The 55,109-nt window shown below is 63.2% G+C and carries 56 protein-coding genes, 2 tRNA genes and 1 pseudogene (1 of these 59 running past the window's edge); 40 read left to right on the forward strand and 19 right to left on the reverse strand.

The genetic code is table 11. From position 1 onward, the window contains the following. Positions 1 to 119, forward strand: a pseudogene (locus PGB28_RS19870) (IS481 family transposase); the annotation flags it as partial. Here the strand turns inward: PGB28_RS19870 and PGB28_RS19875 are convergent. The 3 genes from PGB28_RS19875 to soxR form a co-directional block, all read right to left on the reverse strand. After that, complete coding sequence (locus tag PGB28_RS19875) at positions 116 to 862, reverse strand: alpha/beta hydrolase (RefSeq protein WP_271423269.1); 747 nt, start codon at positions 860 to 862, stop codon at positions 116 to 118. The pseudogene PGB28_RS19870 and the gene PGB28_RS19875 sit on opposite strands and share 4 nt — an antisense overlap. After that, the gene (locus PGB28_RS19880; protein ID WP_271423270.1) at positions 859 to 1,212 is read right to left on the reverse strand and encodes an MmcQ/YjbR family DNA-binding protein; all 354 of its coding nucleotides are present in this window, start codon (positions 1,210 to 1,212) and stop codon (positions 859 to 861) included. Before PGB28_RS19880 ends, PGB28_RS19875 begins: the two co-directional genes overlap by 4 nt. Positions 1,213 to 1,274: 62 nt before the next feature. After that, positions 1,275 to 1,730, reverse strand: coding sequence for a redox-sensitive transcriptional activator SoxR (gene soxR / locus PGB28_RS19885; RefSeq protein ID WP_271423271.1), 456 nt, complete (start codon positions 1,728 to 1,730; stop codon positions 1,275 to 1,277). A gap of 93 nt (positions 1,731 to 1,823) precedes the next feature. Between soxR and PGB28_RS19890 the strand changes: the two genes are divergently transcribed. The 6 genes from PGB28_RS19890 (at position 1,824) to PGB28_RS19915 (ending at position 7,248) form a co-directional block, all read left to right on the forward strand. Continuing rightward, on the forward strand, positions 1,824 to 2,201 hold the full coding sequence (locus tag PGB28_RS19890; RefSeq protein WP_271423272.1) for a VOC family protein: 378 nt from the start codon (positions 1,824 to 1,826) through the stop codon (positions 2,199 to 2,201). Beyond that, a complete protein-coding gene (locus tag PGB28_RS19895; protein WP_271423273.1) occupies positions 2,194 to 2,346 on the forward strand; it encodes a hypothetical protein in 153 nt (50 codons plus the stop codon). The genes PGB28_RS19890 and PGB28_RS19895 overlap by 8 nt, the downstream gene beginning before the upstream one ends. Continuing rightward, on the forward strand, positions 2,339 to 3,259 hold the full coding sequence (locus PGB28_RS19900) for a DMT family transporter (RefSeq protein ID WP_271423274.1): 921 nt from the start codon (positions 2,339 to 2,341) through the stop codon (positions 3,257 to 3,259). Before PGB28_RS19895 ends, PGB28_RS19900 begins: the two co-directional genes overlap by 8 nt. A gap of 130 nt (positions 3,260 to 3,389) precedes the next feature. Further along, positions 3,390 to 4,775 carry a cysteine--tRNA ligase gene (cysS, locus tag PGB28_RS19905; RefSeq protein ID WP_271423275.1) on the forward strand — a complete coding sequence of 462 codons (1,386 nt, stop codon included), beginning with the start codon at positions 3,390 to 3,392 and terminating at the stop codon, positions 4,773 to 4,775. Between the two features lie 82 nt (positions 4,776 to 4,857). Continuing rightward, the gene (gene cimA, locus PGB28_RS19910; protein ID WP_271423276.1) at positions 4,858 to 6,477 is read left to right on the forward strand and encodes a citramalate synthase; all 1,620 of its coding nucleotides are present in this window, start codon (positions 4,858 to 4,860) and stop codon (positions 6,475 to 6,477) included. A 3-nt stretch (positions 6,478 to 6,480) separates the two neighbouring features. Next, positions 6,481 to 7,248 carry a squalene/phytoene synthase family protein gene (locus tag PGB28_RS19915; RefSeq protein ID WP_271423277.1) on the forward strand — a complete coding sequence of 256 codons (768 nt, stop codon included), beginning with the start codon at positions 6,481 to 6,483 and terminating at the stop codon, positions 7,246 to 7,248. Between the two features lie 60 nt (positions 7,249 to 7,308). Here PGB28_RS19915 and PGB28_RS19920 read toward each other — a convergent pair whose 3' ends face one another. Continuing rightward, a complete protein-coding gene (locus tag PGB28_RS19920) occupies positions 7,309 to 8,535 on the reverse strand; it encodes an MFS transporter (RefSeq protein WP_271423278.1) in 1,227 nt (408 codons plus the stop codon). A 117-nt stretch (positions 8,536 to 8,652) separates the two neighbouring features. Here PGB28_RS19920 and PGB28_RS19925 point away from each other — a divergent pair, with 117 nt between their 5' ends. From PGB28_RS19925 to PGB28_RS19935, 3 genes are read left to right on the forward strand one after another with little or no spacing between them, the layout of a single operon-like run. After that, positions 8,653 to 9,387: a precorrin-6A/cobalt-precorrin-6A reductase gene (locus PGB28_RS19925; protein ID WP_271423279.1), complete on the forward strand. Its 735-nt coding sequence runs from the start codon at positions 8,653 to 8,655 to the stop codon at positions 9,385 to 9,387. Beyond that, entirely contained in the window at positions 9,378 to 10,010 is a 633-nt protein-coding gene (locus PGB28_RS19930; protein ID WP_271423280.1) for a DNA-3-methyladenine glycosylase family protein, read from the forward strand. The genes PGB28_RS19925 and PGB28_RS19930 overlap by 10 nt, the downstream gene beginning before the upstream one ends. Further along, positions 10,007 to 10,672: an alpha/beta hydrolase gene (locus PGB28_RS19935; protein WP_271423281.1), complete on the forward strand. Its 666-nt coding sequence runs from the start codon at positions 10,007 to 10,009 to the stop codon at positions 10,670 to 10,672. Before PGB28_RS19930 ends, PGB28_RS19935 begins: the two co-directional genes overlap by 4 nt. A 9-nt stretch (positions 10,673 to 10,681) precedes the next feature. On the opposite strand, the gene PGB28_RS19940 is transcribed toward PGB28_RS19935, so the two are convergent. Then, complete coding sequence (locus PGB28_RS19940; RefSeq protein ID WP_271423282.1) at positions 10,682 to 11,101, reverse strand: VOC family protein; 420 nt, start codon at positions 11,099 to 11,101, stop codon at positions 10,682 to 10,684. Between the two features lie 160 nt (positions 11,102 to 11,261). Here PGB28_RS19940 and PGB28_RS19945 point away from each other — a divergent pair, with 160 nt between their 5' ends. The 6 genes from PGB28_RS19945 to PGB28_RS19970 all read left to right on the forward strand — a co-directional run bounded on the left by PGB28_RS19945 (position 11,262) and on the right by PGB28_RS19970 (position 17,705). Further along, a complete protein-coding gene (locus PGB28_RS19945) occupies positions 11,262 to 12,860 on the forward strand; it encodes an ATP-binding cassette domain-containing protein (RefSeq protein ID WP_271423283.1) in 1,599 nt (532 codons plus the stop codon). 166 nt (positions 12,861 to 13,026) lie between these two features. Next, a complete protein-coding gene (locus PGB28_RS19950) occupies positions 13,027 to 13,611 on the forward strand; it encodes an HNH endonuclease (RefSeq protein WP_271423284.1) in 585 nt (194 codons plus the stop codon). Between the two features lie 256 nt (positions 13,612 to 13,867). Further along, positions 13,868 to 14,728: an FAD binding domain-containing protein gene (locus PGB28_RS19955; RefSeq protein ID WP_271423285.1), complete on the forward strand. Its 861-nt coding sequence runs from the start codon at positions 13,868 to 13,870 to the stop codon at positions 14,726 to 14,728. Positions 14,729 to 14,731: 3 nt separating this feature from the next. Next, positions 14,732 to 15,214, forward strand: a complete 483-nt coding sequence (locus PGB28_RS19960; protein ID WP_271423286.1) for a (2Fe-2S)-binding protein — start codon at positions 14,732 to 14,734, stop codon at positions 15,212 to 15,214. After that, positions 15,214 to 17,454 (forward strand): xanthine dehydrogenase family protein molybdopterin-binding subunit, encoded by a 2,241-nt coding sequence (locus tag PGB28_RS19965; RefSeq protein WP_271423287.1) that lies wholly within the window; start codon positions 15,214 to 15,216, stop codon positions 17,452 to 17,454. The genes PGB28_RS19960 and PGB28_RS19965 overlap by 1 nt, the downstream gene beginning before the upstream one ends. Before the next feature lie 2 nt (positions 17,455 to 17,456). Then, positions 17,457 to 17,705, forward strand: coding sequence for a ubiquitin family protein (locus PGB28_RS19970; RefSeq protein WP_271423288.1), 249 nt, complete (start codon positions 17,457 to 17,459; stop codon positions 17,703 to 17,705). A 131-nt stretch (positions 17,706 to 17,836) separates the two neighbouring features. Here the strand turns inward: PGB28_RS19970 and PGB28_RS19975 are convergent. Both PGB28_RS19975 and PGB28_RS19980 read right to left on the reverse strand, forming a co-directional pair. After that, positions 17,837 to 17,911: transfer RNA gene (locus tag PGB28_RS19975), tRNA-Asn, on the reverse strand. Positions 17,912 to 17,982: 71 nt separating this feature from the next. Continuing rightward, positions 17,983 to 18,897: an MBL fold metallo-hydrolase gene (locus PGB28_RS19980; RefSeq protein WP_271423289.1), complete on the reverse strand. Its 915-nt coding sequence runs from the start codon at positions 18,895 to 18,897 to the stop codon at positions 17,983 to 17,985. 46 nt (positions 18,898 to 18,943) lie between these two features. Between PGB28_RS19980 and PGB28_RS19985 the strand changes: the two genes are divergently transcribed. Continuing rightward, positions 18,944 to 20,263 carry an ATP-binding protein gene (locus tag PGB28_RS19985; protein WP_271423290.1) on the forward strand — a complete coding sequence of 440 codons (1,320 nt, stop codon included), beginning with the start codon at positions 18,944 to 18,946 and terminating at the stop codon, positions 20,261 to 20,263. Between the two features lie 141 nt (positions 20,264 to 20,404). Continuing rightward, entirely contained in the window at positions 20,405 to 20,674 is a 270-nt protein-coding gene (locus PGB28_RS19990) for a hypothetical protein (protein WP_271423291.1), read from the forward strand. A 73-nt stretch (positions 20,675 to 20,747) separates the two neighbouring features. Here the strand turns inward: PGB28_RS19990 and PGB28_RS19995 are convergent. Further along, a tRNA-Ile gene (locus PGB28_RS19995) sits at positions 20,748 to 20,824 on the reverse strand. A 122-nt stretch (positions 20,825 to 20,946) separates the two neighbouring features. Between PGB28_RS19995 and purM the strand changes: the two genes are divergently transcribed. The 3 genes from purM to rnd all read left to right on the forward strand — a co-directional run bounded on the left by purM (position 20,947) and on the right by rnd (position 23,836). Further along, entirely contained in the window at positions 20,947 to 21,999 is a 1,053-nt protein-coding gene (purM, locus tag PGB28_RS20000) for a phosphoribosylformylglycinamidine cyclo-ligase (protein WP_271423292.1), read from the forward strand. Then, positions 21,996 to 22,595 carry a phosphoribosylglycinamide formyltransferase gene (gene purN, locus PGB28_RS20005; protein ID WP_271423293.1) on the forward strand — a complete coding sequence of 200 codons (600 nt, stop codon included), beginning with the start codon at positions 21,996 to 21,998 and terminating at the stop codon, positions 22,593 to 22,595. Before purM ends, purN begins: the two co-directional genes overlap by 4 nt. 83 nt (positions 22,596 to 22,678) lie before the next feature. Continuing rightward, positions 22,679 to 23,836, forward strand: a complete 1,158-nt coding sequence (rnd, locus tag PGB28_RS20010; RefSeq protein ID WP_271423294.1) for a ribonuclease D — start codon at positions 22,679 to 22,681, stop codon at positions 23,834 to 23,836. Positions 23,837 to 23,858: 22 nt separating this feature from the next. On the opposite strand, the gene PGB28_RS20015 is transcribed toward rnd, so the two are convergent. Further along, entirely contained in the window at positions 23,859 to 24,365 is a 507-nt protein-coding gene (locus PGB28_RS20015) for a hypothetical protein (protein ID WP_271423295.1), read from the reverse strand. Positions 24,366 to 24,501: 136 nt separating this feature from the next. On the opposite strand from PGB28_RS20015, the gene PGB28_RS20020 reads away from it, so the two are divergent. Continuing rightward, positions 24,502 to 24,912: a SufE family protein gene (locus PGB28_RS20020; protein WP_271423330.1), complete on the forward strand. Its 411-nt coding sequence runs from the start codon at positions 24,502 to 24,504 to the stop codon at positions 24,910 to 24,912. Positions 24,913 to 24,948: 36 nt separating this feature from the next. On the opposite strand, the gene PGB28_RS20025 is transcribed toward PGB28_RS20020, so the two are convergent. After that, positions 24,949 to 25,467: a single-stranded DNA-binding protein gene (locus PGB28_RS20025; protein ID WP_271423296.1), complete on the reverse strand. Its 519-nt coding sequence runs from the start codon at positions 25,465 to 25,467 to the stop codon at positions 24,949 to 24,951. Between the two features lie 169 nt (positions 25,468 to 25,636). Here PGB28_RS20025 and PGB28_RS20030 point away from each other — a divergent pair, with 169 nt between their 5' ends. Further along, entirely contained in the window at positions 25,637 to 26,230 is a 594-nt protein-coding gene (locus PGB28_RS20030; protein WP_271423297.1) for a lytic transglycosylase domain-containing protein, read from the forward strand. Between the two features lie 13 nt (positions 26,231 to 26,243). Here the strand turns inward: PGB28_RS20030 and thpR are convergent, their stop codons facing one another. The 7 genes from thpR to miaA all read right to left on the reverse strand — a co-directional run bounded on the left by thpR (position 26,244) and on the right by miaA (position 35,250). After that, positions 26,244 to 26,810 carry an RNA 2',3'-cyclic phosphodiesterase gene (gene thpR, locus PGB28_RS20035; RefSeq protein ID WP_271423298.1) on the reverse strand — a complete coding sequence of 189 codons (567 nt, stop codon included), beginning with the start codon at positions 26,808 to 26,810 and terminating at the stop codon, positions 26,244 to 26,246. A gap of 6 nt (positions 26,811 to 26,816) precedes the next feature. Beyond that, positions 26,817 to 28,907 (reverse strand): dipeptide ABC transporter ATP-binding protein, encoded by a 2,091-nt coding sequence (locus tag PGB28_RS20040; protein WP_271423299.1) that lies wholly within the window; start codon positions 28,905 to 28,907, stop codon positions 26,817 to 26,819. A gap of 119 nt (positions 28,908 to 29,026) precedes the next feature. Then, positions 29,027 to 30,220, reverse strand: a complete 1,194-nt coding sequence (locus PGB28_RS20045; protein ID WP_271423300.1) for an ABC transporter permease — start codon at positions 30,218 to 30,220, stop codon at positions 29,027 to 29,029. Positions 30,221 to 30,233: 13 nt separating this feature from the next. Further along, positions 30,234 to 31,280, reverse strand: coding sequence for an ABC transporter permease (locus PGB28_RS20050; protein WP_271423301.1), 1,047 nt, complete (start codon positions 31,278 to 31,280; stop codon positions 30,234 to 30,236). A 117-nt stretch (positions 31,281 to 31,397) separates the two neighbouring features. Next, on the reverse strand, positions 31,398 to 33,071 hold the full coding sequence (locus tag PGB28_RS20055) for an ABC transporter substrate-binding protein (RefSeq protein WP_271423302.1): 1,674 nt from the start codon (positions 33,069 to 33,071) through the stop codon (positions 31,398 to 31,400). Between the two features lie 260 nt (positions 33,072 to 33,331). Then, a complete protein-coding gene (locus tag PGB28_RS20060; RefSeq protein ID WP_271423303.1) occupies positions 33,332 to 34,252 on the reverse strand; it encodes a helix-turn-helix transcriptional regulator in 921 nt (306 codons plus the stop codon). A gap of 92 nt (positions 34,253 to 34,344) precedes the next feature. Further along, positions 34,345 to 35,250 (reverse strand): tRNA (adenosine(37)-N6)-dimethylallyltransferase MiaA, encoded by a 906-nt coding sequence (miaA, locus tag PGB28_RS20065; RefSeq protein WP_271423304.1) that lies wholly within the window; start codon positions 35,248 to 35,250, stop codon positions 34,345 to 34,347. A 121-nt stretch (positions 35,251 to 35,371) separates the two neighbouring features. On the opposite strand from miaA, the gene pyrH reads away from it, so the two are divergent. From pyrH to lpxB, 16 genes are all read left to right on the forward strand, one after another. Next, the gene (pyrH, locus tag PGB28_RS20070) at positions 35,372 to 36,118 is read left to right on the forward strand and encodes a UMP kinase (RefSeq protein WP_271423305.1); all 747 of its coding nucleotides are present in this window, start codon (positions 35,372 to 35,374) and stop codon (positions 36,116 to 36,118) included. 60 nt (positions 36,119 to 36,178) lie between these two features. Beyond that, on the forward strand, positions 36,179 to 37,609 hold the full coding sequence (locus PGB28_RS20075) for a hypothetical protein (RefSeq protein WP_271423306.1): 1,431 nt from the start codon (positions 36,179 to 36,181) through the stop codon (positions 37,607 to 37,609). 51 nt (positions 37,610 to 37,660) lie between these two features. Further along, a complete protein-coding gene (locus PGB28_RS20080) occupies positions 37,661 to 39,145 on the forward strand; it encodes a hypothetical protein (RefSeq protein WP_271423307.1) in 1,485 nt (494 codons plus the stop codon). Between the two features lie 38 nt (positions 39,146 to 39,183). Next, positions 39,184 to 40,647: a COG3904 family protein gene (locus PGB28_RS20085; RefSeq protein WP_271423308.1), complete on the forward strand. Its 1,464-nt coding sequence runs from the start codon at positions 39,184 to 39,186 to the stop codon at positions 40,645 to 40,647. A gap of 134 nt (positions 40,648 to 40,781) precedes the next feature. Beyond that, positions 40,782 to 41,345 (forward strand): ribosome recycling factor, encoded by a 564-nt coding sequence (gene frr / locus PGB28_RS20090; RefSeq protein ID WP_271423309.1) that lies wholly within the window; start codon positions 40,782 to 40,784, stop codon positions 41,343 to 41,345. Positions 41,346 to 41,482: 137 nt separating this feature from the next. After that, positions 41,483 to 42,208 (forward strand): isoprenyl transferase, encoded by a 726-nt coding sequence (locus PGB28_RS20095; RefSeq protein WP_271423310.1) that lies wholly within the window; start codon positions 41,483 to 41,485, stop codon positions 42,206 to 42,208. A gap of 8 nt (positions 42,209 to 42,216) precedes the next feature. Continuing rightward, positions 42,217 to 43,017: a phosphatidate cytidylyltransferase gene (locus PGB28_RS20100; protein ID WP_271423311.1), complete on the forward strand. Its 801-nt coding sequence runs from the start codon at positions 42,217 to 42,219 to the stop codon at positions 43,015 to 43,017. Positions 43,018 to 43,027: 10 nt separating this feature from the next. Beyond that, positions 43,028 to 44,194, forward strand: coding sequence for a 1-deoxy-D-xylulose-5-phosphate reductoisomerase (gene dxr / locus PGB28_RS20105; RefSeq protein ID WP_271423312.1), 1,167 nt, complete (start codon positions 43,028 to 43,030; stop codon positions 44,192 to 44,194). Positions 44,195 to 44,212: 18 nt separating this feature from the next. Further along, positions 44,213 to 45,559, forward strand: coding sequence for an RIP metalloprotease RseP (gene rseP / locus PGB28_RS20110; protein ID WP_271423313.1), 1,347 nt, complete (start codon positions 44,213 to 44,215; stop codon positions 45,557 to 45,559). A gap of 126 nt (positions 45,560 to 45,685) precedes the next feature. Continuing rightward, positions 45,686 to 45,814 (forward strand): hypothetical protein, encoded by a 129-nt coding sequence (locus PGB28_RS20115; protein WP_271423314.1) that lies wholly within the window; start codon positions 45,686 to 45,688, stop codon positions 45,812 to 45,814. 121 nt (positions 45,815 to 45,935) lie between these two features. After that, positions 45,936 to 48,275, forward strand: a complete 2,340-nt coding sequence (gene bamA / locus PGB28_RS20120) for an outer membrane protein assembly factor BamA (protein WP_271423315.1) — start codon at positions 45,936 to 45,938, stop codon at positions 48,273 to 48,275. Positions 48,276 to 48,279: 4 nt separating this feature from the next. Beyond that, positions 48,280 to 48,906 (forward strand): OmpH family outer membrane protein, encoded by a 627-nt coding sequence (locus tag PGB28_RS20125; RefSeq protein ID WP_271423316.1) that lies wholly within the window; start codon positions 48,280 to 48,282, stop codon positions 48,904 to 48,906. 88 nt (positions 48,907 to 48,994) lie between these two features. Continuing rightward, positions 48,995 to 49,456, forward strand: a complete 462-nt coding sequence (gene fabZ, locus PGB28_RS20130; RefSeq protein WP_271423317.1) for a 3-hydroxyacyl-ACP dehydratase FabZ — start codon at positions 48,995 to 48,997, stop codon at positions 49,454 to 49,456. Continuing rightward, entirely contained in the window at positions 49,456 to 50,244 is a 789-nt protein-coding gene (gene lpxA, locus PGB28_RS20135) for an acyl-ACP--UDP-N-acetylglucosamine O-acyltransferase (RefSeq protein WP_271423318.1), read from the forward strand. The genes fabZ and lpxA overlap by 1 nt, the downstream gene beginning before the upstream one ends. Positions 50,245 to 50,250: 6 nt before the next feature. Then, complete coding sequence (locus PGB28_RS20140; protein ID WP_271423319.1) at positions 50,251 to 51,045, forward strand: LpxI family protein; 795 nt, start codon at positions 50,251 to 50,253, stop codon at positions 51,043 to 51,045. Then, positions 51,045 to 52,220, forward strand: a complete 1,176-nt coding sequence (gene lpxB / locus PGB28_RS20145) for a lipid-A-disaccharide synthase (RefSeq protein WP_271423320.1) — start codon at positions 51,045 to 51,047, stop codon at positions 52,218 to 52,220. The genes PGB28_RS20140 and lpxB overlap by 1 nt, the downstream gene beginning before the upstream one ends. Before the next feature lie 53 nt (positions 52,221 to 52,273). Here the strand turns inward: lpxB and PGB28_RS20150 are convergent, their stop codons facing one another. Further along, entirely contained in the window at positions 52,274 to 52,873 is a 600-nt protein-coding gene (locus PGB28_RS20150; RefSeq protein ID WP_271423321.1) for an invasion associated locus B family protein, read from the reverse strand. 528 nt (positions 52,874 to 53,401) lie between these two features. Between PGB28_RS20150 and PGB28_RS20155 the strand changes: the two genes are divergently transcribed. Beyond that, entirely contained in the window at positions 53,402 to 54,943 is a 1,542-nt protein-coding gene (locus tag PGB28_RS20155) for a helicase HerA-like domain-containing protein (protein WP_271423331.1), read from the forward strand. Here the strand turns inward: PGB28_RS20155 and PGB28_RS20160 are convergent. Beyond that, positions 54,930 to 55,109, reverse strand: partial view of a Hint domain-containing protein gene (locus tag PGB28_RS20160; protein ID WP_271423322.1) — the 3' end only. 897 nt of this gene lie beyond the right edge of the window; the window shows 180 of its 1,077 coding nt (coding positions 898–1,077); its start codon lies off the right edge, out of view; the stop codon is at positions 54,930 to 54,932. The genes PGB28_RS20155 and PGB28_RS20160 overlap by 14 nt on opposite strands.

Below are 55,109 nucleotides of genomic sequence, written 5' to 3' on the forward strand. Positions count from 1 at the left end.
GCAGGTTCAAGACCCTCAGCGGGCTGACGCCTTACGAATACATCTGCAAGATCTGGACTTCAGAGCCAGATCGTTTCATCCTAAATCCGATCCACCAAATGCCGGGACTGAACACCTAGCCCCTGTTGACGGCAAAAATCTCATCCGCCTTGCGCACCAGCGTGGTGTAATGCCCGGCCCCTTCCACGCGGTTCAGCCGCGCACCATCGGGCAGTGCCGCGTAAAGCGCCTCGGCCATGGCGGGCGGTGTCCAGCGATCCTCGGTGCCCTGCCAGATCGTCACGGGACATTTGATGCGTGCCAGCCGGTCGGACCACGGACGTACATAGGTCGGGAGCTCGCGGCGATAGGTGGGGTAATTCGCGTCGAACCCGGCCACAAGGATGCGTTCAAAGGTGATCCTGTGCTCGGTATCCGCGAAAAACGCCTTGTCCGGGGCGCTCATCGACTTGATCAATTGCGCCGCCAGAAAGGAGGGCGCGCGCAGCGCCAACATTCTTTGCAAGCGGGCAAATCCCCGGAACAGGATCGGCCATCGCGCCAGCCGAAAGACAGATGCACCCGCCATGCCCGGCAGGAACCGGCCCAGTTCCAACGGTCCGGCGGGCGACACCAGCGTCAGAGCGGACACGCGCTCCGGCGCGGCAGCGGCAAGCCGCAGCGCCGCATGCGCGCCCAGCGAAAACCCGATCAGATGCACCGGCCGTCCTTCGGAATAGCGGCCCAGATCCTTGGCCATGGCGCCGAAATAGCGATACCCGTTGCGGTCCAGCACAAGCAGGTCCTCCGGGCGTTCGGGCAACAGGTCGAGTTCGTGGCCACTGCCCGGCAATCCCGTCAGATAAAGCCGTGAAACGCTCATCCCAGACCTGCCTGCACTTTCTTCGGCAGTTTGCTACGCACAATGCGATAAGAGGTCTCCAGCCGGTCGCGCAGCTCGTCCTCGGTGATGTCATTCGCGGCGATGCGGTCAAACGGGACATGCAGCCAGGAGCGGTGGAAATAGGGGGCCTTGATCCCGCGCCCCATCTCGATCAGCGCCTGCGCGGTGTCGATATCCCCGGTCTTGACCGACACGCCATCGCCGCGCGCGCCCACCGAGGCAAACATCTTGCCGCCCACCTTCCACGCGTCATGGCCGCCGCCCCATGGGTCGGAGCAGTCCGCGCCGGGAAATTGCGCGCAGATGGCGTTTACGATCTCGCGTGACATGGGGCAAAGCCTGCGACCGTTCAGCGATTCCCGGAACAGGGCATTTGGCCGCGCGACACAACTTATCCTGGGTCCGGCTCATCCCCCATGACATAGCGCGGCCCCTTGCCCAGCGTCGCGGCGCGGTCCTCGGGGTTGTAGAGCCTGCACTTGTCCAGTGACAGGCAACCACAGCCGATGCAGCCATCCAGCTTGTCCCGCAGCGCCTGCATCTGGGCGATCTTCTCGTCCAGCACCGCGCCGAAGCGGTTGGAAATGCGGGTCCAGTCGGCCGTGGTCGGGGTGCGGTTTTCGGGAAGGGAGGCCAGCGCCTCGCGAATCTCGGCAATGGAAAACCCCAGCGTCTGCGCGATCAGCACGAAGGAAAGCCGCCGGATATCCGAACGTTCAAACGCCCGCTGTCCGCCCGCATTGCGGTGCGGATGCACCAATCCCTGATCCTCGTAAAACCGGATGGCCGAGACCGAAAGCCCGGTACGTTCGGCGACAAATCCGATGGATAATCCGCGTGATGACATCGCTAAGCTCTGAAAATACGTGACTCTTTTGTCTTGACCTAAACTGTACTTGAGGTCGCATGTTCAAAGCAAGACAGATGAAGGAGACAGGATATGACCCGACTCGAACATGTGAACCTGAGCGTTGCAGATGCCCATGCCACCGCCGATGTGCTGTGCTGCGCCTTTGGCTGGCGCATTCGCTGGCAGGGCAAGACCGCCGATGGCGATTGGGACGCGGTGCATGTGGGTGATGCCGACAGCTATATCGCGCTCTTTGCCGTGCCGGGCGGCGCGGACCGGCCCGCGCGCTATGCTGCGCAAGGCACGCTCAACCATATCGGGGTCGTGGTCGACGATCTGGATGCCGCAGAGGCGACGGTGCGCGCGGCGGGGTTCAACCCCCATGCGCATCATGATTACGAACCGGGACGCCGTTTCTATTTCGAAGGGCCGGATGGCATCGAATACGAGGTGGTCAGCTATGGATAACGGATTGCTTCTGGTGTCGCTGTTGCGCCAACACGGCAATTCGGCACCGCAACCACGCCTCCGGCCCTTGCGCACGCAGCGCTGGTCTCTGCGCATCCGCCTTGCCGGGTTCGACTGGATGTTTCAGGTGACGTCTCATGCCTAATGCTCTTATTTTTCTGCTTTTGTATGTCGGGGTCATGACCGGCCTGAACTTCCCGTTGGGCAAGCTGGCGGGCGCGGAGGGTGTGCCGCCCGCGCTTTGGGCGATGCTGATTTCCACCGGTGCTTCTTTGGCGCTGATCCCGTCCCTGGCGCTGCGCGGGGCGCTGACCCCGCCGCGCGGCGCAACCCTGCGCTATGTGGTGGTGGCCGGGGTGATCACTTTTGTCGCGGCCAATCTTCTGGTGTTCAGCGCCATTCCGCATGTGGGTGCGGGACAGGTGGGCATGATGTTCGCACTCTCGCCGGTCTTTACGCTGGCGCTGTCCATGCTGGCGGGCCTGAAATCGCCGGGGCGGCTGGGGCTTGGCGGCATCGCCCTGGGCATGGCCGGGGCGATGCTGGTGGCGTTGGGGCGTGGCGATGTGGCGGGGCTGTCGCTCTGGGCGCTGGCGGCGCTTGCGATCCCGTTGCTGCTGGCCATCGGCAATGTCTATCGCACGCTGGACTGGCCCGAAGGCGGCGATCCGATGGCGCTGGCCTTTTGGAGCCATGCCACAGCCGCGCTGGTCTTTGCCGGTGTCCTTGTCTTAGCGTATGGTCGTATCCCGTTGGAAACACTGGCAGAGATCAAGGGAACCGCATTGTTGCAAATGGCCGTTGCAGGGGCCACATTCCCCGCCTTTTTCCGGCTCCAGCGCCTTGGCGGCCCGGTGCTGCTCAGCCAGATCGGCTATGTCGCGGCAGCCACCGGCATGGGCGCGGCGGTGCTGTTTCTGGGCGAACGCTATGGCCCGGTCACATGGGCGGGCGTGGCGCTGATCGTGCCGGGCGTGGCGCTGACGCTGCTGGATGGGCGGCGCGGGTCAACAGCACGCTTGGCGCGGCGTGCCTGCCATGCTAGGGAAGCTTTATGAGTATCGCTGCAACCATCATTATCTGCTGCATTCCCCGCTGACATCGTTGGCGGGCCACTCATCTTCTTTCCATTGTGAAACGATCTTGCTAAGCCCGCCACGAGCGTCCGCGCGCCCGTGAGGAGAGGCCATGACCGAGATCAGACTGCACAACACAAAGACCCGCCGCAAAGAGGTCTTTGAACCGATCGATCCGAGCGACGTGCGGATTTATCTCTGTGGCCCAACGGTTTACGACCGGGCGCATCTGGGCAATGCACGCAATGTGATCATGTTCGACGTGTTGTTCCGGCTCTTGCGCCATGTCTATGGGCCGGATCACGTGACCTATGTGCGCAATTTCACCGACGTGGATGACAAGATCAACGCGCGCGCCGCCGAAAGCGGGCGCGAGATCGGTGAGATCACGGCGGAGACGACGCAGTGGTATCTGGACGATATGGCAGAACTTGGCACGCTGGAGCCGACCCATATGCCGCGCGCCACGCAATATATCCCGCAGATGATTGAGATGATCGAGGCGCTGATCGCCCGGGGCCATGCCTATGCGGCGGAGGGCCATGTGCTGTTCGCGGTGGAAAGCTACGCGGAATACGGCGCGCTGTCGGGTCGGTCGGTGGATGACATGATCGCGGGCGCGCGGGTCGAGGTTGCGCCCTATAAACGCAACCCGATGGATTTCGTGCTCTGGAAACCCTCCGCGCCGGATCTGCCCGGATGGGACAGCCCCTGGGGGCGGGGGCGGCCCGGCTGGCATATCGAATGCTCTGCCATGAGCCACGCGCTTCTGGGCGCGTCATTCGACATTCACGGCGGCGGCAATGATCTGATGTTTCCGCATCACGAAAACGAGGTGGCGCAAAGCTGCTGCGCCCATCCAGAGGGATCCTTCGCGCGTTACTGGCTGCATAACGAGATGTTGCAGGTCGAGGGCAAGAAGATGTCCAAGAGCCTGGGAAATTTCTTTACGGTCAGGGACTTGCTGGATGAAGGTGTCCCGGGCGAGGTGATCCGGTTCGTGTTCCTGAGCACTCATTACGGCAAGCCGATGGACTGGACCGCGAAGAAGGCGGCGGAGGCTGAGGAAGAGCTTGAAAAGTGGGCGCTGTATACGAGCAATGTTGAGGCGTCAAAAAGCATACCTTCCGAGGTGATTGATGCTTTGTGCAATGATATGAATACTCACAGTGCACTGACCGCTCTCAGAAAACTCGCGAAGTCGGGTGAATTTGCTGAACTGAAAGCTGGCGCTGAGTTTTTAGGATTTGAATTGCAGGTTGATGCAGGAACGCAAGGGGCCTACGACAAAATTCTTCAGTCTGAGGAAAACCGTCCCAAGATCGAATCTTTAATCGAACGAAGAGCCACAGCACGAAAAGAAAGAAATTTTGAGAAGGCGGATGAGATCAGAGCTATCTTGACCGCCGCCGGTGTTTCGCTCGTTGATACCGCTGATGGTGGGGTGACTTACAAACTCGAAAAGGACTTTGATCCAGCCAAGCTGGAGGGTCTGTGATGGCGCAGGATATGAACCATACTGCCCGGGCCTGCCCCGGGCCGCGCCCGACCCTTCCCGCCTTGTTTCAGGAGGGCACAGCATGACACGCGAACGCCTCTATCTCTACGACACCACGCTGCGCGACGGGCAGCAGACCCAGGGCGTGCAATTCTCCACGTCCGAGAAACAAAAGATCGCCGAGGCGCTGGACGCGCTGGGCCTCGATTATATCGAAGGCGGCTGGCCGGGCGCCAACCCCACCGACAGCGCGTTTTTCGATGCCGCGCCCAAAACCCGCGCGCAGATGACCGCATTCGGCATGACCAAGCGCACCGGCATGAGCGCGGAAAATGATGATGTGCTGGCGGCGGTGATGAATGCCGGGACCGGAGCGGTCTGTCTGGTAGGCAAATCCCATGTCTATCATGTGGAAAAAGCGCTTGGTGTGACCCGCGAAGAGAATACCGACAATATCGCCCGCTCCATGGCGCATATCAAAGCGCAGGGCCGCGAGGCGCTGTTCGATGCCGAACATTTCTTTGATGGCTACAAGGCCGATGCGGGCTATGCGCTGGAGACGCTGCGCGCCGCGCTTGAGGCCGGGGCGCGCTGGGTTGTGCTCTGCGACACCAATGGCGGCACGCTGCCCACGGAAATCGGGCGGATCGTGTCCGAGGTGATCGCGGCGGGCATTCCCGGCGACAAGCTGGGCATCCATACCCATAACGACACGGAAAACGCCGTGGCGGGGTCTTTGGCCGCCGTCGAAGCAGGTGCGCGGCAGGTGCAGGGCACGCTGAACGGGCTGGGCGAGCGCTGTGGCAATGCCAACCTGACCACGCTGATCCCGACGCTCCTGCTCAAGGAACCCTATGCCTCGATGTTCGAGACCGGCGTGCCGCAAGAGGCGCTGTCGGGCATGGTCCGGCTCAGCCGGATGCTGGACGAGATCCTCAACCGCGTGCCTTCGAGACAAGCGGCCTATGTGGGGGCCAGCGCCTTTGCGCATAAAGCCGGGCTGCATGCCAGTGCGATCCTCAAGGACCCGTCGACCTATGAGCATATCGACCCGGCGCTGGTGGGCAATGAGCGTATCATCCCCATGTCCAATCAGGCGGGACAATCCAACCTGCGCCGCCGTCTGGCCGATGCGGGGCTGAGCGTGGACAAGGGCGATCCGGCGCTGGGCCGCATTCTTGACCGGGTCAAGGACCGCGAGGCTGAGGGTTATGCCTATGACGGGGCGCAGGCGTCGTTCGAGCTGCTTGCGCGCGAGGAACTGGGCGGGATGGAGCGGTTTTTCGAAGTGGACCGCTACCGCGTGACCGTCGAGCGGCGGCGCAATGCGCTGGGCCAGATCGTTTCCGCGTCCGAGGCGGTGGTGGCCGTAACCATCGACGGGCAGCAGATCATGTCGGTCAGCGAAAGCTTTGACGAAGAGGGCAGCGATCGCGGCCCGGTCAACGCGCTGGCGCGCGCGCTGGCCAAGGATCTGGGCAAATACCAGACCTCGATCGACGACATGCATCTGGTGGATTTCAAGGTGCGCATCACGCAAGGCGGCACCGAGGCCGTGACCCGCGTCATCATCGACAGCGAGGATGGCAAGGGGCGGCGCTGGTCCACGGTGGGGGTGTCGGCCAATATCGTCGATGCCTCTGTCGAGGCGTTGCTTGATGCAATCCGCTGGAAACTGACCCGCGATCACGGGCAGGGGTAAGCCATGCGTGTTGACGGCTGGCAGGCCTGCGCGGCGATTGTCGAACAGGGCGATCCTGACCGCTTTGCCAGCGCCATGGCCGCGCCTGTGGAGGTGCGCGCACGGCTGTTTCCGCTCTACGCGATGAATGTGGAGGTGAGCCGCGCGCCATGGGTCACCGAAGAGCCGATGATCGCCGAGATGCGGTTGCAATGGTGGCGCGATGCGCTGGAGGAGATTGCAGCGGGCGAGGACGTGCGCCGGCACGAGGTGGTGACGCCGCTGGCACAGGTGCTCAGCGCGGAGCAGGCGGTTTTGCTGGATGACCTCGTTCTTGCGCGTCGTTGGGATGCCTATCGCGAGGCCTTCGAGGACGAGGCGGCATTTCGCGCTTATATCGACCAGACGGCGGGCCATCTCATGTGGGTGGCGGCGCAGAACCTGGGCGCAACCGGGGAACAGGCCGTGCGCGATATCGCTTTTGGCGCGGGCGTGGCGCAGTTTCTGCGTGCGGTGCCGGAACTGGAGGCGCGGGGGCGCATTCCGCTAGTCGATGGGCGGGCCGAGGCGGTTCGGGTGCTGGCCGAAGGGGCCTTGGCGCAGCTCAATCGGGGCAAGCGGGCGGGTGTGGCGCGCGGGGCGCGGCCTGCGCTCTGGGCCGGGTGGCAGGCGGAGGGCATTCTCAAACAGGTGGTGGCGGACCCGCGCCGGGTGGCCGATGGCACGTTGGGGCTGTCCGAATTCACGAAACGCGTCGGGCTGATGCGCCGGGCGCTGACGGGGGCTATCTGAGCGGGCAAATGTCTTCGAAGTCATTTGCAAATTCTGTTGACAGAATTTGACCCGCCCGGATCAGGCCATTTCGTCCCTGGGCCGGAACATCAGCCACAAAAGCGCTCCGCCCGCCAGCATCAGGAACGGTGCCATCGCCATGTTCACCGCGATCCAGCCTTCTTGGGCATTGCCGCCGGAACAGTTCATCAGCCCGCCCGAGGCCAGCGAGGCCACCGACACACCGCCAAAGACGATCAGGTCGTTCATCCCCTGCATCCGGCCCCGTTCATGCGGCTCATGGGCGGCGGTCAGCATGGCGGTTGCGCCGATGAAACCGAAATTCCAGCCCAGCCCCAATAGCACCAGCGCGATAAAGAAATTCTCAAGCTCGACCCCCTGCAACGCCACGGCCCCGGCCCCGGCGAGGATCAAAAGCCCCAGCGCCACGATCTTTTCCACGCCAAACCGCGCGATCAGGTGGCCGGTGAAAAAGCTGGGTGCGAACATCGCCAACACATGCGCTGTAACCACGTCCGCTGCCGAGTTCTGTTCGAACCCGCAGCCCACCACCGCCAGCGGCGTGGAGGTCATGACAAGGTTCATCAGCGCATAGGACACCATCGCGCAGATCACCGCCACCGCGATGCGCGGCGTGGTGATCAGCTCCCAGCGGCTCCGGCCCTTGGGCGCGTCCTCGGAGGGGACCGGCGGTTTGGGAATGTCGAGGAAGAGAAACAGCAACGAGCCCAGCAGGTTCACCCCGATCACCGCGGCATAGGTGCCGAGGAAGGGGATCACATAGGCATCGGCCGTGACCTTGACCAGTTGCGGGCCGATCACCGCCGAGGCGAGGCCTCCGGCCATCACATAGGAGATCGCCTTGGGCCGGAAATCGTCGGACGCGGTGTCGGCGGCGGCAAAGCGGTAAAACCCCTGTGCCGACATATAGATACCGGTCAGAAACGAACCGATCAGGAAGATGGAGAAGCTTTGCACATAAAGCCCGTAAGCCCCGATCACGCCGCCCAGTGCACCGCCCATTGCGCCCACGAAAAAACCCGCGCGGCGGCCATAGCGCTGCATGAAGCCCGAGATCGGCGTGGCCGTTAGCATGGACCCGATCACGATCAGCGAGATCGGCAGCGTGGCAAAACACACATTAGAGGCCAGCGATTGCCCCGCCAGACCGCCAATGGTGAAGATCATCGGCATCTGCGCGCCGAGAATCGCCTGGGCCAGGACCAGCACGATCACGTTGCGCCTGGCGCGGTTGTCTGTCGGGGCAGGGGCGGCGGTATCACTCATATGCGAAGCGGTATATGTGAATGCGCGCCACGGCAAGCCCCAAGAAATTGGCGCGGGCCGGGCCGAGACGTGGCGTTTTCTGCTGCAATCGCGCGGCGGCTGAGGTAAGCGAGCCCCATGTTTTTCGTTCCGCGACAAAAGGTTCTGATCATCGGCGGCTCGGCCGAGGCGCGCGCATTGGCGGCGCGTCTCAAAGGCAACGCCGCGGTCATGCTGCCCGCACCCGAGCGGTTGGCGCAGAACTGGCCGGTGCCGGTTGTGCCGGCGTTGCTGTCGCAGGAGGCGCTGATGGCGCGGCTTGGCTATGGCGTGCGGGTGCTGGTGGATGCGTCGCATCCCTGTGATCGCGAGAGCTCGCAAATCGCGTATGAGGTGGCGCGTGCGCGGGACATCCCATTGTTCAGGATTGAGCGTGCCGCATGGCGCCCGACCCGGCAGGACCACTGGTCTTTTCCGCGCGACGAGGCCGCGGCGGCGCGGCTTGTTGCACCGGGCGAACGGGTCCTGCTGGCCACCGGACGTCAAAGCCTGTCGCGGCTCAAGGGGTTGTCGCGTGCCTATGTCTATGCCCGCCAGATCAGCGACCATGACGATCGCTTCCCCCTGCCGCGCGGACGGTTTCTGAAGGGGAGCGCGCCCTTTACCGTGGCGCAGGAGGTGGCGTTGATGCGGCGTCTGCGGATCGACTGGATCATCCTGCGCAATGCGGGCGGGACAGGCGGCTGGCCGAAACTGGAAGCGGCGCGCAAGCTGGGCGTACAGGTGGCGATGCTGCCCCGTCCTGCGCTGCCACCGGCACGGGTAGTAGGCGATGTATCCTCCGCGCTGAAACAGGTGGTTGAATGTCTGTAGGCCGCATCATCGAGACCGAGACCTGTGTCGCTGAAGGGGTCGAATGGCTGCGCCGCGCCGATCCGCGCTTTGCGCCCGCATTGGACGCCTGCTGTCCGCTGCCGCTCCGGCGCAAACCGGACGGGTTCGACCAACTGCTCAGCGCCATTGTCAGCCAACAGGTCAGCGTTGCCTCGGCATCGGCGATCTGGGGGCGGTTGCGGGAGGCCGGCATGGTGACGCCCGAAGCGATCCGCGCCACCGACGAAGAAGGGCTGCGCGCGCTGGGCCTCAGCCGTCAGAAAGCCAGCTATGCCCGCGCGCTGGCCGAGGCGGGGATTGATTTCGAAGCGCTGCGGGACACACCGACAGATGAGGTCATCGCGACGCTCACCGCGGTCAAGGGCATCGGCGTCTGGACCGCCGAGATCTATGCCATGTTCAGCCTTGGCCGGGCGGATGTCTTTGCCCATGGCGATCTGGCGCTGCAGGAAGCGGCGCGTATCCTGCTGGACCTGCCGGAGCGTCCGCGCGAAAAGCAGATGCGGCAAATCGCCGAAGACTGGTCGCCCTGGCGGTCGGTTGCGGCGCGCGCGCTCTGGGCCTACTACAGGGTGGCAAAGGACAGGGAAGGGATCCGATGACTCGTGTTTTGACATCCGGCCGCAAGGAACCGCGCTCGGGCAGTATTCGCTCGGTGGTGATTTTCCTGCATGGCTACGGCGCAAATGGCGCGGATCTTCTGGGGCTGGCCGATCTGCTGGGTGAACACCTGCCCGACACGTTGTTCCTGTCGCCCGATGCGCCGGAGAACTGCGCCGGTGCGCCCTTTGGCTATCAATGGTTCCCGATCCCGTGGATCGACGGCTCCAGCCAGGAAGAGGCCGAGGCCGGGATGGCGCGCGCGGTCGAGGACCTGAACGCCTATCTCGATAGCGTGATGGTGGACGAAGATGTGCTGCCCGAGCAGGTGGCGCTGTTCGGCTTTTCCCAAGGCACCATGATGTCGCTGCATGTGGGCCCGCGCCGCGACGACGAGATGGCGGGCATCGTCGGATTTTCCGGGCGGCTGCTGGCGCCGGAACTGCTTGAGGACGAGGTGGTGAACAAGCCGCCGATCCTGCTTGTCCATGGCGATCAGGACGATGTGGTGCCGGTGCGATCGCTGCCCGAGGCAGCAGAAGCGCTGCAAAAGGCCGGGTTCAAAGAGGTCTATGCCCATATCATGAAGGGCACGGCCCATGGCATCGCCCCCGATGGTCTGGGCGTGGCGCTGGCGTTCCTGCGGGATAAGTGCGGGTTCTGACGGCGACCTTCAGTCGAACCACAACCGCCGTTCGGCGAACTCTACGGAATTGCCTGCAGGGTCGCGCACGTAAAGCGAGCGCGCCCCGTTAGGCCAGTCGAACTCGGCCTCAATCGCCACATCGGCGCGGCGGAATATCCCGCGCCATTCGACGATCTGGGCGCGCGTGGCTTCAAAACACACATGCCCCGGACCGTGCGCGCCATGGGGCGGGACAGGCATGTCGGGATTACCGGGCGGTTTGACGGTTTCTTCGGGGTTGAACACCAGCAGGATCGCATTGCCCGCCCGGAAAAAGATGTGGCGCGGGGCCACGTGAATGACGATCTCCATGCCCAGAAGACCGTGATAGAACCGTTCGGCGGCCTCTAGGTCTCGGGCGTAGAGCGCGGCTTCGAGAAGACCGGTGATGGCGGGCGTGGACGACATGGCCCAACCCTAGACGTCCCGCAGGCCCCGCAGCAAGGGCGCGTTGAAAATCGGGTTCCGGTCGTCTATGTCTGTTCGAAGAGATCAGTAAAGGATCACGCCATGGATTACGCAGAAAACCAACGTCGCTTGTTGTTCTCTTCTGCTGACCGGTGTGCTTATGCCCTTTCTGACCTTTTCCGAGACCTCCCTCACCCTTCCTGACCAGACCCAGATCATTGCCCCGTTTTCGGGCAAGCTCACCACGGGCAAAACCGCACTTGTGGGGCGCAACGGATCGGGCAAATCCACATTGCTACGCGCCATTGCCGGGGTGGAACCGATCGCGTCTGGAGCGATCGTGGCCAGCGGCCCGGTGCGGTTACTGCGCCAGTCGGAGCCGTTCGAGGGGGCGGCACTTGTCGATCTTTTCGTCTGCCGGGCGGCGCTTGAGGCGCTGCAGAATGCGCTTTCGGGCGATCTGGAGGATGCCGACCGTATCGACTGGACCCTCGAAGAGCGGCTTGAGGCGGCGCTGGCCCGGGTGGGGCTGGACCTGCCGGTCACGACGCCGCTGGCGCAATTGTCGGGCGGGCAAAGCCGACGTGCGGCGTTGGCAGCGCTGTTCTTTGATGTGCCGGAGATCGTTCTGCTTGATGAGCCGTCCAACGATCTGGACGCCGATGGCCGTGCGCTGCTCTTTGATCTTCTCGACTCCCATCGCGGCCTTGCGCTTGTGGCCAGCCATGACCGGGCGCTGCTGGAGCGGATGGATGGGGTGATGGACCTGACCGAACAGGGCGTGCGTTTTCATGCGGGCGGCTGGGCGGGTTATGCCGCGCTGCGCGAGACCGAGCGTGCGCGCGCCGCCCAGGATTTGCAGCGGGCCGAGGCGGCGCTGAGCGGGACACGCAAACAGGTGGCGGAGGCGGAGGCGCGCAAGGCCCGCCGTGCAAGGACCGGCAAGGCATTGCGCGGCTCCGGCAGTCAGCCCAAGGTGCTGCTCGACAAGGCCAAAGACGGCGCAGAAGCCCGCGCCGCCGGGCAGGCAAGGCTGGCCGAGCGTCAGGTCAAGGCGGCCGAGACCCGGCTGGAGAGCGCGCGCGCGGCGGTGGACCGGGCCAAGTCGCTGGGGTTTGACCTGCCCGCGACCGATTTGCCGCCGGGGCGGCAGGTGCTGCACATGTCCGGGCTGCGCTTTCGCCATCCCGGCGCGGCGCGCGGGATCGAGGGGATGGCGCTGGACATTCACGGGCCCGAGCGCATCCGCCTTTTGGGTGGCAATGGCGTGGGGAAATCCACCTTGCTCAGGCTGATCGCGGGGGAGCTGACGCCCGAGTCGGGGCGGATCGAGCGATGGGTGCGGGTCGCCTATCTCGATCAACGGCTGGACGGCATTCGCAGCGGCGCGGGACGCGTGCTGGACCATGCGCGCGCGGCGATCCCGGAGCTGGACGAGAACGGGGTGCGGGCCTTGCTGGCGCGGTTCCTGTTTCGCAACGACGCGGCGCTGGTGCCGGTCTCCGGGCTGAGCGGTGGCGAGCGGTTGCGGCTGGGGCTCGCGCTGGCGCTGGGCCAGCCCGATCCAGCGCGGCTTCTGCTGCTGGATGAGCCGACGAGCCATCTCGATCTGGATGCGGTGGAAGCGGTGGAAGCGGCGCTGGCGGGCTATGACGGGGCGATGATTGTCGTAACCCACGATGCGGGTTTTGCCGGGGCGCTTGGACTTACGCGGGAGATTGCCCTGACAGGGGCCAGGGAAGCGCAAAGTCCAGCTTGAGCCTTGTCACGCAATCGTCACCTTGGGCGCGTAGCACATGCGACAAACGAGGTAAGTTTAGAGGCTTGTCAGACGTCGGACGCGAGATATAGTGGACATCATAAGGGCGGGTGCGCTCGTCCCGAGCTTCGGCCGACAGTCGATGAAAGGAAGGACGAGAAACGGTATGGACGGAGATTTCAGGACTGATTTCGTGCGTGAACCCGGCGCATTGAAACAGCACCCGGCATTGGTGCTGAACGCGGATTACAGGCCCTTGTCCTATTATCCGCTGTCTCTTTGGCCGTGGCAGGATGCGGTCAAGGCGGCCTGGCTGGACCGGGTGGACATCGTGGCCGAGTATGATGAGGTCGTCCGAAGCCCTTCGACCGCGATCAGGATACCGTCGGTTGTTGTCCTCAAGGACTATGTCAAACCTCAAAAGCGCGTGGCCTTCACGCGCTTTAATCTTTTTCTGAGGGACGAATTCCGCTGCCAGTATTGCGGATCAAGGGGGGACCTGACCTTTGATCACGTGGTGCCGCGCGCCGCGGGCGGCGTGACAAGCTGGCAGAATGTGGTCGCGGCCTGTTCGCCCTGCAATCTCAAGAAGGGCTCGAAGTCGCTGCACCGGACCGGCATGTCCTTGCGCAAACCGCCGCGCCAGCCGGGGGCGGAGGAGCTGCGCAATCAGGGGCGCAAATTCCCGCCCAACCACCTGCATGAAAGCTGGATCGACTTTCTCTATTGGGATGCCGAGCTGGAGGCGTAGGCGGGCAGGGGCGGCCTGTGCCGGGTCATGACATGCCCGGTTAAGACAGCGCTTGTCATTGCTGCATATGTTCCCCATTTTCTGACACAGGGACGTCGCAGGTGCTACGCGACGGAATGCGACAAGTTTTGTCGCGTGCTCTCGACCATTCACGCGGGATCGGCATATGGTCGGACAAAACCGTCCTGACTCGGGCGGCCAACAGGATTGCGATCAGCCCGGCAAGCGGCTGACGGACCAGAACAGGGGAGAAGACATGCAGTATCATACACCTGCAAGTTTTGAAGAAGCGGCTGCGCTGGCCGCCGGTGCAAAGGGAACCACGCGGTTCCTTGCGGGCGGCACGGATGTGCTGGTCCAGCTGCGCGCGGGGATGGTCATTCCCGACGATCTGATTGATCTCAAACGCATTCCGGGGGTCTCGGATATCACCCGCACCGACGATGGCGGTTGGCGCATCGGCGTGGCCGTGTCCGGTGCGCAGCTTGGCGCGCATGCGGAATTGGTGGCCGACTGGCCCGGTGTGGTCGAAGGCATGGAACTTGTCGGATCTACCCAGGTGCAGGGCCGCGCAACGCTGACCGGCAATCTCTGCAATGGCTCGCCTGCGGCAGACAGCGTGCCGGGGCTGGTGGCCGCGTGTGCCAGCGTGGAAATCACCGGGCCGGACAGCAGCCGCACCGTGGCCGTGCAGGACGTACCGCAAGGCCCCGGCAAGACCTGCCTGAAACCGGGCGAGGTGATCTCGGCCCTGATCCTGCCGCCGCGTGGTAAGAATGCGGGGGATGCCTATCTGCGCTTTATCCCGCGGACCGAGATGGACATTGCTGTGGTGGGCTGCGCGGTGAGCCTGCGGCTTGATGGCGATACGATCAAAGAGGCGCGCGTTTCGCTGGGCGCGGTGGCCCCAACCGTGCTGCTGGTGGATGCGGCGTCAGAGGCCATCACCGGCACCACGCTGGACGACGCGGCGCTGGACGCGCTGGCGGCGGCGGCAAGTGCCGCCTGCAATCCGATTGACGACAAGCGCGGCACGGTGGCGTTCCGCACCGAAGTGGCGGGAGTGCTGGCCAAGCGCGCCGCCAAGATCGCCTATACCCGTGCGAAGGGAGCATAAGAGATGAGCAAGATTCACGTCACCACCAAGGTCAATGGCGACACGGTCGAATTCCTCGCCGACCCGCGCGAAACGCTGCTGGACTGCCTGCGCGACCGGCTTGGGCTCACCGGCTCCAAGGAAGGCTGCGGCACAGGCGATTGCGGCGCGTGTTCCGTCACGCTGGACGGCACGCTGGTCTGTTCTTGTCTCGTGCTGGGGGCCGAGGTTCAGGGCCGGGAGATCGGCACCATCGAGGGCATGGGCGGCGATGACACGCTGCATCCGCTGCAACGCAAGTTCATCGAACATGCCGCGCTGCAATGCGGGTTCTGCACGCCCGGGTTCCTCGTGGCGGGCAAAGCGCTGCTTGAGAAAAACCCGAACCCGACCGAGGAAGAGGTGCGCTATTGGCTGGCAGGGAACCTCTGCCGCTGCACCGGATATGACAAGATCGTCCGCGCCGTGATGGATGCGGCGGCGGAAATGCGTGGGGAGGCTGCGTGATGGCAAAGGACGAGTTCAAGGAATTCAAGCTGGTCGGCACACGTCCCGACCGCCCCGATGGTCTGGACAAGGTGACGGGCCGCGCGCGCTACGGCGCGGATATCTCGGCCCCCGGCATGCTCTGGGGCGCGGTGGTCCGCAGTCCCCATGCCCATGCGCGGATCGTGAAGATCGACGCCTCCAAGGCACTGGCCATGGACGGGGTCAAGGCGGTGGTGACACGCGCCGATTTCCCCACCGGTCTGACCGGGGATGCGTGGAACCTGCAGGAAAACACCATGGCGGGCGAGCGTGCGCTCTATGACGGCCATGCGGTCGCCGCCGTCGCCGCCATATCCAAGACGCTGGCCGAAGATGCCGCGCGTCTGGTCGAGGTGGAATACGAGATCCTGCCCCATGTCACCGATGTGGACGAGGCCATGGCCGAGGGCGCGCCGGTGATCCGCGAAGGCGCTGCCGACGCGACCGTCCCCGAGGGGATGCACCCTAATGTGGTCAAATACATGGAGTTTGGCCGGGGCGATATCGAGGCCGGCTTTGCCGAGGCCGATCTGGTCAAGGAACATACCTTCAAGACCGAAGCCGCGCATCAGGGCTATATCGAACCGCATGCCTGTCTTGGCCAGCTGGGCGAAGACGGCAAGGGCGAGATGTGGGTCTGCACCCAGGGGCAGTGGTATATCCGCAAGATGTGCGCCGATGTGCTTGGGCTGGATGGCGCACAGCTGCGCGTGACCCCATCCGAGATCGGCGGCGGCTTTGGCGGCAAGACCACGATTTTCATGGAACCGCTGCCGCTCGCCCTGTCGAAAAAGACCGGCGGCCGTCCGGTCAAGATCGTCATGAGCCGCTCCGAGGTGCTGCGCGCCACGGGGCCAACCGCATCCGCGTCCATGGACGTCAAGATCGGGATGAAAAAGGACGGCACCATCACCGCGGGCCGCGCCGAGTTCCGGATGCAGGGCGGGGCCTTCCCTGGTGCGCCGGTGGACATGGCGCTCTATTGTGCCTTTGCGGGCTATAACGTGCCGAACCTCGAACATGTGGGCTATGACGTTCTGGCCAACCGCCCGAAATGCGCGGCCTACCGTGCGCCGGGCTCGCCCATGGCGGCCTTTGCGGTGGAAAGCCTTGTCGATGAGCTGTGCCGTGAGCTTGGGCTTGACCCGCTTGAGGTGCGGATGAAAAACGCCGTGAAATCCGGAGATCAGGCCAGTTACGGCCCGAAATTCGGCTCCATCGGACTGGTCGAGACGCTGGAAGCCACGGTGGCGCATCCCAACCTTCAGGCCGAGCTTGGCCCCAATCAGGGGCGCGGCGTGGCGGTGGGCTACTGGTTTAACCATTCCGGCGAAACCTCTGTTTCCATGGCAATTTCCGAAGATGGCACGGCCCAGGTCTCGGTCGGCACGCCCGATATCGGTGGTTCGCGCGCGTCCATCGCGCTGATGACCGCCGAGACGCTGGGCATTCCCTATGAGGACGTGCGCGTCAACGTGGTGGAAACCGGTGCGCTTGGCGTGAACGAGCCGACCCATGGCAGCCGCGCCACCTTTGCCAGCGGCAAGGCGGCGGTCGAGGCCGCGCGTCAGGCCATCGGCGAAATGTGCCGCCGCGCTGCCAAGGAATGGGGCATCGAGCCCGAGGCCGTGGAATGGGTCGATGGCGCGGCCCAGCCCGCAGGCCCCAATGCCGGGGAATTCCCGCCCATGACCATTGCCGAGATCGCGGGCAAGATGGGATCGACCGGCGGGCCGATTTCCGGCCACCACGAATCCGTGCCCGAAGGCGTCGGTGCCAGCTTTGGCGCGCATGTGGTCGATGTGGAGGTCGACCCCGAAACCGGGCGCACCACGATCCTGCGCTACCTTGTGGTGCAGGACGCGGGCCGCGCGATCCATCCGGCCTATGTCGAAGGCCAGTATCAGGGCGGCGCGGCGCAGGGCATCGGCTGGGCGCTGAACGAGGAATATATCTATGACGATCAGGGGCGGCTGCAGAACCCTGTCTTCCTGGATTACCGCGTGCCGGTGGCGTCGGACCTGCCGATGATCGACACGGTGATCGTCGAAGTGCCCAATCCCGGCCACCCTTATGGCGTGCGCGGTGTGGGCGAAACCGGCATCACCCCGCCGCTTCCCGCGATTGCCAATGCGATTCAGGACGCGGTGGGCGTGCGTGTCCGGCAATTGCCGATCAGCCCGCCGCGTCTCTTGGCGGCGCTCAAGGCCAAGGGCTGAGCATGGCCCGGGTTCAGGTGCATCTCTGGTCCGGGCTGCGGCGACTGACAGATGGCGCCGAGGCGGTCGAGGTTGAGGCCACGACCGTCGGCGAAGCGCTGGATGGGCTGATCGCGGCCCATCCGGGGCTTGAGCCGCTGATCGAAGCGGGGGTGTCGGTGGTGGTGGACGGCGAAATGACCACCTCGCGTCACCAGAAAATTGGCCCCGAGAACGAGGTCTATCTCATGCAGCGGCTCAAGGGCGGGTAGGGGCTGGCGGCATCAATTCTGCTGTGCGGGCGGGCGGATCATCTTCTTATGTCGCCAAGCAACAGGTCATCACACCGAGATAGAGAACAGACAAAGGGCTTAGCGATGTCTCGCTAAGCCCTTGAATTCTTTGGCTCCGGCGGTAGGGATCGAACCTACGACCAATTGATTAACAGTCAACTGCTCTACCGCTGAGCTACGCCGGAACATATGGGGCGATATAACAATAGCGGTTTTGGTCGTCCAGAGGGTTTTGCGACAAAATCGCAGAAAAATTTCATGCGCCCGCAAGTTCGAAAATCGTCCCGGAATGCAGGGGGCCGCGCGGTGTTACCAGCTTGCGGCCGGTGAGGTCGACCAGATGGGCAAACACGTTGCGCATCGCCGCCGGGATCAGCGCGGGCGAGACATCGGTATAGAGCGCGCGGGCGAGGGATTCGGCGCTCTGGGCCTTGCCGCTCAGCGCCTCCAGAATCGCGCCTTCGCGGCCCTCACGATGCGCGATGAGCCAGTCGAGCCGCGCGGCGGGGTCCGTGATGGGGGCGCCGTGACCGGCGTGAAACACCTCCCAAGGCCGGTCCCGCAGCATGCGGCAGGACGCCATGAAATCGGTCAGGTCGCCATCGGGCGGCGAGACCAGCGAACTCGCCCAGCCCATCACCAGATCGCCGGAAAACAGCCGTTTGTCGGCGGCAAAGCACAGGTGGTTGCCCATATGGCCCGGCGTGTGCAGCGCCTCGATCTCCCATTCGGCGCTTGATACGCGCGCGCCATGGGCGAGCGTCACATCGGGGTGGAAGCTCGCATCCACGCCTTCGCCGCCGCCTGCCATGCCGTCGCGGGCCAGCGCCTGCATCACGGCGCTGCGTCCGGCATGGGCGGGACCAAAGGCATGGACCGCCGCGCCGGTACAGTCCGACAGGGCCAGCGCCAGGGGGGAGTGGTCGATATGGGCATGGGTTACGAAAATATGGCTGATCTGCCCGCCCTCGGGCACCGCGGCCAGGATTGCGTCGAGATGCGGCGGCGACATGGGCCCGGGGTCGATCACCGCCACCTCGCGCTGTCCCAGAAGATAAGTATTGGTGCCCCAATAGGTCATCGGGGACGCATTCGGCGCCAGCACGCAGCGCAGGTCGGGCTCAAGCTGCTGAACCGTGCCTGTGTCCGGGGATTTTTCGCTGATGTCCATGTTGGTTTTCCTTCTTCTTCCCGGGGCGGCAGGCTAAGCCTAGGGCATGTCGTTTACCTGGCTCAAATCCTATATGCCACGCAGCCTTTATGGCCGGGCCGCGCTGATCCTGGTGCTGCCGGTTGTGACGCTGCAGCTTGTGGTGACAATCGTCTTTGCGCAACGCCATTTCGAAGGTGTGACCGAACAAATGACCTCGGGCGTGCGCGACGAGATCGGTCTTGTCCTCGCACAGGCCGACTGGAGCGGCCCGGAGGCGGCGCTGGCGGCGATGGAGCCGTTCGCCAAGCCGATGGATTATGAGCTGCGCTGGCCGGACCCGTCCGAGGTTCCGGATCGTGATATCCGGCGGATCTATGATTTCTCGGGCATCGTGGTCATGCGGGAATTGCGCGAAAAGAAGCTGACAGTGCCGGTGATCGCACTGCCCAATGACCGCGACGTGATGCTGTATGTCTCGACGCCGCTGGGGCTTCTGGAGCTGTTGTTCGAGCGCAAGCGTGTCTCGGCGTCCAACCCGCATCAGCTGATCGTGAACATGATCCTGTTCAGCCTGATCATGACCCCGATTGCCTATGTTTATCTGCGCAACCAGCTACGTCCCATCACCCGGCTGGCAGCGGCCGCCGAGGCCTTTGGCAAGGGGCGCGTCGTGCCCTATTCGCCGTCGGGCGCGGTCGAGGTGCGCGCGGCGGGCAATGCCTTTCTCGATATGCGGGCGCGCATCGAGCGGCAGATCGAACAACGCACGCTCATGCTTTCGGGGGTCAGCCACGACCTGCGGACGCCGCTGACGCGGCTCAGGCTGGGGTTGGCCATGTCCAGCGACGAGGACAGCGAGGACATGCTGCGTGACGTGTCCGAGATGGAACGGATGCTGGATGAATTTTTGGCTTTCGCGCGCGGCGATGCCGAGGCAGGCGACGCTGAGCTGACCGATCCCATGGCGCTGGTGCGCCAGATCGTCGAGGACGCACAGCGCGCGGGCACCCGGGTCGAGCTGGTCAAGACCGAAGGTGCGGGTGAGATCGTGCTGAAACCGGGGGGGATTCGCCGGGCGCTGGAGAACCTGATCAACAATGCCGTGCGGTACGGGTCGCGGGCCGAGGTCAGCGTGGTGCTCACCGACAAATCGCTGCGCATCCGGGTCGAGGATGACGGGCCGGGCATTCCCAAGGACCGTCGTGACGCCGCCATGCGGGCCTTTGTCCGACTGGACGAGGCGCGCAACCAGAACGAGGTGGCGGGGGTTGGCCTTGGCCTTGCCATCACAACCGATATCGCGCGGGCCCATGGCGGGGTGCTGCGGCTGGGTACCTCGGATCATCTGGGCGGGCTGCGGGCGGATATCGTCATTGCGCGGTAGCGCCTTGCCCCGAAAATTTGTCTCAAAGCCGAAGGGGAAGCCGGATTTCCGCCACTTTGAGGGCGAATCTCTGGCCCCGGTTGGCGGTCATGTCTGACGCGTGGGGCGGCCGGACCGCCCGTTCAGACCGGAGATGATCCTATGACCCAGACCCCCCTGTTTGCTGCGCTCGCAGTTGCAACCGGGCTGATGGCTGGTGCCGCGCTGGCGCAAAGCCGCACACCCGACACTGCGACACCGATGTTGTCGACCCAGGGCGGAGCCGCGTCCGCCTATATGACCACCGCAGATGGCTGTACCTACCGCCGGGCTCAGGCGCCGGGGTATGCGCCAACATGGATTTTGGTGCTCAATCCGCACCATATAGGCCGCCCCAACAGCCCGCGCCATTGTCCCGGGATGCGGCAATAGGCGGGGAGCGATCCACCGCTGGCCTTTGCCTTTTATGCGGCGTGGTCGGGCAGAGCATGCGAAGGAGGAAAAATGGTAGGCCCGGCAGGACTTGAACCCGCAACCAAAGCGTTATGAGCGCTCTGCTCTAACCAATTGAGCTACAGGCCCCCCATGACCTTTGGAGTAGCACAGGCGCGCCCGGCGTCAAGCACTCCGTGGGGCTTTGAGATTGCAAGCGGGTGCGGGATGGACTAACCCCACGCGCGAGAGATTGCATGACGGAGCAGACCATGAGCGCGAACACCGGCAAGGGCGGGCTGACCTATTCTCAGGCTGGCGTGGATATCGACGCGGGCAACGCGCTGGTCGAACGAATCAAACCGGCGGCCAAGCGGACCAACCGCTCGGGCGTGATGGCGGGGCTTGGCGGCTTTGGAGCGCTCTTTGACCTCAAGGATGCGGGCTACAGCGATCCGATCCTCGTCGGCGCCACGGACGGCGTGGGCACCAAGCTGCGCATCGCCATCGACACCGGCGAGGTGGACGGTGTGGGCATCGACCTTGTCGCCATGTGCGTCAACGATCTGGTCTGTCAGGGGGCGGAACCGCTCTTTTTCCTCGATTATTTCGCCACCGGCAAGCTTGAGACCGAGACCGCCGCGCGCATCATCGAAGGCATTGCCGAGGGTTGCGTGCGCTCGGGCTGCGCGCTGATCGGTGGTGAGACGGCGGAAATGCCGGGCATGTACCCGGAAGGCGATTTCGACCTTGCGGGCTTTGCCGTGGGCGCGATGGAACGCGGCACGGCTCTGCCCGCGGATGTGACCGAAGGCGACGTGCTTTTGGGACTGGCCAGCGATGGTATCCATTCCAACGGCTACAGCCTTGTGCGCAAGATTGTCGAGCTGTCCGGCCTTGGTTGGGATGACGATTGCCCGTGGGGTGAGGGCACTTTGGGCGCGGCGCTGCTGACACCCACGCGGCTTTACGTGACGCAGGCGCTTGAGGCTGTCCGCGCGGGTGGCGTGCATGCTCTGGCTCATATCACCGGCGGCGGTCTGACCGAGAACCTGCCGCGCGTGCTGAATGACGGGCAGGGGGCCGAGATCGACCTGTCGGCTTGGGACTTGCCGCCGGTTTTCAAATGGCTGTCCGATGAGGGCGGGCTGGACGAGGGCGAGATGCTCAAGACCTTTAACTGTGGCATCGGCATGATCGTTGTCGTCGCCGCCGACCGCGCCGAGGCGCTGGCGCAGGTGCTGCGCGCGGCGGGCGAAACGGTTCATCGCATAGGCACCGTTACCGCGGGCGAGGGCGTGCGCTACAGCGGCGCGCTTGCATGAACCTTCGGGTTGCGATCCTGATCTCGGGCGGCGGGTCGAACATGGTCACGCTGGTGGACAGCATGACTGGCGATCATCCGGCACGCCCCTGTCTGGTCCTGTCCAATAACGCCGATGCGGGGGGGCTGGCCAAGGCCGCCGCGCGTGGCATCCCCACGGCGGTTGTGGATCACCGCCCGTTCAAGGGGGACCGCGCCGCGTTCGAGGCGGAATTGCTGGCCGAACTGGACAAGGCGCAACCCGACATTATCTGTCTTGCAGGGTTCATGCGGGTTTTGACCGGTGATTTCGTGCAACGCTTTGAGGGACAAATGCTCAATATCCACCCCTCGCTATTGCCTAAATACAAAGGACTGCACACCCATGCCCGCGCGATCGAGGCGGGTGACGCCGAACATGGCTGTACCGTTCATCTGGTTACAGCTGCACTGGACGATGGACCGATTCTGGGCCAGGCGCGGGTGGCGATTGAGCCGGGCGACACGCCCGATACACTGGCCGCTCGTGTGCTGGAACAGGAGCATCTGCTTTACCCTCGGGTTTTGCTGGATTTTTCCCGGCAGACTTCCGGAAACGCGAACATGCCGCCCGCGTAAGAACGTCGCAGTTTCGCATCCGGCGAATGCGTGTAGTTTCTGCGATGGAGCGCAGCCGACAAGAAGAGAAATAAGAAACGCGCATGAGGACACTGAAAACGACCGCAGAGCTTGCCGAGTTTTGTGAGACCGCAAAATCCCACCCTTACGTGACGATTGATACCGAGTTTCTGAGGGAACGGACCTATTATTCCAAGCTCTGCCTGATCCAGATGGCCATGCCGGGCAAGGATGACAGCACTGCGGTTCTGGTTGATCCGCTGTCCGATGGGCTGAACCTTGATCCGCTTTATGATCTGTTCCGCAACCGTGACGTGGTCAAGGTGTTCCATGCCGCGCGGCAGGATCTTGAGATTTTCCATGTGGATGCCGGGGTGATCCCGACGCCGCTCTTTGACACCCAGATCGCGGCCATGGTGTGTGGCTTTGGCGAACAGGTCGGCTATGAAAAGCTGGTGCGGTCCATCGCGCGCAAGGGGCTGGACAAGACATCGCGCTTTACCGACTGGTCCCAGCGGCCGCTGTCGGACGAACAAAAGAAATATGCGCTGGCAGATGTGACGCATCTGCGCCAGATCTATGAATTTCTGGCCCGCAAGCTGGAAGAGACGGGCCGGGAGCGCTGGGTTCAAGAAGAGCTGGCGATCCTTGAAGACCCCGAAACCTATATCACCCGGCCCGAAGAGGCGTGGAAACGGATCAAGACACGCTCCACATCGCCGCGTTTTCTGGCCACGGTGCGGGAACTGGCCAAGTTCCGCGAATCCTTTGCCCAGGCGCGGGACATCCCGCGCAACCGGGTGTTCAAGGATGACGCATTGGTGGAGATCGCGTCTACCAAGCCGCGCGACCACAAGGCCCTATCCCGGTCACGGTTGCTTCTGCGCGAGGCACGCAAGGGCGAGATTGCCGATGGTATCCTCAAGTCGGTTGAGGCAGGTCAGAATTGTCCTGAGGATGAACTGCCCAAAGTGGACAATTCCAACGCCAAGCTTCAGGTGAACCCGGCGCTGGCGGATTTGCTGCGCGTCCTGCTCAAGGCCAAGACCGAAAGCTCGGGTGTTGCATCGAAGCTGATCGCGCCCTCATCGGATCTGGATGCGCTGGCCGCCGGTCAGCGCGACGTGATGGCGCTCAAGGGTTGGCGGCGCGAGGTATTTGGCAATGATGCGCTGCGGCTCTGCAATGGCGAGATCGCCCTGACCGCAAAGGGACAGACCGTCGAGGTCGTCGAGCTTTGAACGGAAAGTCTGCGCCGCTGCCTCAGCGGCGCGACGAGCGGACGTTTTCGCGGGCTTTGACCTGAATAGTGCGAATACCGGCCAGTTCCTGTTCGGTCAGCCGGATCGCCGCGCTCACGGTGCGGGAATAGGCGGTGCCCACGCCCACGCTGCTGCGGGGCTGCAAGGCGCGGAACGCGTAAACCAGCGTGTCGGCACTTTCGCTGGCCTCTGGGGTCAGGCGGACGTCAAAGCTGCCCGCGCTGCGCATGACGCCGGTCACCTCGATCACCGCGCCGCCGGGAACGCGGCGGATATGCAGTTCGGTCACGTTCTGCACCAGCGTGCCGCGATAGGCTGCGGGGGCCTTGCTCTGCAGGATCGGGTTGCGGCGCGGAATGAGCGGGTTCACCTCGCCGTCGGCGGCCTGCACCGGAACGGAGGTGCTGCGCCCGAACCAGTTGAACGGGTTCAGCCGGGAGTCGCGCACCGTGCCACAGGCGGTGACGGTCATGGTCATGACAAGTAGAGCCAATACCTTTTTGCGCATAATCAGCACTCCCGAAGTTCCTTGCCTTCCGGGTTAGCCTATTGCACGGGCGATGAAAAGCGTTTGGGCGGTATTGCAGGCTGGACCTTTGTCGATTGTGACCCTAGGTCTGAACCACAGCAACCCGGAGGACATGATGGCAAGCGCGGCTTTCGAAGAGATCGTGGAGGATTTCGAATTCCTGGAAGACTGGGAAGACCGGTATCGCTACGTGATCGAACGGGGCAAGGCGATGGAGCCGCTGGACGACGCGCTCAAAGTGCCCGCCACCAAGGTGGATGGCTGCGCCAGTCAGGTCTGGTTGCATACCCGCGTCGAAGACGACGGGTTCAATTTCGACGGGGACAGCGACGCGATGATCGTTCGAGGGCTGATCGCGGTGTTGCGCGCGCTTTATAATGGCACGCCCGTGGATGAGGTCACGGCCATCGACGCGCCCGCGGAACTGGCGCGGCTGGGGTTGAATGATCACCTGTCGGCGCAGCGCTCGAACGGGCTGCGTGCGATGATCGAACGGGTGCGCGAACGGGCATCCGAGGCGGCGTAATGAAAACGCCCCGGTGCGGGACCGGGGCGCTATCGTTCAGAACGGGATTTCGTCGTCCATATCGCGGCTTGGCGGATTTCCGCCACTGCCACCCTGACCGCCGCCATAGCCGCTGTCCTGCGGGCCGCTGTCATAGCCACCACCGCCATAGCCGCCGCCCTGGCCACCACCGAAACCACCGCCGCCGCCACTGCCGCCGCCGTCACGGCCGTCCAGCATGGTCAGCGTGCCGTTGAAGCCTTGCAGCACCACCTCGGTCGAATAGCGGTCCTGCCCGGACTGGTCCTGCCATTTGCGTGTCTGCAACTGACCTTCGATGTAAACCTTTGAGCCTTTGCGCAAATATTGCTCTGCGATACGGACAAGCCCTTCGTTGAAGATGGCAACGGAGTGCCACTCGGTCTTTTCACGGCGCTCCCCGGTATTGCGGTCCTTCCACGTCTCGGAGGTAGCAATACGCAGGTTGCACACCTTGCCGCCGTTCTGGAATGTGCGCACCTCGGGGTCGCGCCCGAGATTCCCGATAAGGATGACTTTGTTAACTGACCCGGCCATGATGCCCCCCAATTCGATCTTGTCTGCGGCCAATCGGGGCGAATCCCGTGGCCGGTTCCGCGTGAGACTACCTCACTCGAACAGGGTTAAAAATGGCCTAAGCCGCATGGGCTGGCCGAATCCGTCAAAATCTCTATATTCCACCGGAGTGTTTTTAGGGGCCGACTTCATGCGCAAGCTTTTGACCTTGACCCTGGTGGCCAGTGTGTTGCCTGCCGCCGCAATTTCCGAAACAGTTTCGTCCAAAGGGCGTGTGCTGTTGTTCAAATCCCAGACCAAGATTCTGGACCAGCGCGCGTCGGAACAATACCGCAATTCCGTGCGGCTCCAACCGCCCAAGGTGGTGACGCCGACCAAATGGGGCACCGGCGGCAATTCCCCTAAATATTCCGGTAAATACAAAGGCATATACGCAGGCATGGCGCGGGATGCGGCACGGCGTTACGGCGTGCCCGAGGATCTTTTCCTGCGGCTGGTGCAGCAGGAAAGCGGCTGGAACCCCACCGCCAAGAGCCACAAGGGCGCTTTTGGCCTTGCCCAGCTGATGCCCGCTACGGCGCGCGCGCTCGGGGTGGACCCGAAGGACCCGGCGCAGAACCTTGATGGCGGCGCGCGCTACCTCAGCCAGCAATACCGCAAGTTCGGCACATGGCGTCTGGCCCTTGCGGCCTATAACGCGGGCCCTGGCGCGGTCGAGAAATATGGCGGTGTGCCGCCCTTCAAGGAAACCCGCAATTACGTCAAGATCATCTGGGGCAGTTGACCGGCCTATTGCCTTACCAGTCATCCGCGCCATCGGGCGGCATGATGAACGCCGTTTCGGACAGCATTTCATAGACCGGCGGGCTGGACCCCAGATGTGAGCGGTTCAGCACTAGGTGATCGGCCTCAAAGCTTTCCCTGAGGCCCGCCTGTCCGGCGATCACGCCCTGCAACCGCGCCTGCTCACCCGCTCCGATCCCGGCTGCAAAGCGCAACAGCGTGACATGCGGGCGGAACCTTCGGCGTTGCGGCTCCAGCCCGGCGGCGCGGGTTGCGCCCTGAACCCGGGCATGCAGGTCGGTCAGCGCCGGGCTCTCCACCACCGAGGCCACCAGAAGCGCAGGTTTGCGCCGCCCCATCAGATCCAGCCCCGCAAGCGTCACATCAAACGCCCAGACCTGCAATTGCGACAAGGCCTCGGCCAGCGGCTCCACCTCACGCGCATTCAGATCGGCAAAGAAGGCCAGCGTGACATGCATATTATGGGGCGGGACGGGGCGGCCAAAGCCCAGCCCCTCAACCAAAGACCCGAGCCGGTCAGCAACCGGCTCGCGCACGGGGATCGAGACAAAGATACGCAATCGAGATCACTCGGCGGCGATCTTGATCACCGGTGTCATATTGTTGAACTCTTCATCGCTCAGGTGGCATTTCACCTGATGCCCATCGGCCATCTGGCGCACCGGCGGCACCTCTTTCTCGCAGAGTCCGCCCGGCACCTTGGATTTCCAGCGGCAGCGCGTCTGGAACGGACAGCCCGGGGGCGGGTTCATGGCCGAGGGAATGTCGCCTTCGAGAACGATATGTTCTTTCTCGACCGATGTATCCGCAATCGGTACCGCCGACAAAAGCGCCTCGGTATAGGGGTGATAGGGGGGCGAAAAGACCTGTTCGGTGGTGCCGAGCTCGACCACATGGCCCAGATACATCACCATGACCCGGTCGCTCAGATACCGCACGATGGACAGATCGTGGCTGATGAACAAAAGCGTCGTCTTGTGCTCGCGCTGGATCTCCATCAGCAGGTCGGTGACGGCGGCCTGCACCGACACGTCCAGCGCCGAGACCGGTTCATCCGCCACGACGATGCGGGCGTCTCCGGCAAAGGCGCGGGCGATGCCCACCCGCTGTTTCTGCCCGCCCGAGAGCTGCCGGGGCATGCGGTCGGCAAATTCGCGCGGCAGTTTCACCAGATCGAGCAGGGACAGCATGCGTTCGCGCCGCTCGGCCTCGTTCTTGCCCACCTTGAAGATCTCCAGCGCGCGGATGATCTGACGGCCCACCGTCATCGACGGGTTGAGCGTGTCGAACGGGTTCTGGAACACCATCTGCACATCGGCCACGGTCTTGGTATCCCGCTTCTCGATAGGGGTGTCCTGAATCTCGTGATTGTCGAGGAGGATCTTGCCCTCGGTCGCGGTTTCCAGCCCCATCAGCACCTTGGCAAAGGTGGATTTGCCACAGCCGGATTCCCCCACTATGGCCAACGTTTCGCTCTCGCGCGCCTCGAAACTCAGCGTCTCGTTGGCCTTGACCACCTTGGTCGCGCCTGAGCCGCCAAAGAGCGCATTGGCCGCGACCTCGTAGTATTTCTTGAGATTGTCCATTTTCAGGACAACATCGCCAATCGCGCCCTTGGTCTTGGTGTCCTCAAGCGCCATCGGTGCGGCCCAGTCGATCTCGTTGATGCGCAGACAGCGTGAGCGATGCCGGTCATTGCCGGGGATGTCCTGCATCTTGATGGCTTGATCCTTGTTGCAGAGCCCGTCCACGAAGTAATCGCAGCGCGGGCCAAAATTGCAGCCCGGCGGGCGTTCATGGGGCAGGGGGAAGTTGCCCGGAATGGCCTTGAGCGGGCGCGCATTCTTGTCTGCGCCCGGAAGCGGGATCGAGCGGAACAGCGCCTGTGTATAGGGGTGCTGCATCTTGTCGAACACATCCTCGATCGAGCCGGTTTCGACCGCTTCGCCGGAATACATCACACAGATGCGGTCACAGGTTTCCAGCACAAGCCCAAGGTTGTGCGAGATGAACAGCATCGAGGTGCCGTATTTCTTGCCCAGATCCTTGACCAGATCGACCACCGCGGCCTCCACCGTCACGTCCAGCGCGGTGGTGGGCTCATCAAGGATCAACAGCGAGGGTTTCGACATCAGCGCCATGGCGATGACGATCCGCTGCTGCTGACCACCCGAAAGCTGGTGCGGATAGCTGTTCAGAATGCGCTTGGGGTCGGGCAGCTTCACATCCGTCACAACTTCCAGCGCGCGCTGATAGGCTTCTTTCTCGGGCGTGCCTTCGTGGATCATCGGCACTTCCATCAGCTGCTTGCCGATTTTCATCGCCGGGTTCAGGGACGCCATCGGCTCCTGATAGATCATCGCGATCTCGGAGCCGCGGATGTCGCGCAGTTCTTCCTGGCTCATTGCCCCCAGATCGCGGCCCTTGAACTTGATCGAGCCGCCGACAACGCGGCCATTCACGCCAAGGTCCTGCATGACCCCCAGCGCCACGGTGGATTTCCCGCAGCCGGATTCGCCGACAAGGCCCACCGCCTCGCCCGGTTGCACCACCACGGAAAAATCCATCACCGCCGGGATTTCCCGCAGCCGGGTAAAGAACGAAATCGACAGCTTGTCGATTTCAAGGATCGGGCCGTCATAGTCCCATTTTGTCATGTTATTTCTCCTTTCCGGAGGAGCCAGAGACAGGTCCAGTCCTTCTTTGGCTCAAAAATATATTGGGGGGTGAGGGCCTTACCCGAACGGGCTGGCCCCCGGACCGCCCTCTCAGATCATCAATCCCGCAGGCTTTCCTCGCGCAGACCGTCTGCCAAAAGGTTCAGACCAAGAACCAGCGACAGAAGCGCCAGCGCCGGGGGCAGGGCAGGATGCAGGTAGATCGACAGGAACTTACGCCCCTCGTTGATCGTCGATCCCCAATCCGGGCTCTCCGGCGGCAGGCCAAGGCCAAAGAAGCCCAGGGTGCCAAGAAGGATGGTGGTATAGCCGATGCGCAGGCAGAAATCGACGATCAGCGGCCCGCGTGCGTTGGGCAGGATTTCCCACAGCATGATGTACCATGGGCCTTCACCCCGCGTCTGTGCCGCCGCCACGTAGTCGCGTGTCTTGATGTCAAGCGCGAGGCCCCGCACGATCCGGAAGACCGTGGGCGAGTTCACGAAGACCACCGACACGAACACCACGAGGATACCGCCGGGAATGTCAAAGAGATCCATGAAACCCGGGATCACGTGCACCTTGGAGCCCACCTCGGAGATCAGCGACAGGTAGAGCCAGCCCATCACGCCCAGCACCCCGATCAACAGCGGCGTGCGGAAATTCGGCTGCGTGTAGTAGCGCGAATTCAGCAGGATACCGACAAAGATCAGCGGGAAGACAAACAGGAAGGTCGCCATATAGGCGGGAATGCCCGTTTCCACGATCTCCGGTGTGACCAGCAGGTAGAACAGCAGGATCACCGGGAAGGCGAGGATCAGGTTGGCCAGGAAGGACAGGAAGGTATCCAGCTTGCCGCCATAGTAACCTGCGGGCAGGCCCAGCGTGATGCCGACCATAAAGGCAAAGGCGGTGGCGATGGGCGCGATCTGCACCACGATCCAGGCGCCGGTAATGACCCGGCTGAACACGTCGCGGGCAAGGTTGTCGCCGCCCAGAAGATACCAGCCATATTCGCCTTCTTCGGCCCCGGCGAGCGGCGTGCCGGGCACCTTGTTCTTCATGCCCGAGACTTGCGCCAGCGGGTCATGTGTCACGATCAGGTCCAATGCCCCGAAGATACCGGTAAAGACCCAGAACATGACCAGCGCAAAGCCGATCATGCCGACAGTGCTGTCAAAAAGTTTCCCATAAAGCCCAAGCTTGCGCTTGAACATGACGGAGACGACGAACAGCAGCACCAACGCGATCCATGTCGGTGTGAGCTGCAGGAAGATACGGGTGAGGATTTCACCCCAGCTAAGCGGATCCATATCGCAGCTCTCCTTATGACACGCTGATGCGGGGGTTGAGATAGACGTAGCCGATATCCGAGATCAGCTGCGTCACCAGAACCACGATGACCGACACGACCGAGACGCCCAGAAGCAGCTCGATATCGTTGTTGCCCGCCGCCTGAACCAGCGTCCAGCCAAAGCCCTTGTAATTAAACAGCGTCTCGACGATGACCACGCCGTTCAGCAGCCAGGGGAATTGCAGCATGATCACCGTGAACGGCGCGATCAGCGCGTTGCGGAGCGCGTGTTTCATCACGATATTCGGGAAAGACACGCCCTTGAGCCGGGCGGTGCGGATATATTGCGCGGTCATGACCTCGGCCATACTGGCCCGTGTCATCCGCGCGATATAACCCATGCCATAAAGCGCGATGGTCAGCACCGGCAGGAAGAAGTTCTCGAAATTCGCGCTTTCCATGGCGGAGGTCGCCGTGCCCTTGAACCATTTCAGGCCCACGGCAGAGGAGGCAAAGACCGCGATCAGGATCACGCCCGACACATATTCCGGCGTTGCCGTCGTGGTGATCGCCACGGTGGACAGCGTCCGGTCGGTGGCCGAGCCTTCACGCATACCGGCCAGCACACCCAGGATCAGCGCCGAGGGCACCATGAGCAGCATCACCCAAAGCATCAGCTTGCCGGTGAGCGCCAGACGTTTGCCGACAATGCCTGCGACCTCTTCTTTGAAGACCGTGGAAAAGCCCCAGTACCCTTGCAGGATGCCACAGAAGTTTGGCGCTTCGGCGGCGTCCTGCCCGGGCAGGATACAGCGGCCCTGCACACTGCCGTCCTCATTGGTGTACCGGTGCGAGGGCAGGACCCCCAGCCATTCACCATATTTGACGGGCAAAGGCTGAAGATAGCCGCCCTTTTCAAGGAAACTGCTGACCTCTTCATCCGACATCCGGAAGTTGCCTTGGGTTTTGGCAAGCTTTTCGAGGTTCGGGTAGAGGTTGGTCAGTGTGAAAACGAGGAAGGTCAGGCACAGACCCGTAAGGATCATGACGCCCAGCCGTCGCAGAATAAAGAGTCCCATGGCTGCCCCTGTTGGTGGCGAGTGGCGGGCGTTTCACGCCGCGCATTCTTTGTCGTTTTGTCCCCGTCGCGGAGACGAAAACCGCGCCCCGAAGGGCGCGGCTTGTGGGCTGAGGTCTTAGGCCTTGATGCCGAACTTGTAGATCTGCGGCAGGTCGGCGATGTGCTTTTCCACACCGACAAGGTTGTCGCGGTGGTGGCGCATCGCGGTCCGCCAGTAGGGCTGGATCGTTACGCCTTCCTCGATCATGATGGCCTGCAGTTTGCCCATCACCTCGCGGCGCGCATCGGCATCGGCGATCGAGTTCGCCTCGGCCAGCAGCGCGTCGAACTCGGCATTGGCAAAGCCTGCTTCGTTCCACGCCTCGCCCGAACGATAGGCCAGACCCAGAACCTGCGTGCCCAGCGGGCGGTGGTTCCAGTTGGTCGACGAGAACGCATATTTCGTCCAGTCGTTCCAGAACGTGTTGCCCGGCAGCACTGTGTGCTTGGCCTTGATGCCCGCATCGTTGAGCTGGGCCACCACCGCGGCGGTGGTGTTGCGGCGCCAGTCATCGTCGATGGATTGGCATTCATGCTCGAAGTCACCCATACCGGCCTCTTCCATGAGTGCCTTGGCCTTGACCGGGTCATAGGGGATGCGGGTCACGGTCGGGTCATGCTCGGGGTGCATCGGTCCCACGTGGCAGTTGTCCGCTGGGATACCGTAGCCGGCCATACCCAGTTCGAGACAGACATTGTTGTCCACCGCCATGGCAAGCGCCTGACGCACCCGCTTGTCGCCGTAGATCTTGTTGCCGTTCTCGTCCTCGGCCAGCTGGTTGGGGCGGATCACGATGGTAAAGCCGGACGGGATTTCCGAGCGTTCCAGACCGATGGCGTCAAAGATGTCGACGAATTCGCCCACCGATTCCCAGTTCATGTCGATCTCTTCGGCCTCATAGGCGGCAAGGAAGTTCGCCGGGTCGGTGCCGTAGTCGACGAACTCGATGCGGTCGATATAGCCGCCTTTGCCCGCGGCATAACCCCACCAGTCATGGCCTTCGTTGCGCACCAGCACGCCCTTGACGCCCACCTCGTGGCTTTCGGGCAGCATGAAGCCGGTGCCGATCGGGTTATCTAGCATGTTGTTGGGATCGTGGCTCGCATGCACGATTGCTGCCGGATAGTCCGCCATGCCGGGGATGATGGTGATGTCGGGCGCGCTGGTCTTCAGCATCACGGTGTGGCTGTCGACCACGGTGATCGCGCCTTCGGCGGCTTTCTTGGTCTCGGGGTCGGAGAGCGAGGCCATACGTGCGGCCATCGAGTTGCCCTCGACCGTGCCGTCGCACCACATCTCGATGTTGCGCGCCACGTCTTCGGCGGTGAAGTCGTCACCGTTATTCCATTTGACGCCCTTGCGCACATTCAGCGTGTATTCAGTGGCGTTGTCATTGGCTTCCCAGCTTTCAAGCAGCATCGGCTGGAACGAGCCGTCATTGTTGTATTCCACCAGATATTCCAGCCAGCCCGCGGTAAACGTCGCGATCTGGGTCCAGTCATAGGTGCGCGGGTCTTTCAGGGCGCGCACTTCCATCTGGTAGCGGATGGTGCCGCCCTGCTGCGCATGCGCCGCGGCCTGCGCCGGGGATCCCAGCCCGCCCAGAGCATAGGCACCGGTTGCCGTCAGGCCCAGTGCCGTGCTGCGGGCAAGGAATTCGCGGCGGTCCATGTGACCTTCCTTGAATTCGTTTGCATACATCTCCGCAGCGGGGTGAACCCGGGAACCTGTGAGGGTTTCGTGCGTCATCTGAATCTCCCTGTGACACATTATTGTTTTTTGACCGGAGGGATTCCGCCCGTGCGCCGGTGAGTGACCGGTTGCGCGGCAGACAGCCTCCCCATCGCCGTCATTCCGCAACAGAAACGCCCTCAGGTCAATCATTGCTTTCGGATTTCATGTCACAAAAGCGACATTTACCCCGCTCAAAAGCGACATGGCGTTTTTCAGAAACTTGTCGGGGCGTCGCGCGGGATCAGGACGCAAGCACGATACGGACCGATTTCGGCCTAGCGAATCCCGCCCTGATGGCGAAAGACAGGCCGCGCAACGCTGGCCTTTTTGGTGGGGTCCTGACCCAGCGCGGCACGGCGCAACGCGGATGGTGTCTGACCGGTATGGTTCTGTATGAAACGGGTAAAATACGCCGCCGATCCGAAGCCGAGATGCTGGGCGATTTTCTGCACCGCCGGGTCGGGACGTTCCAGCAGCATGCGTGCCTCGTGCAGCACCCGACCGGTGATCATGTCGGCCGCCGTCTGCCCGGCATTTTCACGGCATACCCGGGTCAGGTGCGTGGGCGTCACCGACAGGGCCTCGGCATAATCGGCCATGGAGCGGCCCGAGCGAAACTCCGATTCCAGCAGGTCGGTAAATTTGCGGCACAACCGCTGCCCAGCCGTCTCGCGGCTTTGCAATGCGGGCGAGACCTTGTCGCCCTCATCCAGCATGGCCAGCATCTGCCGCCGGAGCCACACCGTGACCAGCGAGAACTTGGCCAGCAGCGCCTCGGCCTGCAGCGGCTGGGGCATCATCTGTTCGCGCTGGATCGCCTCGACCAGACCGGACAATTCGCCCTGGGCCACCACGTCGCGCACCCGCAGATGCTGTGCCTCGCGGGGCAGATAGGGCAAGTCGATATCTTCCAGCAGGATCGCCTGACCGAAACACTGCGCGCCGGGGTCAATGGAGAACATCGTTCCGGGGGGCAGGTAGATCACGTTGTTGATGCCGATACCGCGCCGGATGCCCCGGATCGTGGCGCGTCCCTGGCCCTTGGTGATCCACAGGAACAGATGCCGGGACAGCGAATGCGGCAGGGAGTTCTGCCACGGCCCGCGGCTGCCCAGTTGCGCCAGAGTCAGCGACCGCAGCGGCAGATCCGCCAGTTCGGATGCATCATCAGGAAGCTCGGGCTGGGGCGGCGGCATGGGGCGGGGGCCTTTGGTCTGGGGCGGTCATAGAGGCCGGTGCGCGGGGCACCGTCCGGAACTGGGCACCACTATTTCGATGCGCAGGCGGATCAGCAAGAGAGGATTGCCCCCCCGGCGATTTCCTGCGGGGTAATGCCGTGCCAGTGCTTCATTTTGGAGCGCAGCCAGGTGCGTTGCCGTTTGGCGAACTGGCAGGTGGCGATTGTGGCTTTGTCGCGCGCCTCGTCCAATGTCACCTCGCCCTTGAGATGTGCCATGAGCTCGGGCGCACCGATGGCCTTCATCGACAACAGGTCAGGGTCGTAGCGCGGCAGGTTGGCGCGCGCCTCGTCCAGCGCGCCCTGTTCCAGCATGAGATCGAAACGCCGCGCGATGCGGTCGTTGAGCCAGTCGCGCTCCGCGTCCACCCGCAGCGCAACCGCCTGATCCAACGACAGTATCGGCGGCGGCGTGTCATCCTGCCAGGCGGCGAGCCCGCGCCCGGTGGCCTGCTGCACCTCCCATGCGCGCTGCACCCGCATCGGGTTGTTGAGGTCGAGCCGCGCGCGTGTCGTGGCGTCGATCTCAGGCAGCATGGCGGCGTGCCCAAGGGACAGACGAATCCCGTCGGCGCGGGCGCGTATCTCGGGCGGGGTCGCAGGAATTTCGGCCAGCCCGGAGGTCAGCGCGGTGAAATAGAGCCCGGTGCCGCCCACGATGACCGGGCGCTTGGGACCTTCCAGAAGGGGCATTACCTCGCGCAGCCAATGGCCCACGGAATAGGTCGCATCCCACGCCACATGCCCATAGAGCCGATGCGGCGCGCGGGCCTCATCGGCTGCATCCGGGCGCGCGGTCAGAACACGCCAGTTTTCAAACACCTGAATCGCGTCGGCATTCACGATCACGCCGCCAAAGCGTTCCGCAATCTCCAGCGCCAGCGCCGATTTCCCTGACGCGGTTGGCCCGACGATCAGCACGGGACGGTCCGCATCAAGTGCTTGCCGTAACGTCACCTGTCATTCTCCGACGCGGCGTGACGCTTTGCGCGCGTTGTCCCAAGTTGCTGCATTGATCTGCCCCGGCTTTTCCGACATTTTGCCCGCAACTTAGCCCTCTGCCGCATTGGAGTACACCATGACCGCCGACGCCCCCGCCAGCGACGCCCCGAAAGCCACCTTCAACCGCGTTATGCTCAAGATCTCCGGCGAGGCGCTGATGGGCGATCAGGGCTTTGGCTTGCATCCGCCGACCGTGCAACGCATCGCGCAAGAGGTCAAATCGGTGCATGACATGGGGGTCGAGATCTGCATGGTGATCGGCGGCGGCAACGTGTTCCGCGGGTTGCAGGGCAGCGCGCAGGGCATGGAGCGCACGACCGCCGATTACATGGGCATGCTGGCCACGGTGATGAACGCGCTGGCCATGCAATCCGCGCTGGAGGGGCTGGGCGTGTTCTGCCGGGTGATCACCGCGATCCGCATGGACGAGGTGGCTGAGCCCTATATCCGCCGCCGCGCCGTGCGCCACCTTGAAAAGAAACGTGTCTGCATCTTTGCGGCGGGCACCGGCAACCCCTATTTCACCACCGATACCGCCGCCGCCCTGCGCGCCAACGAAATGGCCTGCGAGGCGATCTTCATGGGCAAGAACGGCGTTGACGGCGTTTATGACAAGGACCCGCGCGCCCATGACGACGCCAAGCGCTATGACAAGGTGAGCTTTGACGAGGTGCTGGCCAAGAACCTCAAGGTTATGGATGCCTCGGCCATCGCGCTGGCGCGTGACAACAACCTGCCGATCGTGGTGTTCTCGCTCGATGAGCCGGGCGGGTTCCGGGGTATTCTGGGCGGGACGGGCACCTGTACCGTGGTGGGGGGCTGAATCCCCGCCGTTATGCGGAAAGCGTGGACAGGCGCGGCGCGGCCTTACTAGACTGATCGCATGATACGTCTTCTTCTGATCTGCCTGTCGCTGTGGCTGGGCGGCGCGGCGGTCGCTGCCAGTTTTGAACCCGGACCTCCGGACCAGTGCCAGCTGCGCATGAGCGGGCCGATCGTGCCGGGCGATGCCGAGGCGCTGCGCGCGCGGTTGGATGCGTATTATTTCGACGACGGTGAGACCAGCGACCAGTTTCTTTGCGTCGCCAGCCCCGGCGGGTCGTTTTCCGAGGCGATCAAGCTGGGCAAGATCCTGATCAAAGAGGGCATCGGCACGCGGATCGAGGCGGGACAATCCTGCCTGTCGGCCTGTGCGGTCGCTTTCATGATGGGTAGCAAGTTCTTCTACGAAGGTGTGGGCGACGGCCAGAACGCCAACCGGCACATGCATGTCACGTCGCGGCTGGGCTTTCACCGGCCGGAACTGAAGCTTGCCCAAGAGGGCGTTTTTGACACCGCCGCCGTCGAGCAAAGCTTTGACGTGGCCATCCAGGCAACGCTGGAATTCGTGCGCGTCGCCAATGAAGGCTCGGGCATCTCAACCATGGTGCCGCCTGACCTGATCGAGGCGATGTTCGAGCATAAGGGGGAGGATTTCTACTTTGTTGAAACCACCGGCCAGACCGCGCGCTGGGACATCAAGGTGGACGGGCTGAACCTGCCGCATGTCATGACGCCGCTGGCGGCATGGTATGCCTGCGCCAATATTCCGGTCTGGAAGACCCGCTACGAGCCCGAGGTGCCGCCGCCCGAGGGGGATTGGCAGGTCCAGCGCGTCGGGCAGGAACAGGGCGCCCCGGTCTACGAGGTCCTGGGCCCCTTCCAGAGCGACGCGGAGCATTTCTGTCGCTTCCGCTACACCGGTGCCAACGGTCCTAACGCGCTTTATGGCTGTGGCCTTCTGGGCCGGGAAAATCAGATTGTCGGGACGTCGATCTGCATGGGCCAGGGCGACGAGGGGCGGATGGATTACATCACCTCGGACCTGCGCGTCTTCCTGCCGCCTGCTACGCCGCTGACCCAGGCCGACGCCGTGGCCCGGCGGATCGCGGGAATGCCCGCAGGGCAGGAAGGAGGAGCCCCGGACAGGCTGGACCGGTTCCGCGCAGGCTGTGCCACCAATGGCGGGCAGGCCTTTGTGACCAATGTGCGCAATTTCACCAATCTGCGCCGCAATGCCACCATCGGGTCAGACACGCTTGAACAAGTGCCGCTGGACGCGCGGGTGGCAATCATCGCCCCGCGCGTGGTGCCGGATCTGGGCGGCATCAGCGCCCGGTGCCGCGATCTGTGCCAGCGCGCGCCCGGGGGCGGGCTGGCCGGGCGTGAGGCCGGCGCGCTCAATGCCTGTTTCGACGCCAACGCGTTCTGGTACCGGGTGCAGACCGGCACCGGGCGCCTGGGCTATCTGTCGGGCAAATTCTTGCGCCGCTGATCTTGTCCCTTGCGGCTGGACCATCGCAGCCATGCGGTCTAACCTACTGCCATGAAACGTTTTCTCTTGATTCCTTTCTTTATCGTAGCGGCGGCTGCCGCTGCACAGGCTGCTGATCTTGTCCCCGGCTCCGGGCCGCGCTGTACAGGACAGCTGACCGGCCTGATCGCCCGCGGCGACGCGGCGCGCGTAGCGGCCTGGGTCGAGGCGGAATATGCCGCGCAGCCCCCGGCCGAGAATCCCGAACCTGTCAGCCTCTGTCTCAACAGCCCCGGCGGCGACATTGCCGAGGCACTTGAGGTCGGGCGCATCCTTTATGATCGCTCCGTACACACCCGGCTGACCGAAAACGCCCGCTGCCTGTCCTCCTGCGCGCTGATTTTCATGATGGGCACGGATCAATATATGGGCCATGCCGAGGGTGAGCTGATCGGGCCGCACCGGTCGATGCATGTCAGCGCCGAGCTTGGCTTTCACCGCCCCGAACTGCGCCTGCCGCCCAGCGACACGCGGCGCAGCGATGCGGATGTGGAAAGCTCTTTCAACCTCGCGATCGAGGCGACGTTGCTGCTGGTGGAACTGGCCAACCTGCCGACATTCGAGGATGTGATGATCCCCGCCGATCTCATTCAGGCGATGTTCACCCATCGCGGCGCGGATTTTTTCTATGTCGACACCACGGGCAAGGCCGGGCGCTGGGATATCCGCGTCGACGGGCTGGATTGGCCCGCCGCATTGGATCGACACAGCCTGTTTAACGCCTGCAATAACCTCGTGGCGTGGAAGAACAGCTATGAGGACAGCTATTCCACCGAGGATGTGGGCAGCGTCGAAAGCGCGGTTGAGCAACTGCGCGGCGGGGACACGCGGCTTTATGCGGTCAATGGCGTCTACTGGAATTATGACGATATGCATTCCTGCCTGATCTCGGTCCCGTCACAAGGTGCGGGACTGGGCATTTGCGGGTCAGCCCCGGCGCGGGCGGCGACGCTTGGCACGTCGGATTGTCGGGAATTGTCCGATGTGGACCCTTATGACGAAGATGGCGTGCAACCCTTTGAATATCATGCCGAAGCGCTGATCCTGCTGCCACCTTCCACACCGCTGTCCGCGGCTCCGGCGGTGCTGGCGGCACAATCGGCGCGGGCGACGGCGGACTGGCAGGCGGACAGCGATGGCACCGCATCGCTGCGCCGTCGCTGTTTCGCGCTGGAGATGGTGCCCGAGATTCGCGGGGTGCAGAATTTCGCCACCCTGCGCGCCGCGCCCAGTTTTGACGCCGAGGTGGTGGCGGAACTGCCGCCCGGTACGCGCATGACGCCGGTTGATCCGGTCGCGCTGATGGCAGACGGGCCGGACAATTGCGTCAGCCTGTGCCGCAACACCGAGAGCTTCCTGTCGGCCATGGCCCATGCGGGGCAGAGTTTTGACATGGACGGGCTGAACGCCTGTTACGACGCGAACCGCGTCTGGTACGAGCTGCGCGCGCCGGGAGGGCAGACCGGCTTTGTCAGCGGAAAATTCCTGCGCTACTGAGATTGGACCGGCGCGCCGGGATTGGCTATCGTATGGCCATGTGGATCCGCGTTCTCCTTGTTTGCCTGTTCCTGCCGCTTTTGGGTGGCGTGGCGGCGGCTGGCCAATTGGAAGCCGGGGACGGGCGGAGCTGTCGGCTCAGCTTCACCGGCGAAATCACCGCTGGCGATGCGGCGGCGCTGGCCCGCGTGGTACCGGCGATAAACCCGTCCACGTCCCAAAGCACCTATGACAACTGGCTCTGTCTCGACAGCCCAGGCGGGTCGCTGGCCGAGGCGCTGCGCATGGGGCAGGTGCTGCGCGCAGGCGGGATGGGGACGCGCATCCTTGCCAACCGGCAATGCATGTCGGCCTGCGCAATCCTGTTCATGTCGGGCAGCGTGTTTGACCCGGATGTGGGGTTCAATTCGCAGATCGAATTGTCGAATGTCTACCCCTACCGGATGATGCATGTGACCGCGCGGCTGGGGTTTCACCGCCCGTCGATCCGACTGGACACCGACCAGCTTTTTGACGCCGAGCAGGTGGAGCGGTCTTTTGACGTCTCGACCGAGGCCTCGCTGGAGCTGGTGCGGCTGGTCGGGCGGGGGATATTGGCCACCGATCTGGTGGAAGAGATGTTTTCCCATCGCGGACAGGATTTCTTTTACATCGACACGGTGGGCAAGTCGCTGCGCTGGAACATCTTTGCCGATGGCGAGGTGCTGCCGCGCCTGATCGACAGTCGCGCCGCGTTCCACGCCTGTACCGCCTTGGTGCAGCTCGAAACCACCTCCAAGGCCACCGACATCCCCTATCGCCCCGGCACGGTGGAAATCATCAAATCGCCGCGCGCCGATGGGCTGGGCGTGATGATGTGGGTCAACCCGGAACCGGACAAGGAATATGCCTTCAACTGCCTTGTGGGCCTGTCCTCTGAGGCGGAGCAGACGCTGGTCATCTGTGGCTATTACGGTCCCAAACTGCGCCGGATCGGGCCGTTCCGCTGTGACTCGGTGGGCGATGTGAGCGAGTTTTTCTGGCAACCCACCAGCTTTACCTCGGTTTATGCGCTCCCGTTGGACACGCCGCTTGCGGCCATGGCGACCACGTCGCGCAAGATCGAGGTGCGGGCGCGGTCCGAATTTGCCCGGTCCTACCCTCATGGGCGGGACGCGTTCCGCCGCCGATGCGTGCAGTTTCAGGGGCGGGTCGAGATTGGTGACGTGCAGAATTTCGTGACCATGCGTGCCGCGCCCTCGTTTGATGCAGCCGTGGTGTCGCAATTGCCGCTCAGGAGCCTTGTTCAGGCCCCCGACGACAACCAAAGCCGCTTTGAAATGCTGCGCGGGGCCAATACCGGGGCCTGCGAACAGCTGTGCCAGTCGTCCTTCGTGATCGAAAAGGGATCAGCGGACTGGCGCGCGCTTAATGCCTGTTACGACAATCACGCCATCTGGTATCCGGTCTTTGATCACGATTATCAGCGCGGCTACGTGAGCGGCAAGTTCCTGCGCTATTGATCCGCGCGGTTCCATTTGAAACCCGGACTGATCTGTGCAAAACCAAATCAGCCTCTTATAAAGCGCGTCAACCGCGCCTGCCGCCAATCAGGGCCCGCAAGTCAGGGCCCGAAACTCAGGGAACAGAGCAGAACATGTCCGACGAATTCATTCTTGATACAGACGATCTCACCCGCCGCATGGACGGGGCCATGGCGAACCTGCGCACCGAATTCGCCTCGCTGCGCACCGGGCGCGCCTCGGCCTCGATGCTGGAGCCGGTGATGGTGGATGCCTATGGCGCGATGACCCCGATCAACCAGGTCGGCACCGTGAACGTGCCCGAGCCGCGTATGGTCACCGTCAATGTCTGGGACAAGGGTCTGGTGGGCAAGGTCGAAAAAGCGATCCGCGAAAGCGGGCTGGGCATCAACCCGCAGCTCAACGGCACGATCATCATGCTGCCGATCCCCGAGCTGAACGAGGAACGGCGCCGCGAGCTGGGCAAGGTCGCGGGTCAATATGCCGAACATGCGCGCGTCTCGATCCGCAATATCCGCCGCGACGGCATGGACCAGATCAAGAAGGCCAAGGCTGATGGCATGTCCGAAGATGACCAGAAGTTCTGGGAAGCCGAGGTCCAGGACCTGACGGATACCTACATCAAGAGGGTCGATGAAGCGCTTGAAAACAAACAAGAAGAAATTATGCAGGTGTGAAATTCAAACTCGGGGCTGTGCCCCGGGCAAACGCTCCGGGGGAGCGTTTGGAATTTCACAGTGCGGAGCGCCGGGTGAGCGGCGCTACACTTTTACCAGTTGCCTTTTTCCCGACCTGTTCAACCAAAGGACCCACCATGGCGCGCGAAGACAGTGACCAATCCGGCCCGCGCCATGTCGCGATCATCATGGACGGTAACGGGCGTTGGGCGCAGATGCGCCGCCGCCCGCGTCTGTTCGGCCATCAGGCGGGTGCGCGCCGGGTCCGCGAGATTGTCGAGGCCTGCCCGGATTTCGGAGTCAAGTATCTGACGATATTCGCCTTTTCTACAGAGAACTGGAAACGCACCCAGACCGAGGTGGCGGGGCTCATGAGCCTGTTCCGGCGCTACATCCACAAGGAAATGCAGGCCTTCAAGGCCGAGAATGTGCAGGTGCGCTTCATCGGCGACCGGGTACGGCTGGACGCGAAACTGCGTGCGCTGATGGACGAGGCCGAAGAGATCACGGCGGATTGTACCGGCACCAACCTGACCATCGCGCTCAATTACGGCGGGCGTGACGAGGTGGCCCGCGCCACCAAACGGCTGGCGCAGGATGTGAAAGCGGGGCGGCTCGACCCCGAAGATGTGGATGAAGAAACGCTGCCAAAGTATTTGGATACCTGCGTTTTACCCGATCCTGATCTGGTGATCCGCACCAGTGGCGAGGCGCGCGTTTCGAATTTCCTGCTCTGGCAATCGGCCTATGCGGAATACGAGTTTATCGACACGCTCTGGCCCGATTTCACCCGCGAGGAATTTGGCCGCCTCGTGGGGTCTTATGGCAAACGGGACCGGCGCTTTGGCGCGGTCAAGGCGTGAGGCAAGACATGACAGCGGCATCCGGCAAATGGGACGATCTGATCGCGCGGCTGCTCTCAGCGGTGGTGATGGTGGCGGTGGCCGCGCTGGCAATCTGGCTTGGCCATATTGCCTTCAAACTGCTGATCGCGGCGATTTGCGGTGCGATGGTCTGGGAACTCTTCCGCATGATCAACGGTGGTGTGAGCACCGGCATGGGCAAGCTCTTGGGCGGGATTTGCGCGGCGGTGATCATCATCGCGGCCTACCTGCCGCCCGGCATGGCGCTGCCCTTGCTGATCGCGCCCGCGTTTTTCGGCCTGTCGCGGATGACCAATAATCACGGCATATTCATGCCGTTCAGCGTGGCGATCATGCTGGCGGGGTTCGGGATGATCGCGCTGCGCGATGAATTCGGGCTGGTCTGGATGCTTTGGCTGGTACTGGTGGTCGTCGTCACGGATGTGGCGGGCTATTTCGCGGGTCGTCTGATTGGCGGACCGAAATTCTGGCCCAAGGTCAGCCCCAAGAAAACATGGTCCGGCACCGTTGCAGGCTGGGTCGGGGCGGCCATTGTGGGCCTGTTTTATTGGGCCTTTGCCAATGGCGGGCCGAACGTGGTGGGCGTGAGCATCGCGCTCTCCATGGCTTCGCAGTTGGGTGATATTGCCGAAAGCGCGACCAAGCGGCGGTTGGGCATCAAGGACAGTTCCGACCTGATCCCCGGTCATGGCGGGGTGCTGGACCGGTTCGACGGCATGCTGGGCGCGGCGCTGTTCCTGCTTTTGGTGGAGCAGATCATTGATTTCCCGCCGATGGTGGGGCCATGAGGCCCGGCACATGAGACGTGTCTCGATTTTCGGCGCAACCGGGTCGATCGGGCAGAACACCATCGACCTGATTGCCCGCGATCCGGGGGGGTATGACGTTGTCGCGCTGACCGGCGGGCGCAATATCGCGCAGCTGGCGGCGGATGCACGGCGACTGAAGGCCAAGATCGCAGTGACCGCTCATGAGGCGCTCTTGCCCGAGTTGCGCAGCGCGCTGGCCGGGTCCGGCATCGAATCCGCCGCCGGGGCCGCCGCTTTGCAAGAGGCCGCAACCCGCCCGGCGGATTGGGTCATGTCCGCCATCGTCGGCGCGGCCGGGCTTGCGCCGGGGCTGGCGGCGCTGGAACAGGGCGCGACGCTTGCATTGGCCAACAAGGAAAGCATGGTCTGCGCGGGCGCGTTGGTCAAAGCCACGGCCAAGGCCCATGGCGGCGCGGTGCTGCCGGTGGACAGCGAACATTCCGCCGTGTTCCAGGGGTTGATCGGCGAAGACATCGCGGCGGTGGAACGGATCATCATCACCGCCTCGGGCGGGGCATTCCGCGACTGGCCGCTGGAGGATCTGGCCCGCGCCACGCCGGAACAGGCCGCCACTCATCCCAACTGGGACATGGGGCAACGTATCACCATCGACAGCGCGTCCATGTTTAATAAAGCGCTGGAAGTCATTGAAACACGAGAGTTCTTTGGTATCGCACCAGAAAAGATCGAAGTGCTGATCCATCCCGAATCGATGATCCACGCACTGGTGGGCTTCAATGACGGGGCGCTCATGGCGCATGTGGGGGCGCCGGATATGCGCCATGCCATCGGCTTTGCGCTGCATTACCCGGATCGCAAACCGCTTCCCGTGGAGCGGCTGGACCTGGCGCAGATCGCCACGCTGAGTTTCCGCGCCCCGGACGAAGCACGCACCCCGGCCTTGCGCCTTGCGCGCGAGGTGATGGAGACGGGCGGGCTGGCCGGTGCGGCGTTCAACGCGGCCAAGGAGCGCGCGCTTGATGCCTTTATCGAAAAGCGCATCGGATTTCTTGACATGGCCCGCGTGGTCGAAACGGTTCTGGAGCGTTTTTCGGGCCGCAGGGGCCATATTGATGCCCAAATGACACTTGATAACGTGGCGCATGTGGACCATCTGGCTCGTCAAGAGGCCGACATGGTCATCGGGCAGAACTAAGGCAAAAGGGCAGGGCTTTTGGATATCGCAACATTGATTCCGCAATTCGGCGGCGTTTTGCAGACGCTGGCCGCTTTTGTCGTGGCCCTGTCGATCATCGTGGCGATCCACGAATATGGCCATTACATCGTCGGTCGCTGGTCGGGGATCAAGGCGGATGTTTTTTCTCTGGGGTTCGGCCCGGTGCTGTTTTCGCGCGTCGACAAACACGGCACGAAATGGCAATTCGCGCTGCTGCCGCTTGGGGGCTACGTGAAATTCCGCGGCGATGCGGACGCAGCCTCGGCACAATCCGATGAAGAAGCCATACGCACCATGTCCACCGAGGAACGCCGCGCCACGATGGCCGGTGCGCCGCTTTGGGCACGCACGGCCACCGTTGCGGCGGGGCCTGTGTTCAACTTCATCTTCGCGATCCTGATCTTCTTCGCCGTGTTCATGATGCGCGGCGACATCCGCGAACCGCTGACCGTGGGTGAATTGACCGCCATGCCCACGACGCAGGAGTTGCGCGAAGGCGATGTTCTGCTCTCCGTTGACGGACAGGACGTGCCGGATTTCGAAGATGCAGAGGCGTTTGAAAGCTTTGTCGATAATCTGAGCGTGGCCAATGATCTGGATTACCGCGTGCTGCGCGAGGGTGACGAGGTTACGGTGACCGCGCCCTATCCGTACCCCGCCATCGTGAGCGGCCTGGCCCCGCAATCGGCGGCCTTTGATGTCGGGCTGAAGGTGGGCGACGTGGTGGTCAATGTGGAAGGGCAGGAGATCGTGTCCTTCAACCAGATGAAAGAGATCGTGGAAAGCTCCGAAGGGCGGCCGCTCTTGACCAAGGTCTGGCGCGATGGCGAGGTGCTTGATTTCGCCCTTGCAGCACGTTCGGTCGATGTGCCCAATTCTGAGGGTGGCTTTGACACCCATTGGCGCATCGGTGTCTCGGGCGGCATTTTCTTTGAACCGGCGCGCGGAACGCCGTCGGCCATTGATGCCTTCCTTGGCGGGGTGGCCCAGACCTGGCGGATCATTTCCGGTTCGGTCTCGGCGGTCTGGCATATTGCCACAGGTCAGATCAGCACATGCAACCTGTCCGGCCCGATCGGCATCGCGGAAACCTCGGGGCAGATGGCGTCGCTTGGCGCGACGGATTTCATCTGGTTCGTGGCGGTGCTGTCAGCGGCGGTCGGGTTCCTCAACCTGTTCCCGATTCCCGTGCTGGATGGGGGGCATCTGGTGTTTTACGCATATGAGGCGGTATTCCGCCGCCCGCCGCATGAAAAGGTCGTGCAGATCGCCATGTCCATCGGGCTGGTGCTGATCCTGTCGCTGATGGTTTTCTCGCTGACACAAGACCTTACCTGCCCCTGACCGGGGCAGGGATGGGCAGCGATGGCGCCCGGGCACATGCCCCATTTTCGCCCAATTCAGTCCAATTTTCGACAGAATCGCGGGCTAGTGTGATGTGTGAAACATCATGCAAGGACCGTTCGAGCGATGCAGACCCTGACCGTTGGATACCGTGGTTTACGCCTTCTGGCGCGGATTAATTCCGACCTCCTGTTGATGGTCGGGACGTTGATCGGCGCGCTGTCTCTGGCGGCGTATCTCGCCACGCTTTTGTGATATCCACAACATCTTGCGGCAACACTCCAAAAAATCCTGCGAAATACCCCCCGCTGGGTTTTGACAAGCCTGCCCGATCCCGATACTCACCGGGGACGTGGGATGTTTAATGGATTTGCACATGGTCAATCGCCTGGGGGAGAGTGAGCGCAACCGCTCGCCGTTTAAGTCGATCAAAGCGATCCTTTTCGCTGGAGCTGCTGTTTTTGTTGCCAATGGCGTGGTGCCGCCAACACCGGCCTGGGCGCAAAGCTATACCTTTACGCAGGTGGCCATTGAGGGTGCCGAGCGGATCGAAGCGTCAACCATCCTGAGCTATGCCGGCATCGCGCGCGGCCAGACCGTCACGGCGGCCGAGCTGAACGATGCCTATCAGCGCATTCTGGGCTCCGGCCTGTTTGAGAGCGTTGAAATTGTCCCGGTCGGCAACAAGCTGGTGATCCGCGTTGTCGAGTTTCCGACGATCAACCGCGTGACATTCGAAGGCAACCGTCGAATCAAGGACGAGGACCTTGCCAATCTGGTGAGCTCGCAATCGCGCCGCGTGTTCAGCGCCACGACCGCCGAACGCGATGCCGCGCTGATCGTACAGGCCTATGCCGAACAGGGCCGTGCCTCGGCCCGTGTGACACCCAAGATCATCCGCCGGTCGAACAATCGCGTCGATCTTGTCTTTGAAGTGCTCGAAGGCGGGGTGATCGAAGTCGAACGTATCTCGGTCGTGGGCAACGATGTCTATTCGGATCGCCGCCTGCGCCGGGTTCTGGAAACCAAGCAGGCCGGTCTGTTCCGCGCGCTGATCCGCAAGGACAGCTTTATCGAGGATCGCATCGCCTTTGACCGGCAGGTGCTGACCGATTTCTACCAATCGCGCGGCTATGTCGATTTCCGCGTCACCTCGGTGAATGCGGAACTGGCCGAAGAGCGCGATGGCTATTTCATCTCGCTCAACGTGGAAGAAGGCCAGCAATTCCGCTTTGGCGAGATCACCACGACTTCGGACGTGCCCGAGGTCGACCCCGAGGAATTCCAGACCGCATTGAAGGTGCGCCCGGGCGTGGTCTATTCGCCCACGCTGGTGGAGAACTCGATTGCCCGTCTGGAGCGTTTGGCCAACAAGAAGGGCCTGAACTTCATCCGTGTTGAACCGCGTGTCACCCGAAATGACCGCACGCTGGAGTTGGATGTCGAATTTGTCCTGACCAAGGGTCCCCGTGTTTTCATTGAGCGGATCGATATCGAAGGCAACACGACCACGCTGGACCGCGTCGTGCGGCGTCAGTTCCGCGTTGTCGAAGGGGACCCGTTCAATCCCCGTGAAATTCGTCAAAGCGCCGAGCGCATCCGCGCGCTGGGTTTCTTCTCCAAGGCAGATGTGAACGCGCGCGAAGGCTCGTCGCCCGAGCAGGTGGTCGTTGACGTCGATGTCGAGGAACAGCCCACGGGTTCGCTGGGCTTTGGCGGGTCCTATTCCTCGGATGGCGGGTTGGGGGCCAATATCTCGTTCAACGAACGCAACTTCCTTGGCCGTGGTCAGCAGGTGGGCCTTGCGTTCTCGACCTCGACAGGCGCGTCGAATTACAGCTTTAACTTTGCTGAACCGGCCTTCCTTGGTCGTGACCTGCGCTTTGCCATCGCAGCGCGTTATAGCCTGACCGACAACGAGTTCGACGATTCCTATGACACCGAACTCGGCCTGTTCCGGCCAAGCCTGACCTTCCCGCTCATGGAAAACTCTTCGCTGCAGGTCCGCTATACCGGACGCTACACGAACATGTTCGACCCCGGTTCGGACATTGGCGCCATTCTTCAGGGCGAGGTGGACCGCGGCGAACAGATCGAAAGCTCGGTCGGCTACAGCTATGTATACGACACGCTGCGCAAGGGGCTTGATCCGAATGCCGGGGTCCGCTTCGAATTCGGACAGGACTTTGCCGGGCTGGGCGGTGATGTGAAGTCGATCAAGACGACTGCACGCGCCATTGCCGAGAAAAAGATCATGAATGAAGAGGTCACGCTGCGCGCCGTTGTCGAAGGCGGTGCTTTGGTGACCGAGGGCTTTGGCAGCCGCGCGGTGGACCGGTTCAAGCTCAATTCCAATACGTTCCGGGGCTTTGAGCCGGGCGGCGTCGGGCCGCGCGAAAAGGGCGGTGGCGTGAATGACGCCCTTGGCGGCAACTTCTATGCCGTGGCCCGTTTCGAGGCCGAATTCCCAGTGGGCCTGCCCGAGGAATACGGCGTCTCCGGCGGTGTGTTCTATGACGTGGGGTCGCTCTGGGGGCTGGACCAGACCAATGCGAATACGTTCTACGAAGATTTCTCGGCGCGTCACGTGGTGGGGGCGTCGGTCTTCTGGACCACGCCGATTGGACCGTTGCGGTTCAACTTCACTCGCGCGCTGGTGAAAGAAGAGCATGACCGAGAGCGCAATTTCGAATTCACGATCACGTCGCAGTTCTGATGTGATGCGGAGCCTGCAACGGGCGCTCGCGCGACTTTGTCTCGCGGGTGCCTTGCTTTGTGCGGGGCTGTTGTCCGCCACGGCGCAGGAACGGCCCGCCAAAGCGCAATTCCGCAGCCCGGTTCTCGTGATCGACGCGGATGAACTTTACCAGATCTCCGGGACGGGCCAAAGGATACAGGCTGCGCTGGACGCGCGCGGGCGGGCGCTGGCCGAAGAGATCGCACGCATTGACGCGGACATGGCGGCCGAGGAAAAGGCGCTGACCGCCAAGCGCGATACGCTCAGCCCCGAAGAATTCCGCAAACTGGCCGATGCGTTCGACGAAAAGGTGCAACGACTGCGCCGCGAGCAGGATCAGAACGCGCAGGCTCTCAACCGGCTCAGCAACGAAGAGCGGCTGAGGTTCCGTCAGATGATCCTGCCGATCCTTGGGCAGCTGATGCTGGAAACCCGCGCCGTGGTTGTGATCGAAAAGCGTACGGTTCTGATCTTCAATGATGCGGTGGATGTCACCGAATTGGTGGCCGAGCGGCTGGATGCGCAGACGGCCCCGGATGCCGCTGACAGCCAAGAGACGCCGGACCCCGAAACCGACCCCGCGCAACCCGAGACGCAAGAGAACCCGTGACGCTTGCCGTGGCGCACAGGGATTGCTAGGGACGAGGAAACCTGTGCCGCCTCGACATGCGGCTAGACGATCTTGCGAAGGACTTCCCATGACCGACACGCTCAAAAGCGCCGATATTCAGCTGATCCAGCGTATCCTGCCGCACCGCTACCCGTTCCTTCTGGTGGACAAGGTGGTGGACATCGACGGCACCACATCGGCGAAGGGCATCAAGAACGTGACGATGAACGAGCCGCATTTCCAGGGCCATTTCCCCGGCACGCCCATCATGCCGGGTGTCACGATTGTCGAGGCGATGGCCCAGACCTCTGCGGTGATGATCGGGGTGGCGATGGACCTCGCGGACAAGGACCTGCTGGTCTATTTCATGGGCATCGACAAATGCAAATTCCGCCGCAAGGTGGTGCCGGGCGACGTGTTGGAGATGCACATCAAGACCACCCGTGGCAAACCGGGTGGCAAGGTCTGGAAGTTCGAGGGTGTGGCGACGGTTGACGGTGAAATGGCCGCGGAATGCGAATTCACCGCCATGATGGACCTGCCTGCCTGATGGGAACGGCAACCATCCATCCCAGCGCGGTCATCGAGGACGGCGCACAGATCGGCGAAGGCTGCGTTATCGGTCCCTTCTGCCATGTCGGGCCCAAGGTTACGCTTGGACCCGGCGTGCATCTCAAGAGCCATGTGGTCGTGACCGGTATCACCGAGATCGGCGATGACACCTTGATCTTTCCTTTCGCCGTGATTGGCGAGATCCCGCAGGATCTCAAGTTCCAGGGCGAAGAAACCCGGCTGATCATCGGCAAGCGCAACCGCATCCGCGAACATGTGACGATGAACACCGGCACCGATGGCGGCGGCGGCGTGACGCGTGTGGGGGATGACGGGCTGTTCATGGCGGGTTGTCACGTGGCGCATGACGCGCAGGTCGGCAACCGCGTGATCATCGTCAACAACGCCGCTTTGGCTGGCCATTGCGTGATCGAGGACGAGGTGATCATTGGCGGGCTGTCCGGCGTGCATCAATGGGTGCGCGTGGGCCGCGGTGCGATCATCGGCGCGGTGACCATGGTCACCAATGACGTGATCCCGCATGGTCTGGTACAGGCGCCGCGCGGCAAGCTGGACGGGCTGAACCTTGTCGGGTTGAAACGGCGCGGCGTGGCGCGGTCCGATATCACCGCATTGCGCGCGGCGTTCCAGATGCTGGCGCAGGGCGAGGGGGCCTTTGCCGAACGTGCCAAACGGCTGGGCGACGAGACGGAAAGCGATTATGTGCGCGAGATCGTGGATTTCGTGCTGGGCGACAGCGACCGGTCGTTCCTGACCCCGGGCTGATCGGGCGTGGCGGGCCGTCTGGCGCTGATTGCGGGGCGGGGGGCCTTGCCGGGGGCGGTGGCCGCTGCGGTGGCCGATGCGCCGCTGGTTTGTGCGCTTGATGGCAATCCACCTGATGTGCTCAGGCCGGATCGGGTGATCCAGCTGGAAAAGCTGGGCAGTTTTCTCAAATGGCTGAAACGGCAGGGGGTGAGTGAGCTCTGCCTCTGTGGTGGCGTGGACCGGCCAAGCCTGCGCTGGTGGCGGCTGGATCTGGCGACGCTGGCGCTGCTCCCGCGCATACGCCGGGCCTTGTCACGCGGCGATGATGGCGCGCTGCGCATTGCGCTCGACCTTTTCGAAGAGGCGGGGTTTCGCGTGCTGGGCGCGCATGAGGTGGCACCAGAGCTTCTGATGGCCCCCGGAACCATCGGCGCGCGGAGCGCGGATTCGGACGCGCTGGCGGCGCTTGGGGATCATGTCAGCACCGAGCAGGGCCGCGCCGACCTTGGTCAATCCTGTGTGCTGCGCGCCGGACAGGTTGTAGCGCGCGAGACGGACAGCGGCACCGACGCCATGCTGGCCGAGCTTCCGCAATCGGAGGGCCGCGACGGCATTCTCTACAAGGCTCCGAAACCCGGTCAGGACCGTCGCGTCGATCTGCCCACCATCGGGCCGAAGACGGTCATGGGCGCGGCGCGGGCAGGGCTGGCCGGGATCGTGATCGAGGCGGGCGGGGTGATCGTTCTGGATCAGCCCGAAGTGACACAAAGACTGGCGGAAACCGGGCTGTTTCTGTGGTCACGGGAAAGGCAGGGCTGATGCGGATATTCCTTGTCGCGGGTGAGCCGTCGGGCGACCGGCTGGGGGCTGCTCTGATGGCCGGGCTGCGTACGCTTCTGCCGGACACTGAGATCCGGTTCGAAGGCGTCGGCGGCCCGCTGATGGAGGCCCAGGGGCTGCAAAGCCTCTTCCCGATGAGCGATATCAGCGTCATGGGCGTGTCGGAAATCCTGTCGCAATACCGCGCGCTCAAGGCCCGCGTGGTCCAGACCGCCGAGGCGGTGGTCGCGGCCCGGCCCGATGTTCTGATCACCATCGACCTGCCGGAATTCTGCCTGCGCGTGGCAAAAATCGTGAAATCCAAAAGCAGCATCCGCACCGTGCATTACGTGGCCCCAACCGTCTGGGCCTGGCGTCCCGGGCGGGCCAGGAAGATGGCCCGCCATATCGATCATGTGCTGGCGCTCCTGCCCTTTGAACCTCCCTATATGGAGGCCGAAGGGATACGCTGTGACTTTGTCGGGCATCCGGTCGTGACCGAGCCCGTGGCCGATGCGGAGACGCGGGATGCGTTCCGCGCCCGGCATGGCTTTGGTGACCGGCCCCTGCTTCTGGTGTTGCCGGGCTCGCGCAAGAGCGAGGTCACCCGGCTGGGCGACATCTTTGGCGAAACCGTGCGGCTTGTCCGGCAGCGCCATCCGCGGATTGGCGTGGTGGTGCCTGCGGCCCCTTCGGTGGCCGGGCTGGTGACTGAGATTGTCGGAAACTGGCCGGAGCCCGCGCTGGTGCTGGACGGGGGCGCGCCGGATGCGCTGGCCGAAAAACGTGCGGCCTTTGGCGCGGCGGATCTTGCGCTTGCGGCCTCGGGCACCGTGTCGCTGGAACTGGCAGCGGCCGATACGCCGATGGTGATTGGCTATGACATGAGCTGGCTGTCGCGCCAGATCATCGGGCGCATGGTGCAGGTGGATACGGTGACGCTGGTCAACCTGGTGTCTGAGACCCGCAGCGTGCCGGAGTATATCGGCCCCAACTGCCAGCCCGATTCCATGGCAGGGGCGCTTCTGGATCTTTTGAAAGACCCGGAACGCCAAAAAGCGGCAATGCGGCTGACCATGGAGCGTCTGGGCCGGGGCGGCACGCCTCCGGGGCAGCGCGCGGCACAGGCCGTGCTGGATGGGATCGCCCAAAGCCCTGATCGGGCCGCACCATAAAAAAACGCCGCCCCGATCAGGGCGGCGTTCGCGAATTCGGTACTGTGCCCGGTTTATTGCTGGGTCAGCGTGACCTTGTCATATCCGGCGGTGAAGCCGCTGAGCGACATGATCGAGGTCACCACCTGATCTGGTGCCTTGAACGGGCGCAGCATCACCGTGGCCTGCGCGCCGCGCTTGTAGGCGGCGATATCTTCTTCGGTCAGGCCGATTCGCGCATAGCAGCCGACCTTGTTGCAGAAGGAATAGGGATAGCTCTTGGGTTTTGCCCCATCGATCGAGATGCCCAGAGCGCCGGTCAGCAGGGTTTCCAGTGGCACGATGATCGTCGCACCCGCAGGCAGTTTCGACCCTTCGGGGAGGCGGAACAGGCTGATCTCGGAAATCGGGTTGCCGTCTTCCTCTTTCAGCAGCTGATAGAGCTGGCAGGGGTCCTCATCGGGATTGTCGGTGCGCACGCAGCGCAGTTCCCAGTCGCCGATTTCTTCCTTGATATAGGTCTGCCCGATCTGGGGCGTATCGTCCTGAGCCTCCTGCCCCACGGCAAGCTGGTCCTCGGGTGCGACCGTGTCACCGGTCTCTTCCTGCGCAAAGGCAGGGGCGGAAAATGCAAGGCATGCAATCAGGGATAAACGGGAAAAGACTTTGGCCATTTGGGCCCCCTCTGGTTCAACGTGGTCTTCCGGACACCTGTCTGTCTCCGGGCGTCGCGCAGCGCTTAACATGGTCGGTCGCGACTGTCAGGAGCATAATGATCAAGGTTTCGGGATCAACTGTGGAAATCCGCCGATCCGGGTCTTTCGTGGTCGCATCACGGACTGCGTGTTTTGACCTAACCCTAACCCCACAAAAAGAAAAAGAGGCCGTCAGACGACCTCTTTCTGTATTTTTTGCTCCCCGTCGGACTGGCCGACTTAGTCATTGGCGGGACGTTACGAAGGAATGCGGCGTCGGTCAACAGGGAAAGTAAGACTTTTTTTTGGTGGCGCTGAAACACTGGCCGCGCGGAAAAAAGCCGCGCCCGAAGGCGCGGCCAGTCTGACAGGGAGGAAGTCTGCCCGCGCGCGGTCCAGGGACCGGGCAGCGGACATTGAACAGTCTGTCAGACAATGGTTAAGGTAACATTGCGCCTTGGGACCGACCCGCGTGGCGCGGCGATCGCTCCAGAATACGAGGTAAGCATGTCAGAGATTTTCGTGGGCGGCGGTGGGCCGGACTATGCGCAAAAGCAATGGCTTAAACTGAAATACGCCAACCGGCACGGGCTGATCGCCGGGGCGACCGGCACGGGCAAGACGGTGACACTGCAAATCCTGGCCGAAGGCTTTTCCAATGCGGGCGTTCCGGTGTTTCTGGCCGATGTCAAAGGCGACCTTTCGGGGCTGGCCGCGCCCGGGCGCGCCGATTTCAAACTGCACGAGGCCTTTAGCGAGCGTGCGGGCAAGATCGGCTTTGACGATTACCGCTACGAACACTTTCCCGTGACCTTCTGGGACCTGTTCGGGGCCAAGGGCCACCCGGTACGCACCACCGTGTCCGAGATGGGCCCGCTGCTGATCTCGCGGCTGCTGGAGTTGTCCGAGGCGCAGGAAGGCATTCTGAATATCGCGTTCCGCCTGGCCGATGAACAGGGCCTGCCGCTCCTCGACCTCAAGGACCTGCAAGCGCTGCTGGTCTGGGTGGGCGAGAATCGCAAGGACCTGTCGCTGCGCTATGGCAATATCTCCACCGCGTCCGTGGGCGCGATCCAGCGGCGTCTTCTGGTGCTGGAGAATCAGGGCGGCGCGGGGCTGTTCGGAGAACCGGCGCTGGAGCTCTCCGACCTGATGCAGCTGGACGAGACGGGCCGGGGGCGGATCAACGTGCTGGCCGCTGACACGCTCATGTCTTCGCCCCGGCTCTATGCGACCTTCCTGCTCTGGCTGTTGTCGGAACTGTTCGAGGACCTGCCTGAGGTGGGCGATCCGGACAAGCCGAAGCTGGTGTTCTTCTTTGACGAGGCGCATCTCTTGTTTGACGACGCGCCCGACGCGCTGGTGGACAAGGTCGAACAGGTCGCGCGCCTGATCCGGTCCAAGGGGGTGGGGGTCTATTTCATCACCCAGAACCCCGATGACGTACCCGAGGATATCCTGGGTCAGTTGGGCAACCGGGTACAGCATGCACTGCGCGCCTTTACCGCGCGCGACCGCAAGGCGCTGCGCATGGCTGCCGAGACCTATCGCGAGAACCCACGCTTTGAGATCGAGGATGCGATTCGCGAGGTCGGTGTGGGCGAGGCCGTGACCTCGATGCTGGAGAAAAAGGGCGTGCCCGGCGTGGCCGAACGCACGCTGATCCGCCCGCCATCGTCGCAGCTTGGCCCCATAGACGACGCCACCCGCCGTGCGGTCATGGCGGCGTCGCCGGTGGCGGGGAAATATGACACGTTGCGCGACCGGCATTCGGCCTACGAGATCCTGAAGAAACGGGCCGAGGACGCGGCCCGCGAAGCCGAAGAGGCCGAGCGAGAGGAGGAAGAGGCCGAGATGGCCGCACGCGAATACAAATCCGCCCGCCGCTATTCCGGCAAGCGCGTGTCGCGCTCCACGGCACGGCCCGCGCGGCGCAAGAGCGACAGCTTTGGTGAGGCCATGACCAATATGGTGGTCAAGGAGCTCACCGGCACAACCGGCCGCCGTATCGTGCGCGGCATTCTTGGCGGGTTGTTCAAGGGGCGCTGAAACCGGATGGCACGTCAAGCTGCAGTCGCAGACGGCGGCGTGCGGCGCTGGCCCCGATGCAGGGCAGAGCCGGGGGCATGGTGCCAAAGCGCAGCTGCGGGACTCCGAGCGCGGCGCGAAGCTCACGCCGTTGCGCCGGGGTAAAGGCGCGAAACATCCGATGCCC

Source organism: Primorskyibacter aestuariivivens, assembly GCF_028023675.1.
Taxonomy (GTDB): Bacteria; Pseudomonadota; Alphaproteobacteria; order Rhodobacterales; family Rhodobacteraceae; genus Marinovum; species Marinovum aestuariivivens.

What these genes read in the sequence shown, in the direction of transcription:
- PGB28_RS19875 (WP_271423269.1), bottom strand. Translation starts at nt 862, where the DNA reads ATGAGCGTTTCACGGCTTTATCTGACGGGATTGCCGGGCAGTGGCCAC.
- PGB28_RS19880 (WP_271423270.1), bottom strand. Translation starts at nt 1,212, where the DNA reads ATGTCACGCGAGATCGTAAACGCCATCTGCGCGCAATTTCCCGGCGCG.
- soxR (WP_271423271.1), bottom strand. Translation starts at nt 1,730, where the DNA reads ATGTCATCACGCGGATTATCCATCGGATTTGTCGCCGAACGTACCGGG.
- PGB28_RS19890 (WP_271423272.1), top strand. Translation starts at nt 1,824, where the DNA reads ATGACCCGACTCGAACATGTGAACCTGAGCGTTGCAGATGCCCATGCC.
- PGB28_RS19895 (WP_271423273.1), top strand. Translation starts at nt 2,194, where the DNA reads ATGGATAACGGATTGCTTCTGGTGTCGCTGTTGCGCCAACACGGCAAT.
- PGB28_RS19900 (WP_271423274.1), top strand. Translation starts at nt 2,339, where the DNA reads ATGCCTAATGCTCTTATTTTTCTGCTTTTGTATGTCGGGGTCATGACC.
- cysS (WP_271423275.1), top strand. Translation starts at nt 3,390, where the DNA reads ATGACCGAGATCAGACTGCACAACACAAAGACCCGCCGCAAAGAGGTC.
- cimA (WP_271423276.1), top strand. Translation starts at nt 4,858, where the DNA reads ATGACACGCGAACGCCTCTATCTCTACGACACCACGCTGCGCGACGGG.
- PGB28_RS19915 (WP_271423277.1), top strand. Translation starts at nt 6,481, where the DNA reads ATGCGTGTTGACGGCTGGCAGGCCTGCGCGGCGATTGTCGAACAGGGC.
- PGB28_RS19920 (WP_271423278.1), bottom strand. Translation starts at nt 8,535, where the DNA reads ATGAGTGATACCGCCGCCCCTGCCCCGACAGACAACCGCGCCAGGCGC.
- PGB28_RS19925 (WP_271423279.1), top strand. Translation starts at nt 8,653, where the DNA reads ATGTTTTTCGTTCCGCGACAAAAGGTTCTGATCATCGGCGGCTCGGCC.
- PGB28_RS19930 (WP_271423280.1), top strand. Translation starts at nt 9,378, where the DNA reads ATGTCTGTAGGCCGCATCATCGAGACCGAGACCTGTGTCGCTGAAGGG.
- PGB28_RS19935 (WP_271423281.1), top strand. Translation starts at nt 10,007, where the DNA reads ATGACTCGTGTTTTGACATCCGGCCGCAAGGAACCGCGCTCGGGCAGT.
- PGB28_RS19940 (WP_271423282.1), bottom strand. Translation starts at nt 11,101, where the DNA reads ATGTCGTCCACGCCCGCCATCACCGGTCTTCTCGAAGCCGCGCTCTAC.
- PGB28_RS19945 (WP_271423283.1), top strand. Translation starts at nt 11,262, where the DNA reads ATGCCCTTTCTGACCTTTTCCGAGACCTCCCTCACCCTTCCTGACCAG.
- PGB28_RS19950 (WP_271423284.1), top strand. Translation starts at nt 13,027, where the DNA reads ATGGACGGAGATTTCAGGACTGATTTCGTGCGTGAACCCGGCGCATTG.
- PGB28_RS19955 (WP_271423285.1), top strand. Translation starts at nt 13,868, where the DNA reads ATGCAGTATCATACACCTGCAAGTTTTGAAGAAGCGGCTGCGCTGGCC.
- PGB28_RS19960 (WP_271423286.1), top strand. Translation starts at nt 14,732, where the DNA reads ATGAGCAAGATTCACGTCACCACCAAGGTCAATGGCGACACGGTCGAA.
- PGB28_RS19965 (WP_271423287.1), top strand. Translation starts at nt 15,214, where the DNA reads ATGGCAAAGGACGAGTTCAAGGAATTCAAGCTGGTCGGCACACGTCCC.
- PGB28_RS19970 (WP_271423288.1), top strand. Translation starts at nt 17,457, where the DNA reads ATGGCCCGGGTTCAGGTGCATCTCTGGTCCGGGCTGCGGCGACTGACA.
- PGB28_RS19980 (WP_271423289.1), bottom strand. Translation starts at nt 18,897, where the DNA reads ATGGACATCAGCGAAAAATCCCCGGACACAGGCACGGTTCAGCAGCTT.
- PGB28_RS19985 (WP_271423290.1), top strand. Translation starts at nt 18,944, where the DNA reads ATGTCGTTTACCTGGCTCAAATCCTATATGCCACGCAGCCTTTATGGC.
- PGB28_RS19990 (WP_271423291.1), top strand. Translation starts at nt 20,405, where the DNA reads ATGACCCAGACCCCCCTGTTTGCTGCGCTCGCAGTTGCAACCGGGCTG.
- purM (WP_271423292.1), top strand. Translation starts at nt 20,947, where the DNA reads ATGAGCGCGAACACCGGCAAGGGCGGGCTGACCTATTCTCAGGCTGGC.
- purN (WP_271423293.1), top strand. Translation starts at nt 21,996, where the DNA reads ATGAACCTTCGGGTTGCGATCCTGATCTCGGGCGGCGGGTCGAACATG.
- rnd (WP_271423294.1), top strand. Translation starts at nt 22,679, where the DNA reads ATGAGGACACTGAAAACGACCGCAGAGCTTGCCGAGTTTTGTGAGACC.
- PGB28_RS20015 (WP_271423295.1), bottom strand. Translation starts at nt 24,365, where the DNA reads ATGCGCAAAAAGGTATTGGCTCTACTTGTCATGACCATGACCGTCACC.
- PGB28_RS20020 (WP_271423330.1), top strand. Translation starts at nt 24,502, where the DNA reads ATGGCAAGCGCGGCTTTCGAAGAGATCGTGGAGGATTTCGAATTCCTG.
- PGB28_RS20025 (WP_271423296.1), bottom strand. Translation starts at nt 25,467, where the DNA reads ATGGCCGGGTCAGTTAACAAAGTCATCCTTATCGGGAATCTCGGGCGC.
- PGB28_RS20030 (WP_271423297.1), top strand. Translation starts at nt 25,637, where the DNA reads ATGCGCAAGCTTTTGACCTTGACCCTGGTGGCCAGTGTGTTGCCTGCC.
- PGB28_RS20040 (WP_271423299.1), bottom strand. Translation starts at nt 28,907, where the DNA reads ATGACAAAATGGGACTATGACGGCCCGATCCTTGAAATCGACAAGCTG.
- PGB28_RS20045 (WP_271423300.1), bottom strand. Translation starts at nt 30,220, where the DNA reads ATGGATCCGCTTAGCTGGGGTGAAATCCTCACCCGTATCTTCCTGCAG.
- PGB28_RS20050 (WP_271423301.1), bottom strand. Translation starts at nt 31,280, where the DNA reads ATGGGACTCTTTATTCTGCGACGGCTGGGCGTCATGATCCTTACGGGT.
- PGB28_RS20055 (WP_271423302.1), bottom strand. Translation starts at nt 33,071, where the DNA reads ATGACGCACGAAACCCTCACAGGTTCCCGGGTTCACCCCGCTGCGGAG.
- PGB28_RS20060 (WP_271423303.1), bottom strand. Translation starts at nt 34,252, where the DNA reads ATGCCGCCGCCCCAGCCCGAGCTTCCTGATGATGCATCCGAACTGGCG.
- pyrH (WP_271423305.1), top strand. Translation starts at nt 35,372, where the DNA reads ATGACCGCCGACGCCCCCGCCAGCGACGCCCCGAAAGCCACCTTCAAC.
- PGB28_RS20075 (WP_271423306.1), top strand. Translation starts at nt 36,179, where the DNA reads ATGATACGTCTTCTTCTGATCTGCCTGTCGCTGTGGCTGGGCGGCGCG.
- PGB28_RS20080 (WP_271423307.1), top strand. Translation starts at nt 37,661, where the DNA reads ATGAAACGTTTTCTCTTGATTCCTTTCTTTATCGTAGCGGCGGCTGCC.
- PGB28_RS20085 (WP_271423308.1), top strand. Translation starts at nt 39,184, where the DNA reads ATGTGGATCCGCGTTCTCCTTGTTTGCCTGTTCCTGCCGCTTTTGGGT.
- frr (WP_271423309.1), top strand. Translation starts at nt 40,782, where the DNA reads ATGTCCGACGAATTCATTCTTGATACAGACGATCTCACCCGCCGCATG.
- PGB28_RS20095 (WP_271423310.1), top strand. Translation starts at nt 41,483, where the DNA reads ATGGCGCGCGAAGACAGTGACCAATCCGGCCCGCGCCATGTCGCGATC.
- PGB28_RS20100 (WP_271423311.1), top strand. Translation starts at nt 42,217, where the DNA reads ATGACAGCGGCATCCGGCAAATGGGACGATCTGATCGCGCGGCTGCTC.
- dxr (WP_271423312.1), top strand. Translation starts at nt 43,028, where the DNA reads ATGAGACGTGTCTCGATTTTCGGCGCAACCGGGTCGATCGGGCAGAAC.
- PGB28_RS20115 (WP_271423314.1), top strand. Translation starts at nt 45,686, where the DNA reads ATGCAGACCCTGACCGTTGGATACCGTGGTTTACGCCTTCTGGCGCGG.
- bamA (WP_271423315.1), top strand. Translation starts at nt 45,936, where the DNA reads ATGGTCAATCGCCTGGGGGAGAGTGAGCGCAACCGCTCGCCGTTTAAG.
- PGB28_RS20125 (WP_271423316.1), top strand. Translation starts at nt 48,280, where the DNA reads ATGCGGAGCCTGCAACGGGCGCTCGCGCGACTTTGTCTCGCGGGTGCC.
- fabZ (WP_271423317.1), top strand. Translation starts at nt 48,995, where the DNA reads ATGACCGACACGCTCAAAAGCGCCGATATTCAGCTGATCCAGCGTATC.
- lpxA (WP_271423318.1), top strand. Translation starts at nt 49,456, where the DNA reads ATGGGAACGGCAACCATCCATCCCAGCGCGGTCATCGAGGACGGCGCA.
- lpxB (WP_271423320.1), top strand. Translation starts at nt 51,045, where the DNA reads ATGCGGATATTCCTTGTCGCGGGTGAGCCGTCGGGCGACCGGCTGGGG.
- PGB28_RS20150 (WP_271423321.1), bottom strand. Translation starts at nt 52,873, where the DNA reads ATGGCCAAAGTCTTTTCCCGTTTATCCCTGATTGCATGCCTTGCATTT.
- PGB28_RS20155 (WP_271423331.1), top strand. Translation starts at nt 53,402, where the DNA reads ATGTCAGAGATTTTCGTGGGCGGCGGTGGGCCGGACTATGCGCAAAAG.